Annotated in this window: 51 protein-coding genes; 17 read left to right on the top strand and 34 right to left on the bottom strand. The window is 33.6% G+C overall.

The genetic code is table 11. The features are described from left to right. Nucleotides 1-111: 111 nt before the first annotated feature. The 6 genes from GSY47_RS00260 to GSY47_RS00235 form a co-directional block, all read right to left on the bottom strand. Nucleotides 112-1,290, bottom strand: a complete 1,179-nt coding sequence (locus GSY47_RS00260; RefSeq protein WP_179000690.1) for a FecR family protein — start codon at nucleotides 1,288-1,290, stop codon at nucleotides 112-114. Between the two features lie 465 nt (nucleotides 1,291-1,755). Beyond that, entirely contained in the window at nucleotides 1,756-2,319 is a 564-nt protein-coding gene (locus GSY47_RS00255; RefSeq protein ID WP_179000688.1) for an RNA polymerase sigma factor, read from the bottom strand. A 384-nt stretch (nucleotides 2,320-2,703) separates the two neighbouring features. Continuing rightward, a complete protein-coding gene (locus tag GSY47_RS00250) occupies nucleotides 2,704-3,360 on the bottom strand; it encodes a hypothetical protein (protein WP_008466087.1) in 657 nt (218 codons plus the stop codon). Nucleotides 3,361-3,476: 116 nt separating this feature from the next. After that, nucleotides 3,477-3,848 carry a YraN family protein gene (locus GSY47_RS00245; protein ID WP_179000686.1) on the bottom strand — a complete coding sequence of 124 codons (372 nt, stop codon included), beginning with the start codon at nucleotides 3,846-3,848 and terminating at the stop codon, nucleotides 3,477-3,479. A gap of 147 nt (nucleotides 3,849-3,995) precedes the next feature. Continuing rightward, the gene (locus GSY47_RS00240; RefSeq protein WP_179000684.1) at nucleotides 3,996-4,895 is read right to left on the bottom strand and encodes a S66 peptidase family protein; all 900 of its coding nucleotides are present in this window, start codon (nucleotides 4,893-4,895) and stop codon (nucleotides 3,996-3,998) included. 147 nt (nucleotides 4,896-5,042) lie between these two features. Continuing rightward, nucleotides 5,043-6,134 carry a serine hydrolase domain-containing protein gene (locus tag GSY47_RS00235; protein WP_179000682.1) on the bottom strand — a complete coding sequence of 364 codons (1,092 nt, stop codon included), beginning with the start codon at nucleotides 6,132-6,134 and terminating at the stop codon, nucleotides 5,043-5,045. Between the two features lie 134 nt (nucleotides 6,135-6,268). Here GSY47_RS00235 and GSY47_RS00230 point away from each other — a divergent pair, with 134 nt between their 5' ends. Next, on the top strand, nucleotides 6,269-7,369 hold the full coding sequence (locus GSY47_RS00230) for an endonuclease/exonuclease/phosphatase family protein (RefSeq protein ID WP_179000680.1): 1,101 nt from the start codon (nucleotides 6,269-6,271) through the stop codon (nucleotides 7,367-7,369). A 118-nt stretch (nucleotides 7,370-7,487) separates the two neighbouring features. Further along, complete coding sequence (locus GSY47_RS00225; protein ID WP_179000678.1) at nucleotides 7,488-8,027, top strand: 3-hydroxyanthranilate 3,4-dioxygenase; 540 nt, start codon at nucleotides 7,488-7,490, stop codon at nucleotides 8,025-8,027. A gap of 119 nt (nucleotides 8,028-8,146) precedes the next feature. Here GSY47_RS00225 and GSY47_RS00220 read toward each other — a convergent pair whose 3' ends face one another. Further along, nucleotides 8,147-9,103, bottom strand: a complete 957-nt coding sequence (locus GSY47_RS00220; RefSeq protein WP_179000675.1) for an MBL fold metallo-hydrolase — start codon at nucleotides 9,101-9,103, stop codon at nucleotides 8,147-8,149. A 182-nt stretch (nucleotides 9,104-9,285) separates the two neighbouring features. Between GSY47_RS00220 and amaB the strand changes: the two genes are divergently transcribed. The 5 genes from amaB (at nucleotide 9,286) to GSY47_RS00195 (ending at nucleotide 13,841) form a co-directional block, all read left to right on the top strand. Beyond that, nucleotides 9,286-10,839, top strand: coding sequence for an L-piperidine-6-carboxylate dehydrogenase (amaB, locus tag GSY47_RS00215; protein ID WP_179000673.1), 1,554 nt, complete (start codon nucleotides 9,286-9,288; stop codon nucleotides 10,837-10,839). 157 nt (nucleotides 10,840-10,996) lie between these two features. After that, a complete protein-coding gene (locus GSY47_RS00210; protein ID WP_179000672.1) occupies nucleotides 10,997-11,809 on the top strand; it encodes a leucine-rich repeat domain-containing protein in 813 nt (270 codons plus the stop codon). A gap of 33 nt (nucleotides 11,810-11,842) precedes the next feature. Then, the gene (locus tag GSY47_RS00205; RefSeq protein WP_179000670.1) at nucleotides 11,843-12,886 is read left to right on the top strand and encodes a hypothetical protein; all 1,044 of its coding nucleotides are present in this window, start codon (nucleotides 11,843-11,845) and stop codon (nucleotides 12,884-12,886) included. A 6-nt stretch (nucleotides 12,887-12,892) separates the two neighbouring features. Next, nucleotides 12,893-13,456: a LemA family protein gene (locus tag GSY47_RS00200; RefSeq protein WP_179000668.1), complete on the top strand. Its 564-nt coding sequence runs from the start codon at nucleotides 12,893-12,895 to the stop codon at nucleotides 13,454-13,456. Then, a complete protein-coding gene (locus tag GSY47_RS00195; RefSeq protein WP_179000666.1) occupies nucleotides 13,440-13,841 on the top strand; it encodes a hypothetical protein in 402 nt (133 codons plus the stop codon). Before GSY47_RS00200 ends, GSY47_RS00195 begins: the two co-directional genes overlap by 17 nt. Nucleotides 13,842-13,906: 65 nt before the next feature. On the opposite strand, the gene GSY47_RS00190 is transcribed toward GSY47_RS00195, so the two are convergent. The 18 genes from GSY47_RS00190 to aspS form a co-directional block, all read right to left on the bottom strand. After that, on the bottom strand, nucleotides 13,907-16,651 hold the full coding sequence (locus tag GSY47_RS00190; RefSeq protein WP_219071025.1) for a pectate lyase family protein: 2,745 nt from the start codon (nucleotides 16,649-16,651) through the stop codon (nucleotides 13,907-13,909). A gap of 455 nt (nucleotides 16,652-17,106) precedes the next feature. Further along, entirely contained in the window at nucleotides 17,107-17,877 is a 771-nt protein-coding gene (locus GSY47_RS00185) for a Bax inhibitor-1/YccA family protein (protein WP_179003268.1), read from the bottom strand. 159 nt (nucleotides 17,878-18,036) lie between these two features. Then, a complete protein-coding gene (locus tag GSY47_RS00180; protein ID WP_179003267.1) occupies nucleotides 18,037-19,428 on the bottom strand; it encodes an NADH-quinone oxidoreductase subunit N in 1,392 nt (463 codons plus the stop codon). Between the two features lie 65 nt (nucleotides 19,429-19,493). Then, on the bottom strand, nucleotides 19,494-20,933 hold the full coding sequence (locus tag GSY47_RS00175) for a complex I subunit 4 family protein (RefSeq protein WP_179003266.1): 1,440 nt from the start codon (nucleotides 20,931-20,933) through the stop codon (nucleotides 19,494-19,496). Between the two features lie 10 nt (nucleotides 20,934-20,943). Further along, entirely contained in the window at nucleotides 20,944-22,827 is a 1,884-nt protein-coding gene (gene nuoL, locus GSY47_RS00170) for an NADH-quinone oxidoreductase subunit L (RefSeq protein ID WP_179003265.1), read from the bottom strand. A 6-nt stretch (nucleotides 22,828-22,833) separates the two neighbouring features. After that, nucleotides 22,834-23,154, bottom strand: coding sequence for an NADH-quinone oxidoreductase subunit NuoK (gene nuoK, locus GSY47_RS00165; protein WP_008466103.1), 321 nt, complete (start codon nucleotides 23,152-23,154; stop codon nucleotides 22,834-22,836). Continuing rightward, the gene (locus GSY47_RS00160; protein WP_091490517.1) at nucleotides 23,154-23,693 is read right to left on the bottom strand and encodes an NADH-quinone oxidoreductase subunit J family protein; all 540 of its coding nucleotides are present in this window, start codon (nucleotides 23,691-23,693) and stop codon (nucleotides 23,154-23,156) included. The genes nuoK and GSY47_RS00160 overlap by 1 nt, the downstream gene beginning before the upstream one ends. Continuing rightward, complete coding sequence (locus GSY47_RS00155) at nucleotides 23,694-24,239, bottom strand: NuoI/complex I 23 kDa subunit family protein (RefSeq protein ID WP_179003264.1); 546 nt, start codon at nucleotides 24,237-24,239, stop codon at nucleotides 23,694-23,696. It abuts the gene before it with no gap. 86 nt (nucleotides 24,240-24,325) lie between these two features. Next, the gene (nuoH, locus tag GSY47_RS00150; RefSeq protein WP_179003263.1) at nucleotides 24,326-25,378 is read right to left on the bottom strand and encodes an NADH-quinone oxidoreductase subunit NuoH; all 1,053 of its coding nucleotides are present in this window, start codon (nucleotides 25,376-25,378) and stop codon (nucleotides 24,326-24,328) included. A gap of 6 nt (nucleotides 25,379-25,384) precedes the next feature. Continuing rightward, the gene (locus GSY47_RS00145; RefSeq protein WP_179003262.1) at nucleotides 25,385-26,413 is read right to left on the bottom strand and encodes a 2Fe-2S iron-sulfur cluster-binding protein; all 1,029 of its coding nucleotides are present in this window, start codon (nucleotides 26,411-26,413) and stop codon (nucleotides 25,385-25,387) included. 93 nt (nucleotides 26,414-26,506) lie between these two features. Further along, nucleotides 26,507-27,877 carry an NADH-quinone oxidoreductase subunit NuoF gene (nuoF, locus tag GSY47_RS00140; protein WP_179003261.1) on the bottom strand — a complete coding sequence of 457 codons (1,371 nt, stop codon included), beginning with the start codon at nucleotides 27,875-27,877 and terminating at the stop codon, nucleotides 26,507-26,509. Between the two features lies 1 nt (nucleotide 27,878). Beyond that, nucleotides 27,879-28,409, bottom strand: coding sequence for a complex I 24 kDa subunit family protein (locus tag GSY47_RS00135; RefSeq protein WP_179003260.1), 531 nt, complete (start codon nucleotides 28,407-28,409; stop codon nucleotides 27,879-27,881). Between the two features lie 147 nt (nucleotides 28,410-28,556). Further along, nucleotides 28,557-29,795, bottom strand: a complete 1,239-nt coding sequence (locus GSY47_RS00130) for an NADH-quinone oxidoreductase subunit D (protein WP_095929651.1) — start codon at nucleotides 29,793-29,795, stop codon at nucleotides 28,557-28,559. 21 nt (nucleotides 29,796-29,816) lie between these two features. Continuing rightward, complete coding sequence (locus GSY47_RS00125; protein WP_179003259.1) at nucleotides 29,817-30,338, bottom strand: NADH-quinone oxidoreductase subunit C; 522 nt, start codon at nucleotides 30,336-30,338, stop codon at nucleotides 29,817-29,819. Nucleotide 30,339: 1 nt separating this feature from the next. Continuing rightward, the gene (locus tag GSY47_RS00120; RefSeq protein WP_091490528.1) at nucleotides 30,340-30,888 is read right to left on the bottom strand and encodes an NADH-quinone oxidoreductase subunit B; all 549 of its coding nucleotides are present in this window, start codon (nucleotides 30,886-30,888) and stop codon (nucleotides 30,340-30,342) included. A 156-nt stretch (nucleotides 30,889-31,044) separates the two neighbouring features. Beyond that, nucleotides 31,045-31,410, bottom strand: a complete 366-nt coding sequence (locus GSY47_RS00115; RefSeq protein WP_091490530.1) for an NADH-quinone oxidoreductase subunit A — start codon at nucleotides 31,408-31,410, stop codon at nucleotides 31,045-31,047. Nucleotides 31,411-31,652: 242 nt separating this feature from the next. Beyond that, a complete protein-coding gene (locus GSY47_RS00110) occupies nucleotides 31,653-31,847 on the bottom strand; it encodes a cold-shock protein (RefSeq protein WP_007137066.1) in 195 nt (64 codons plus the stop codon). Between the two features lie 307 nt (nucleotides 31,848-32,154). Then, the gene (gene aspS, locus GSY47_RS00105) at nucleotides 32,155-33,906 is read right to left on the bottom strand and encodes an aspartate--tRNA ligase (RefSeq protein WP_179003258.1); all 1,752 of its coding nucleotides are present in this window, start codon (nucleotides 33,904-33,906) and stop codon (nucleotides 32,155-32,157) included. A 158-nt stretch (nucleotides 33,907-34,064) separates the two neighbouring features. Here aspS and GSY47_RS00100 point away from each other — a divergent pair, with 158 nt between their 5' ends. Next, nucleotides 34,065-35,060, top strand: a complete 996-nt coding sequence (locus GSY47_RS00100) for a TlpA family protein disulfide reductase (protein WP_179003257.1) — start codon at nucleotides 34,065-34,067, stop codon at nucleotides 35,058-35,060. A 222-nt stretch (nucleotides 35,061-35,282) separates the two neighbouring features. Next, nucleotides 35,283-35,630, top strand: a complete 348-nt coding sequence (locus GSY47_RS00095; RefSeq protein ID WP_179003256.1) for a toxin-antitoxin system YwqK family antitoxin — start codon at nucleotides 35,283-35,285, stop codon at nucleotides 35,628-35,630. Nucleotides 35,631-35,685: 55 nt separating this feature from the next. Here the strand turns inward: GSY47_RS00095 and GSY47_RS00090 are convergent, their stop codons facing one another. The 7 genes from GSY47_RS00090 to GSY47_RS00060 all read right to left on the bottom strand — a co-directional run bounded on the left by GSY47_RS00090 (nucleotide 35,686) and on the right by GSY47_RS00060 (nucleotide 46,062). Further along, complete coding sequence (locus tag GSY47_RS00090) at nucleotides 35,686-36,798, bottom strand: PepSY-associated TM helix domain-containing protein (protein WP_179003255.1); 1,113 nt, start codon at nucleotides 36,796-36,798, stop codon at nucleotides 35,686-35,688. A 272-nt stretch (nucleotides 36,799-37,070) separates the two neighbouring features. Further along, nucleotides 37,071-38,621: a PepSY-associated TM helix domain-containing protein gene (locus GSY47_RS00085; protein ID WP_219071024.1), complete on the bottom strand. Its 1,551-nt coding sequence runs from the start codon at nucleotides 38,619-38,621 to the stop codon at nucleotides 37,071-37,073. Between the two features lie 6 nt (nucleotides 38,622-38,627). Next, complete coding sequence (locus GSY47_RS00080; protein ID WP_179003253.1) at nucleotides 38,628-38,930, bottom strand: hypothetical protein; 303 nt, start codon at nucleotides 38,928-38,930, stop codon at nucleotides 38,628-38,630. Nucleotides 38,931-38,950: 20 nt separating this feature from the next. Continuing rightward, nucleotides 38,951-39,283 carry a hypothetical protein gene (locus tag GSY47_RS00075; protein ID WP_179003252.1) on the bottom strand — a complete coding sequence of 111 codons (333 nt, stop codon included), beginning with the start codon at nucleotides 39,281-39,283 and terminating at the stop codon, nucleotides 38,951-38,953. A 59-nt stretch (nucleotides 39,284-39,342) separates the two neighbouring features. Continuing rightward, nucleotides 39,343-41,781: a TonB-dependent receptor gene (locus tag GSY47_RS00070; protein WP_179003251.1), complete on the bottom strand. Its 2,439-nt coding sequence runs from the start codon at nucleotides 41,779-41,781 to the stop codon at nucleotides 39,343-39,345. 186 nt (nucleotides 41,782-41,967) lie between these two features. Continuing rightward, nucleotides 41,968-43,212: a 2-oxoglutarate dehydrogenase complex dihydrolipoyllysine-residue succinyltransferase gene (gene odhB, locus GSY47_RS00065; protein WP_179003250.1), complete on the bottom strand. Its 1,245-nt coding sequence runs from the start codon at nucleotides 43,210-43,212 to the stop codon at nucleotides 41,968-41,970. 75 nt (nucleotides 43,213-43,287) lie between these two features. Further along, complete coding sequence (locus GSY47_RS00060; RefSeq protein WP_179003249.1) at nucleotides 43,288-46,062, bottom strand: 2-oxoglutarate dehydrogenase E1 component; 2,775 nt, start codon at nucleotides 46,060-46,062, stop codon at nucleotides 43,288-43,290. Nucleotides 46,063-46,178: 116 nt separating this feature from the next. On the opposite strand from GSY47_RS00060, the gene GSY47_RS00055 reads away from it, so the two are divergent. Together GSY47_RS00055 and GSY47_RS00050 are read left to right on the top strand one after the other, a co-directional pair. Continuing rightward, nucleotides 46,179-46,730, top strand: a complete 552-nt coding sequence (locus GSY47_RS00055; RefSeq protein WP_179003248.1) for a hypothetical protein — start codon at nucleotides 46,179-46,181, stop codon at nucleotides 46,728-46,730. Between the two features lie 70 nt (nucleotides 46,731-46,800). Next, nucleotides 46,801-47,379: a hypothetical protein gene (locus GSY47_RS00050; protein WP_179003247.1), complete on the top strand. Its 579-nt coding sequence runs from the start codon at nucleotides 46,801-46,803 to the stop codon at nucleotides 47,377-47,379. A gap of 6 nt (nucleotides 47,380-47,385) precedes the next feature. Here GSY47_RS00050 and GSY47_RS00045 read toward each other — a convergent pair whose 3' ends face one another. After that, nucleotides 47,386-47,739 (bottom strand): hypothetical protein, encoded by a 354-nt coding sequence (locus tag GSY47_RS00045; RefSeq protein ID WP_091490550.1) that lies wholly within the window; start codon nucleotides 47,737-47,739, stop codon nucleotides 47,386-47,388. 69 nt (nucleotides 47,740-47,808) lie between these two features. After that, nucleotides 47,809-48,783 (bottom strand): polyprenyl synthetase family protein, encoded by a 975-nt coding sequence (locus GSY47_RS00040; RefSeq protein ID WP_179003246.1) that lies wholly within the window; start codon nucleotides 48,781-48,783, stop codon nucleotides 47,809-47,811. A 270-nt stretch (nucleotides 48,784-49,053) separates the two neighbouring features. Between GSY47_RS00040 and GSY47_RS00035 the strand changes: the two genes are divergently transcribed. From GSY47_RS00035 to GSY47_RS00010, 6 genes are all read left to right on the top strand, one after another. Further along, nucleotides 49,054-49,575 carry a YceI family protein gene (locus GSY47_RS00035; protein ID WP_095953668.1) on the top strand — a complete coding sequence of 174 codons (522 nt, stop codon included), beginning with the start codon at nucleotides 49,054-49,056 and terminating at the stop codon, nucleotides 49,573-49,575. A 109-nt stretch (nucleotides 49,576-49,684) separates the two neighbouring features. Further along, nucleotides 49,685-50,284 carry a TetR/AcrR family transcriptional regulator gene (locus GSY47_RS00030; RefSeq protein WP_179003245.1) on the top strand — a complete coding sequence of 200 codons (600 nt, stop codon included), beginning with the start codon at nucleotides 49,685-49,687 and terminating at the stop codon, nucleotides 50,282-50,284. Nucleotides 50,285-50,371: 87 nt separating this feature from the next. Then, nucleotides 50,372-51,706 carry a TolC family protein gene (locus tag GSY47_RS00025; RefSeq protein WP_179003244.1) on the top strand — a complete coding sequence of 445 codons (1,335 nt, stop codon included), beginning with the start codon at nucleotides 50,372-50,374 and terminating at the stop codon, nucleotides 51,704-51,706. A 12-nt stretch (nucleotides 51,707-51,718) separates the two neighbouring features. After that, complete coding sequence (locus GSY47_RS00020) at nucleotides 51,719-52,786, top strand: efflux RND transporter periplasmic adaptor subunit (RefSeq protein WP_179003243.1); 1,068 nt, start codon at nucleotides 51,719-51,721, stop codon at nucleotides 52,784-52,786. 105 nt (nucleotides 52,787-52,891) lie between these two features. Beyond that, nucleotides 52,892-56,068 (top strand): efflux RND transporter permease subunit, encoded by a 3,177-nt coding sequence (locus tag GSY47_RS00015; RefSeq protein WP_179003242.1) that lies wholly within the window; start codon nucleotides 52,892-52,894, stop codon nucleotides 56,066-56,068. A gap of 299 nt (nucleotides 56,069-56,367) precedes the next feature. Continuing rightward, the gene (locus tag GSY47_RS00010; RefSeq protein ID WP_179003241.1) at nucleotides 56,368-57,606 is read left to right on the top strand and encodes a TCR/Tet family MFS transporter; all 1,239 of its coding nucleotides are present in this window, start codon (nucleotides 56,368-56,370) and stop codon (nucleotides 57,604-57,606) included. Nucleotides 57,607-57,671 lie beyond the last annotated feature (65 nt).

Below are 57,671 nucleotides of genomic sequence, written 5' to 3'. Positions count from 1 at the left end.
GTTAATTCGTTATATTCAATCACTTAGTTAATCGGAAATTGTTCGCAGCTCTTTCCGATTTTTTTATTCCCGCAATGTTATTTCATCATATTTTTTTGTTGGTTTTAGAGGTTAGTTAATTAGTATTTGATTGTCTTTTATGATGTAATTAATGCCATGAATGTCATTAAAATAACTCATTACATTTTCTATAGATTCTTCTTTAAAACTGGCATTAAATTTCTCGTTGGCCAGTTTTTCATTTTTATTGATAATCGTCACATTATAACGTCTTTCCAGTTTGGTGATAATGTTTTTGAAAGTCATGTTTCTAAATGTCAGTCCGCCATCAATCCATGAAGTGTAGATTTCTGTAATAACTGGTTTTGTAAAGATTGAAGCATTTTCTTTATTGAAACTTCCTTTATAACCAGGCTTTAAAATCGTGTTTTTAGCAGCATCAAATTCTTCGTTTGAACGATACATTCCAACAGAACCTTCGACCAAAACAACATCGGTAAGGTTATCTTCCGGATAATTAGAAACATTAAAATGAGTTCCCAAAACGCGGACATTCAGTTCGTCAGCATTCACTATAAAAGGATGTTTTTTATCTTTGGCAACATCAAAAAAAGCTTCTCCGTTCAAATAAACCTGCCGATTTTCTCCAGCGATAAACTTAACAGGATATCTCAAAGTAGTTCCAGAATTTAAATGAACCATAGTTCCATCAGACAATTCTAAACGGAATTTTTTACCATACGGAATTTTAAGTGTGTTATAAACTAATTTATCAGAATCGGTTTCTTTTTCATAAACCAATTTATCGCCGTTTTGATTTCCAATAACATTTCCATTTTTATCCTGAACCTGAACTTTACCATTTTCAGAAATAATCTGAACCGTTCCGTCTTCCATTTGTAAAACAATATCAGTGCTTTTAAAATCGAAAGGAACTTCAGCCGTTTTATTCAAGAAAATTTGTTTATAAGCAAAACCAATTCCAAGAAGCACTAAAAGCGATGCAGCAATTGAAATATACTTTCTGCGATTCGATTTTTTAGGTTGCAGTTCGATTACAGTTTCTTGTTCTTTAGCAGCTGCTAGAATGTTATCAAAAATAGAATCCGCTTTTTGAGCTTCCATTTTTGGCATTTCGTTTAAAAGTTTTTGCACTTCTTCTACAGTCGGAAAATCGTCTGTCAATTTGTTATCACGGCAATAAGCAATTACCTGCTCAGTTTCTTTGGCAGTACATTGATTGAGAATAAACTTTTCTAAAAGCGTTTTTATTTCAGAATTTGAATTCATTAAAGAATGTTTTTTTAGGTTCTGTGTTTCTATAATACAGTTGAGTGAAAGGGTAGTACTACTCAAACGTTATAATTTTTTAAATTTTAACATTTTAAATATTTTATAGTTTTGATTGTCAGTATTTTGTATTGTAATTTTTTATGATGAAAACCATTTTTTGCATTTAGGATTTCAATCTTTGGAAACCTTTAAATTGCCTCCAGCTTTAGCTGGAGGTTGGAAGAATACACTGCAAAAGGCTTTAGCCAAACTAACTATTTTGGCTAAAGCCTAACTGATTACTTATTTTAAGACCTCCAGCTAAAGCTGGAGGCAATTAATCTTCATTTTTAGCCACAGATTAAAGAATTTCCACAGATTGAAATCCATTTAATCTTTTAATCTGTGGCTAAAAAATCAAAATTATAATCAAAAAAAAATCACTCCGAAGAGTGATTTTAATGGTCATTATTGTGGTTTTGGTTAGATAATTTCATCGTGAAGTTGAAAAAAACCGCGCATCGATTCGAGCGCTTTACTCATTTGATTCCGGACTGTATTTATCGATATTCCGAGTTCATTGCTTATTTCTTCATAGCTCATTCCTTTTTTTCGCGACATCTTAAAAATCTGCCGTCGTTTAGGAGGAAGCTGTTTTATAGCCTGTTTTCGGAGTTTTTTGCAATCGGCTTCGCGAATGGCGTAATCTCCGTATTCATGTGTTTTCTGACTTTCGTAGAAAACGGCTTCTTTCAATATAATTTCGTTTGCGGCTTTGTTCAAAACATTAAAAGCCTGATTTCTTGCGATTGTAAAAATATAAGCCTTAAACGACTGTTCTATATTTAAACTCTCGCGGTTGAGCCAAACTTTCATAAAAACATCCTGTACATTCTCTTCTGCTGCCTCTTTTGATTTTAGAAGACTGATACTGTAACCGTAAATATCTTGGTGGTATAAATCAAAAAGTTGGCGAAAAGCTTTTTCGTTTCCGTTTTTGAGTTCACTTACCAATAATTTTTCACTATGGTCGGCAGCTTCTAACAATTTAATCTCGTTTATTTAATTCTAATGGTATTAAACTATCAAAATGCGAGGTCTAATGTCTGACTTCTTCGCAAATATATAAAAATATTATTCGCAACAAATTATATATAAAAAAACTTATTTCGGATTTTTTGTTAGTTTTTTAGAGAAAGATGTAAAATGTCGTGTAAAGTGGCTTTATTACAAGTAAGTGTCATATTGACGCTTTTGTAAAACAAAGTTTATTTCAGAATTTGACTTTTGAGAATATTCTTATTTGAGAAAAATGAAATTTAGGTGGAAGTACTGTATTTACTCAAAAAAAAAATCCTTTCATCTTTCATTAAAAAGATAAAAGGATTGTATGAAGAGGAATCAAAATGGATTCTTCAATAGGATTTTGAATTAGTTTTTCAAGTCTTTAATTACTTTAAAAGCAACATCAACCTGATCTTCTCCAACAAGAATTGTAAACTCGTTTGAAGTCGAAATGACCTCATTAATAATAATTCCTTCCCAAGCCAAACGCTGGAAAATGAAGTAATAAATACCAGGAACTACGATATTTTCTTTTGGTAACTTTACCGTAATGGAAGCCAAATTATCTAATTTCTGGATTAATTTTTCTCTCATAAAGTGTTTTTCAACTAAATGATTAACACTACTGCTGACAACAATATTGGTTTCGTTTACACCACGAGATGAGGTATAAAAAATATCAGATAAAGCATTAATATCAGAGATTAAATCTGCCTGTTTGTTTAAAACAGTTTCAGAAGCAGCAAAAGTGTAATCCGTAAGTTCAGAACGAACAGTGATTTCGCCAATATTTTTAATTACTTTATTGATTTTGTGATTCAATTTAAAATCTAGTTCTTCTGTAAGTCGTTTTAAAGACATTACTACAGCGCCTTGTTTTACTTCTTTACCAAATTCGCTTTCTAATTCGGTCATAATATTTCGCGAAAGTGATGTCAGGTTAATAATTCCGAGCGAGAGGGCATTCAATAAAAATGGTTTTGTTTTAATGTAGTTTTCTACAATAGAAGAAACAGTTTTCATAATCTTTTTTTTTTTTTGTATTCGGTTGGTTGTTAATTTAACATTGCGATGTTATAAATCTCTGCAAATATAAATAAAAAAACAAATTGTTACAATTATAACAATAAAAAATTATGTTAAAAGTGATAAAAAGCGTCGGTAAAATGTTCAATTGCAAATGATTCGCCTTTTTTATGGATTGCAATGATGTCAAAACGGACTTCTATATCTTCAGGAAAATCCTTTTCCCTATCGTTTATGTAGGCATTTACTGCTTTAATGAGTAATTGAATTTTTTTGGACTTCACAAAATCCTGTGGAGAACCAAAATCTAAACTCGAACGAGTCTTAACTTCTACAATCGCTAAAACAGCATCTTTTTGAGCAATTATATCTATTTCGGCTTTCTGAATAACAAAGTTTCGCTCTAGAATGGCATATCCATTTTCTTCTAGATGCGACGCTGCAAGATCTTCTCCTAATTTTCCTAGTTCATTATGTTTTGCCATTGTTTTTTGTTTCAAGTTTCAGGTTTTCTGTATGTAAAAAAGTAAAGCCGCAAAGTGTTTTTAAACTTTGCGGCTTTGCGTCTCTGCGAGATTTTTATGTGGTATTTAAGCCTTTTAAAGAGAGAAAGGTTTAAAGGAATATAAGTTCTATTTTTTAAATGTCAATGTGCTTCCTGTTGCTGTAACTTCCATCGTAACTATATTTCCCATAACTAAAGCTCTATTGTCTCTAATATGTCCTGCTGGGAAATTGAAAATTACTGGAATGTTATATTTTTTGGTCACATCGTCAATAATTTCAAGTGCATTTTTACCCCAAGGCACTTCATTGTCTTTCATGCTGGTCATGCCACCAATAATAATTCCTTTTAGGTTTTCGATGCATCCATTTCGTCTTAAATTCATCATCATACGGTCGATATGATAAAGATATTCATCCAAATCTTCAATAAATAAAATTTTATCCCTGCAGTCAATTGCTGAAGGAGATCCTAATAAACTGTATAAAATAGATAAATTACCACCCACTAATTCTCCAGTTGCACTCCCCAAACGATTCATAGGAGTTGGGCTAATGGAATAAGAAATTGGCTCACCAAACAAACTAGCTTTTAAAGAACTCACGGCATCTGGAGTTGCTCTTGGAACTGTTACAGGCATAATTCCGTGAATAGATTTGTAGCCCATCGTATTTAAATGGTTGTGCAGAACCGTAACGTCGCTGAAACCAATAATCCATTTTGGATGCTGTTTGAATTTGGTAAAATCCAATAAATCTAACATTCTTACCGTTCCATAACCGCCACGAACGCACCAGATTGCTTTAATATTTGGATTGTCCATTTGCTTTTGAAAATCGGCAGCTCTTTGTTCATCTGTTCCTGCTAGTTGATGATAATCTAAACCAATTGTGCTTCCAACGACGGCTTCTAAGCCCCAGCTGTGCAATAAATCTATAGTTGGTTTTAAGTTATCGTCGATATTTTTTCTAGCTGTTGCTAAAAGTGCGACAGTATCTCCTTTTTGTAAATAAGGTGGTGTTATCATGTTTTGTTGAGATTGACAAGTGAATGATTGAAAAGCAAAAATAAGAAATGCGACTCTATATAGGATAAAGTGTTTTTTGAAGTGTTGAAAGCTTTTTCTATTCATTTTTCTTTTTGCTTAAAATTATAAATTATTTTAATTCTTATTTTAATAAAACGGAACACATCCGTATTTAGTTTCCAATTCTTTTAAAATTACAATTAACCCTTCATCTGCTTTTTCAGATTGTACATTGGCAAAGAGAATAAAAGCTTTGTTGGTGGCTTTACAAATATACACTTTGGTTAAAAATGTTCCAGGATTTCCATTATGAAATGAATATTGCTGTTCATTATTTTTGCTGAGTTCTGGATACCAGCCAAAAGAAAATTCGGGCAGGCCAAAATGCATATAATTAAATTCTTCTTCTGTAAAAAGTTTAGATTTTCCTTGTAAACCTTTAAGTTGTAGTTGAATGAATTTACAAAAGTCAGGTAAGCTTACATTGATATTTCCGGCTGACGAAAGCCAGTTTAATTTATAATTTAAAGCTGGTTTTTCGGGAATCATATTTTCATCATGTCCCCAAGGCTGATTTTTGTCTTTTAAATTCGGCTGACCAAATTCAAAATCAATATTCAGGCTTTTTCCTAGTTCTTGTACTAAGGTTTCGTATGTTTTTCCAGTCGCTTTTTCCAGCATTAATCCGGCTGCTACGTAACTAGGATTAGAACCATAAACATCTTGTTTTTCTGAAATAGAAGAAGTTTTTGCGAAAAACCATTTCATAAACTCGTAACGTTGTTCAGGGTTTGTTCCTTTTATTTCTTTTTGGGTTGGAGTTTTATTTCCATACGACCAAGTTGGCATATTTGCTCTAAAAGTTATAAAATCTCTTAAAGTAAAATTGTAATAATTAGGATTACTTCCAGCTTTTAATTCTGGGTATAAATCAAAAAATTTAGTTTCCCATTTTAAGTTGCCCTCTTTAACCAAAACTGCAGCTAAATAGGCTGTAACGGTTTTAGTAATAGAACCTAATCTAAATCGATCTGATAATGCAGCCTTTAAGTTACTATTGATTTTTTTATATCCTAAAGCATTTATTTCTAAAATAGAATCAGAAGAAACTATGGCGTACGCTATTTCTGGAATATTATACTTTACTCTAATACTGTCGACAAATTGGCTGTTTTTCTGAGAATAACAAACTGTGTTGTGGCTTAAGAATAGTATAAATATCGAAAGGATTTTTTTCATTTTCTAAATGGCAAATTGAGCCAGCAAGTTACATGAGAATTTGAATAAAAAAAAGGAAATGCAAAATAAATATTTAGAAAATTCTTACAAACAAATCAATTTTTTATACATTAGATTTTTATTTAAGTAGAACTATGCGCCTTACAACTTTAATTTTTGGTTTTTTTATTTTCTTTAGTAATTGTTCAAATTCGCAACCTAAAAAATACAAAATACATACCGTTGCATTTTACAATTTTGAAAATTTATATGACACTGTAGATGATGATTTTACAAATGATGATGAATGGACTCCAAATGGCACACAACATTGGACAAAACAAAAATATGAGCAAAAGTTGAAAAACTTAGCAAGAGTAATTTCTGAAATTGGAACACCAGAAAATTCAAATGCCCCAGTTTTGTTTGGTTGTGCTGAAGTAGAAAATAGAGATGTTTTGGAGGACTTAATCAAAGAATCAAAATTACAGCAATTTGATTTCGGAATCATTCATTTTGATTCACCCGATAAACGTGGCATCGATGTAGCATTGCTTTATCAGAAAAAGTACTTTCGCCCGACTTCTTTTTCCAACATTCCATTAATCATTTATAAAAAAAATAGTCTCAAAAAAGAAGAACAATCGGAAATTGAAGATGATGAACTTGAAATTAAAAAAGAAAACAACAATCGTGTTTTTACCAGAGATCAGCTATTGGTTTCGGGATTTTTAGAAAATGAAGAAATACATATAATAGTCAATCACTGGCCGTCAAGATCTGGAGGAGAAAAAGCCACAACTTTGTTTAGAGAAGCAGCAGGAAAGTTGAACCGAAAAATTATCGATTCTTTACAAAAGATAAACCCACAAGCAAAAGTGATGACAATGGGGGATTTTAACGACGGACCAATTAATAATAGTGTAAAAATGGCTTTGGGAGCAAAAGGAAAGAAGTCAGAAGTTTTAGAATTTGGTGTTTTTAATCCGTTTGAAGAATTAGTAAATAAAGGATTGGGAACAATCGCTTTTCGGGATTCCTGGAATATTTTCGATCAAATTATGATGACAGCATCTTTAACTAAATCAGATTTTGCAACTTTTAGTTTTTGGAAGGCAGGGATTTTCACCAGACCTTATCTTATTCAGAATTCGGGACAATATAAAGGTTATCCGTTGCGAAATACATTAACAGAAGCAGGTTTTAGTGATCATTTTCCGGTTTATGTTTATTTGATAAAAGAAATTCGACAGTAGAGACGCACCGCAGTGCGTCTAACTTTTTTCTCAAAATGGAATTAGAAACCGAAAGACGCACTGCAGTGCGTCTCTACAAATTCACTACCTTAGCTTTTCACAATTTAGAATTAAAAAAATGGCTATAGCAAAACCTTTCAACTTAACTAAATGGATTGACGAAAACCGTCATTTATTAAAACCGCCAGTTGGAAATAAAAATCTTTACGTAGATTCTGGTGATTATATCGTAATGATTGTGGCGGGACCAAATGCAAGAAAAGATTATCATTATAACGAAACCGAAGAACTTTTTTATCAATTAGAAGGCAGTATAAAAGTAGTGATTCAGGAAGATGGGGAGCGAAAGGAAATGGAATTAAATGCTGGCGATATGTACCTGCATCCGGCAAAAGTGCCACATTCTCCCGTTCGTTCTGCAGGTTCTATCGGATTGGTAATAGAACGTAAACGTGCTGGGCAAGGTTTTACCGATGGTTTGCTTTGGCATTGTGACAATTGCAATCATAAATTGTATGAAGTGTATTTTGAATTGCACAATATCGAGAAAGATTTCTTACCTCATTTTGAACATTTTTACAATTCAGAAGAATTAAGAACATGCGATAAATGTGGAACTGTGATGGAGACTGATCCTAGATTTGTGGCTAAGAAATAAATTAAATTTAATTTTAGATATCAAACCCGACAGGTTTTTAAAATCTGTCGGGTTTATAATAAAGAAGAATTAATTTTAAAAATTCTTTTAATTCCGTGAAATCTTTTGCTAAATAAAAACTACAACACAAACTTTTTCCCCTGTTCAGGATAAATAAGCTTCAATCCTAAATCATTTTGATTTTTTAACTGTTCTTTAATTTTGGCAATATTTTTTGCAGGAGGTTTTAAATGAGTAATGACAATTTTGAAATTGTTTAATGAACCTTTTCCAGCCAAATCTTCTAAAATATGAAGCTCAGTCATTAAATGAGTTGGAGTCAAATGCCCGAATAAAAATTTATCAGGCTGTTCATTTGGAAACGAAACCTCAATAAAAATTCCCTTTAATTGTTTGGTCTGAACCAAAGGGGCAACTGTCGTCCATAAAGCTTTTAGTTTATCGCTTTTCTCAACAGAATCAGGACCAGTATCGCCCAAATATAAAACATAAGAATCTTCACTTTTAACTAGAAATGCAGTACTTTCAAATGGATTGACATGGCTTAACGGAAAAGCCTTAACCATCATTTTAGTATTTGAAATTGGAGTTTCTTCATCAATGTTCAGAGTTTGAAAGTGATATTTTTTCAAAGGAAAACCAGGGCCTTTATCTCCAAAATTCGCCCAAGTCTGATCGTTGAAATAATGATTTTCCATCATTTCCATGCATTTCTCTGTTGCATAAACTGTTTTAGAAGAATCAGCGGGAGAGTTAATGATTAAACCCGAAACGTGATCTAAATGAGCATGCGAAATTAAATACCCTTTAATATATTTCTTTAAAACTTCGTTTGTCGAAACTTTAAATACTTTGTTTTCAATTGCCTTTTCGATTCCAGCGTTTATCGTTCCAGCATCGAGACAGATATAATCGTTTGTATTAACTGGAGCAAGCAAATAAGCTGATAGATTTTTTTCATCAATACCGCCTTTTATTCCTAAAGGAACTATCTGAAAAGTAGATTTTTCTTTTTGAGAAAAAACATTTGATGAAATTAAAAGAAGGCAAAGTAATAGTCGGTAAAAATGAAGCATGATTTTTATTTTAAATAGTGCAAATTTCATTAAATAAATTCAATTAGTGAAGTCTAGTTTCTGTTAATACTATTAAATAACCTTAAATTTACATCTATTTATAAATTAACTTCAATTTGAAATTAATTCTAAAACTATATCTTTACATTAATAATATAACAATTTTAACTAAAAAAGTTACAATGACAACAATAGCATCGCAATTTGGAATGAAGGAAGCTCTGGAAAAATTGGGCATTAAAACCATAAATGAAGGAACATCAACAGGAATAAATAATTTTTCATCTGGAGAAATCTTAGAAAGTTATTCGCCGGTTGACGGAAAATTAATTGCTTCAGTAAAAATGTCATCATCTGAGGATTATGAAAAAGCAATTCAAACCGCAGCAGAAGCTTTTAAAACGTTTAGATTAATTCCTGCACCACAACGTGGTGAAATTGTACGTCAGTTTGGAGAAAAATTGAGACAAAATAAAGAAGCACTTGGTAAATTGGTTTCTTACGAAATGGGAAAATCATTGCAGGAAGGTTTTGGAGAAGTTCAGGAAATGATTGATATCTGCGATTTTGCTGTTGGTTTATCACGTCAGCTTCACGGATTAACGATGCATTCTGAAAGACCGGGACATAGAATGTATGAACAATATCATCCGTTGGGAATTGTCGGAATCATTTCGGCGTTTAATTTCCCAGTTGCGGTTTGGTCTTGGAACACAGCATTGGCGTGGATTTCTGGTGATGTCTGTGTTTGGAAGCCTTCAGAAAAAACACCTTTATGCGGTATTGCTTGTCAAAATATAATTGCTCAGGTTATTAAGGAAAATAATCTGCCAGAAGGAATTTCGTGCTTAATAAATGGAGATTACAAAATAGGAGAATTAATGACAGCTGATACTCGTATTCCGCTTGTTTCTGCAACGGGTTCGACTAGAATGGGGAAAATTGTGGCTCAGAAAGTTGCCGGAAGATTAGGAAAATCTTTATTAGAATTAGGAGGGAACAACGCGATTATTGTTACGCCGGATGCTGATATAAAAATGACGGTTATTGGAGCTGTTTTTGGAGCAGTTGGAACAGCAGGACAGCGTTGTACATCAACACGAAGATTGATTATTCACGAAAATATTTATGATAAAGTAAAAGATGCATTGGTTGCTGCTTACAAACAATTACGAATTGGAAATCCGCTTGACGAAAACAATCATGTTGGACCACTGATTGATGTTCATGCCGTAGAAATGTATGCATCGGCTTTAAATAAAGTTGTGGCCGAAGGCGGAAAGATTTTGGTTGAAGGAGGAGTACTTTCAGGAGAAGGTTACGAAAGTGGCTGTTATGTAAAACCAGCAATTGCAGAAGCAGAAAATTCATTTGAAATTGTACAACATGAAACTTTTGCTCCGGTTTTATATTTACTTAAATATTCAGGAGAAGTTGATAATGCAATCGAAATTCAGAATGGTGTTGCGCAAGGTTTATCATCAGCAATTATGACGAATAATTTAAGAGAAGCCGAAAGATTTTTATCTGTAACAGGTTCTGATTGTGGCATTGCAAACGTAAATATTGGAACTTCGGGAGCAGAAATTGGTGGTGCTTTTGGAGGTGAAAAAGAAACCGGAGGAGGGCGCGAATCAGGTTCAGATGCGTGGAAAATTTATATGAGACGCCAGACCAATACCATTAATTATACAACGAATCTTCCATTAGCACAGGGAATTAAATTTGACTTGTAATACAAGAAGTTAGAGAATAAATAAAAACCGCTTTTTTCATTAATTGAAGAAAGCGGTTTTTTTAATGGCAAAATTTGTAGTATTTTTATTTTAATTTGTAATTCGCCGTTATTTTCCCAGCATCATTTCTTGATGCTTAATTTATAAGAAACTAAAAATGACTTTGATTTTTTTAGCTGGACTAACTCCTTTTGGATATGCATTTATTGGTATTATTCTGTTATCTTTTTTACTGGCTTATTTATGGCTTAGATCATCCCATAAAGAACAAAAGGCAGGTTGTTTGTCTGTTGGTTTTACAGTACTATTAATTGGGTTCGTTTTAATGTTTCCTGTTTTTTTCTCATTTGCCATTATCGAAAATGGAGGTGAAATCGGAATAATAGGAGTAGCAGTTTTTTGGATTTTAATTTTAGGCTTGACGGTATACTTTTTTACTGTAAAAAATACTACCAAGGTGAAAAAAGTCATCTTTTCTATTCTGAAATATTGTCTTTATTTACTATTTTTTGGACTGTTTCTTACACTTGTTCTCGGAATGGCTTATTACATTTACGTTCGTCTTTTTACATCAGAAAAAAATGATGATCCAATTTGGCCTGCATTTTTATGTATCTTTTTTATAGCGTCTTTGATCTTAGCGGGATTTGGTCTTTTAAACAGAAACAAAGAAGAGAAGAAAAAAGAAAAAACGACTTTTTACAATTTAGATGAAGCAAAATTAAAATCAGAACTTGTCATCGAATTGGATTTATCTAAACAACAATTGAAAATATTTCCAGTAGAGATTTTACAGTTTAAAAATTTAAAATTTTTGGTTTTAAGTGATAATGAAATCGCTGAAATTCCAAATGAAATTAACAAATTACAGAAGCTTATAGGTCTGGATTTAAGTCAAAATCCGATTTCTGATTTAGAAAGAAATAGAATTAGAAAGTTACTGTCTAAAGAAGTCGAAATTGTATTTTAACCCTAAGAAAACATAACCATTTGCCCTTTTATTATGAATGATTTTTTCGAATTTTTAACTCAAAATAGAGTAGATACTGCGGAGGTTATTTTTTTAATGCTTTTTAGTTTAGGAATTGCCTTATTTCAGACTTTAATCTTTTCAGGACTTTTTAATTTGAAATTTCCTAATTGGCTTTTTTTTGTTTTATCTCCAGCTATTGTTGGAATTAGTTATGTAATAGATACTTCTTTTCCTTTGGCTACTGTGTTGTTATTATTTATTTCTCTTTTCTTTTGTGCGATTATTGGAATGATTTACGCAGGAATTCAGAGTGGTAAAGAGGAAAAAATAGAACGAGAAAAATTTAATAAAAAACATAATATTCCTAAAACAACATTTGGTCAAAAGATTCTTGGAGTTTTTATTATAGCGGGTATTTTTGGAACTTTTATTTTATTGGCAGAGACCGAAAATCTAAAACTTCTTTTTTTAATTATTCCGGGTTTTATTATTCTAAAGAATATCTTTTTTCCTAGCAGTAAAAGCAAATTTATGCGTCTGCAGTCTATTCTTCCCACTTCAAAAATGGATTCAATTGCAATGGGAATGGTAGAAGTAGAGGGTGATCTCGAAGAGATTGAACCCATTATTTCACCCTATTTTAATAAACCCTGCATTGGATATTATTATAAAATTGAAAAAGAAAGCAAACCCGATGATAATGGCAGAACGACTTATTCTACTATTTTTAGTGAAGTTAAAACAGGCAAATTTAAAATTAAAGATGAAACAGGTTCTGTCATTGTTGATGGAGAAGGAATGGAATATTTCTTCGATAGAGTTGACAATCAGCAAGGAGGTAAGACCAGATATTCAGAAACGTATTTAAGACATAACGATTACATGTTTCTGATAGGCTATGCCGGTTCAGATAATGGAAAAACAATTATAAAAAAGGGAGATTCAGATAATGTATTTGGGATTGCAATTCCACGAAGTATTTCATTTAGAAACAAATACAAACCCTTATTAGATTCCTTTTTAATTACTCTGTTTTTTATTTCGCTTCTAATTATTTATATCATTCTAAACTAAACAAATATGACAGTTCAAAATATTGCTTTAATCGTCGGAATAATTCTGCTTTTCGTGTTCTTTAACTTTTTTATCAGAATTTATAATAAGCTGGTTATGCTTAAAAATAATTATGAAAAAGCCTTTAGAAATATTGATGTGATTCTAATGCAAAGGGCAGAGGAAGTTCCAGAGTTGGTAAAAGTGGCTTCTAAATTTATGGAACATGAAACGGAATTATTAACGAATCTAACTAAATTAAGAACTGATTTTCTGAACTCAAAATCAGTTGGAGAAAAAATTGAAAATGCAAATGAGTTTTCAAAAACGATGAAAAACCTATTTGCTGTTTCTGAAAATTATCCAACATTGGCATCAAACAGTAATTTTTTGGAACTACAGAAAAGAGTGTCCCAAATGGAAGATAAAATTGCTGATAGAAGAGAGTTTTTTAATGACAGTATCAATCTTTATAATGTGGGAATTGAAGAGTTTCCTAACTTTATTTTAGCCAAAATGATGGGGTATAAATCTCAGAGTTTATTTGATGTAACACCAGAACAAAAGAAGTACGATGGAATTCAATTTTGATACCTTTTTTGGATACGAAAAACAGATAAACAATCAGCCTGATGTTTTTATGATTTATAGTTTTGCAGGTATAGTTTTTGGAATAATGGCATTGCTTTTTTTAGCAATTATTATTAGAAAAATTGGGCTGAATAGTATAAACAGTTATATCGTAAACCCGTTAATGCTAGCATTAGGACTGACATTTATAGTTTCGATTCTGCCAACAGTCATTTTTTACGTAGCTACATCAGATATTTCTTTTGTAAAGATTGTTTACAGCTGGATTGTAATTTTTATTGGGATGTTATTTTTTGTTGGTTTCAATCTGGAGTCAATTAAAAAATGTTTGAATGAATTTGGAAAAATAACGGAACAGCAAGAGTTTAGAAACCGTAAGAGATAGAAATAAAATGTAAAAAGGCTTCCAAATCAGGAAGCCTTTTTTATGATTAGAAAATGTTCAAATATTTATTTTTTAATGACAGTTTGATTAATTGCACCTTCGGTTGTTGAAATTTTAGCAAAATAACTTCCTGATGCCAGATGACTAACATCGATATTTTCGGCTCCTTTTTGAACAGTTTTCACTAGGATTCCGCTCACATTATAAATTAGAATACTTTCCACTTTCTGCACTGGATCTGATACGTATAGAGTGTTTGAAACCGGATTTGGATATAAATATACTTTTGTGTCGGTAGCTAATTCTGGCTGTGCCATTTTTAATGTCCCAGTATTGTAAACCGTGCTCATATAAAATAAGTTTGAAGTATCTTTTTTGGTTATAGTATGACTTCCCGCTGTTAATGATACTGTTACAATTCCGTTTGTTGCTACTTTATCTACATTATCCACTTTAATAGTTGCAGTAGCTTCTACAAAGACTAAAGTTAAAGTACTTGCTTGGGCAGTTGTAAACGAAATGTTGGTGGAAGATTCGATTTTTAAACATTGCGTTAGTGTTAAACCATTATAGGTAACAGTTCCTTTTGTTGTAGAAAGGTTACCTGTTATAGTGTAGAAATCGCTGTCTTTTCCAGATATAGTAAAATTATGTATTTCATCTCCAGAAGGATTACTAGTTGTAACTGTTATAGTTCCAGAAGCCGATGCGGTAGTTCCTGTTCCTGTAGTAGTTACTGTGTAAGATACATTCACAGTTGGTGTTCCTGTAATCGTAATGGTTTTGGCAGAGCTGTTTTTTACAAAGCTGATGCCTGAAGCAGGTAATCCAGTTACTGAAGCATCTGTTGCAGTTCCTCCCCAAGTAAATACAATGGAGCTTATCGCAGTTCCGCTGGCAACAGTCTGGCTGTTATTGTTTGTAGATGTTAAAGTCTGAGTTCCTGCAGCGTTAACTGTAATCGTTCCTGATCCCGTTGCCGGATTCCCTGCTGAACCTGTTGTAGCGATTGAATAAGTTACATTCGCAGTTGGAGTTCCAGTAATCGTAATTGTTTTCGCTGTAGCGTTTTTTACGAATGATAATCCTGAAGCCGGTAAACCTGTTACAGTAGCATCAGTAGCATCACCTCCCCATGTAAAGACAATAGTTTCAATCGCTGTTCCGCTAGTTACGGTTTGATTAGTGTTTGAAGGTGAAGTCAAAGTTTGATTTCCAGTTGTTCCGCCTTGTACAGCAACTAAACCAGTCTGATAAGAGTTTAAAGCATCTCTTAAGCCAATATTTACACAGTCGGCAGTATCGTCAACAGCATTGTTGAATGTCCATTGAAAATCACCTCCAGAAACACGTCCGGCATATTGCATAACAGTAGTTTTGGCATTTTCTGGCGTTTCAGGTGTATAAGCATACATGACACTTGAATTGGTATCAAAATTATTATAAGTTTTAGCTCCTTTTTTTGATTTAATACTGCTGTTGATGGTTTCATTTCTAGTCGCTGCAACATACGCATCAAATTCTACTGGATATGTGGTTGCATTGTATCCAACGAAACGAGTTTGTCCGCTCATAGTGTTGTTAAATGCTTTAATTGTGCCACCATCTTCACTTGAAAAAGTTCCTCCAGTACCATAAAAAATATCTGTTCCCTGCATAGAAGTCAGCATAGGGTATTTACAATTTCTGAAGAAATTAGCTTCAACAAAAACAGAAGAACCTAAAGTTGACCCAACACCATATTTAGAATTTCCATCATAATAATTATTATAAACGTGAGCAGAATAATAACGGATTCTTGGATGGCGCGAATCGGAATGATCGTACCAGTTGTGGTGATAAGTTATATATAAACCTTCTGTAGTTCCTTCGCTTAAACCTAATAAATTGCTTTTTCCATTATCCCAAAAGTGATTGTATGAAAAGGTTACATAAGTCGATTTTTTGCAATCTAGAGCTCCGTCACCTTTTATTTGATCTGCGTCGCCACCAGGTTTTCCATAAAAGAAATCACAATTATGTACCCAGACATAATCGTTGTCTTGCTGTAAACCAATGTTATCACCTTCACCGCTATCCACATTCATAATTCCAATATTTCGAATTTCTATGTTTGAAGCATTTTTGACTCTGATTCCCCAGCCATCTGCTGTAGCATCGTTTCCAATTCCCTCCAGAGTGATGTAGCTTGCTGCATTGTTATTATTTTCAATTACCAGATCACCATTCATCATATAAGTTAAGTCAGTGATTTGACCAATCATACGAATAATTAAAGGTCTTGTGTCTTTTCCTTTTTTATATCCGTCCAGAATCGTTTGAAGTCCAACACACGGATTAGCTGATGCTCCTGTTACATTAAGTGAAATTGTGTTTTTGGTTTGCTGTGTGATGTAAAGGATTACTGCATTGCTTTTTGGAGTTCCATCTGCATTATAAGCTCCAGGAACTCTGGAGTTTGAAAATGCAAATCCGGATCTGTCATGAGCTTTAACGGTTAATGAAGTGGTTGTGGTTCCAGTTCCTTCAACACCAGAAATAACAGGTTTGATTTTTACTGTGTAAGATCCGGCTTTTAGGCCTGGAATGTCGGCTCTAAAATAAGTTCCGTAGCTTCTGATCAGTTCATTATCAATCTTTTGGTCTACGATTCCTCCCCCAGTGTAATAAACATTGTAGGTTTGAGCGTTGTTTACGGGCTGCCATTTTACGAATACGGATTCAAGCCAGCCGCTTGCTTCTGTGATTTGTTGTGACCATGTTTGGAGGGTAATTAAAAAGAAGGTCATAAAAAGTAGATTTTTTTTCATAATTGCGTGGTTTAAATTTGTTAATAAGTAAGTGGTTTTGCTATCGATAATTAGTGGCTTAATTGTAATCGATTACACTAAATTATATATTAATTTTTAATTATTTAATTTTTTATATGTTAAAAAGAGAATAATTAAAATATTTTTATTTTTAAATGATAAATATGTAATTAATTGCACTGATTGTAATTAATTACATATTGGTGTAATTTAAAAAGGCTCAGATTTTATAAGTCTTTTGAGAAGTTCTTTTCTAAAGGTGTAAAATTTTAATAAAAGTGTATTTTTTTGGATGCAATAAATTACATTTTACAAATTTGTAGGAAATTAGCTTTTTTTGTTTTGATTGCTTGTGAGAATATCTAAAAAAAATGCTTGAAAGGGAATGATAGAAAATAAAAAAAGCCTTTTTGATTTTACTCAAAAAGGCTTCAAATAGTATTAAAAAGAACTTACTAGTCCTTGCTCGATAATTTTGATAAAAGTCTTAAAAATTCAATATACAACCAAACCAATGTAATCATTAATCCCATTGCACCGTACCATTCCATAAACTTTGGCATTCTTTCTTTTGCTCCTTTTTCAATTAAATCGAAATCTAGAAACAAATTAAGAGCGGCGATGATAATTACAAAAACACTAATTCCGATACTCATCATCGAATTTCCGTAATGAACGGGTGTCCAACTTGAGAACATTGATATCACCCAAGAAATTAAATAATAAGTTGCAATGGCTAATGTAGCCGCAACCACCACAGATTTAAATTGCTCTGTAACTTTAACGATTTTGAATTTGTATAAACCAAGACAAACTAAGAAAGTAACCAAAGTTGCTCCAACCGCATTAATTACAATTCCAGGAAATCTTAATTCGAATATGGCAGAAATTCCTCCAATAAATAAACCTTCAAATAAAGCATATCCTGGAGCTAGGTAAGGAGAATACTGAGGTTTAAAAGAAGAAATTAAGACCAAAACAAAGCCAACAATTGCTCCACCGATAGTTGGAAGCATCGGATTCATTCCATTAAATGCCATCCACCAAGTAACCATAGAGGCACCGCATAAGATTAGAAACAGGATTGCTGTTTTATTAATTGTTCCAGACACTGTCATTTCTTGGTTGTAATCAATAATCTGAGCTTGGTGTACTTCAGTTCTTGGTTCAGCATCAGACGAAAAACGCTTGCTGTTTAAAAATGGATTTTTTGAATTAAAGTTCATAATTTATACATTTAATTGAACTCAAATATATGGAGATTTTTTGAAGTGCAATTGAATGAACGGAATTTTTAACATGAATTTCTCTTCTTTATTTGTCATAAAAAAAATCCATCAAAATTAAGTTTGATGGATTTCTTTATATGATTGTATGCCTTTATCTTATTGCAATAAATCTAAAACTAATGAAGGGAATAAACCTAAAATGATGTTTAACGCAATTGATACTACTGCTGTAGCATAAATAAGAAATGGTTTTCCCGTTCTTTCCTGATTCGGCTCTTTAGAATACATCGCAATGATTAATTTGAAATAGTAACCCACACTGATAATAGAGTTAATTACTGCTACAATTACTAAACCAATATATCCTGCTTGAATAGTCTGATTGAATAAAAACAATTTAGCAAAGAATCCAGAGAAAATTGGAATTCCGGCCATAGACAATAAAGAAGCTGTCAAGATAGCTGCCAATAACGGATTTGTTTTTCCTAATCCGTGGAAGTTTGTAATGTCTTCATTGTCTTGATCTCTGCATACGTATAAAATAACACTGAAAGCAGCGATTCCTGACAAAGCATAAGCTGCAGTATAATATAATAAAACACCAGCTGAAGCAGAAACAGTTAATAATGTCATTAACATGAAACCTGCATGCGAGATTCCAGAGAAAGCAAGCATACGTTTTACGTTTACTTGTCTTAAAGCCATAATATTACCGACACACATTGAAGCGATAGAAATAATCACAACAATAACTTCAAAAGTATTTAGAAGATCTTGATTTTCTAAAGAAGAAATTACGTTCATTCCAGCAATCAGCTTAAATAAAGTGGCAATGGCTACTACTTTTGCCAATGTACTCATTAAAGCAGTAGTTAAAGCAGGAGAACCTTCGTAAACGTCTGGAGCCCAGAAATGGAAAGGAACTGCAGCAACTTTAAATAACATTCCAATAATCATTAAAATCAATCCAATTGGAAACCAGATTGGTAATTCTGCAGATAAAGCACTTTCGTGAATTTCGCTTATATCAAAACTTCCCATTGCTCCGTAAATCAAACAGATTCCGAATAGGATAATACCAGATGCGAAAGATCCCATTAAGAAGTATTTCATTCCCGCTTCGTTACTTTTAATATTTAAACGATCACTTGCCGCTAGAACATATAATGCAATAGATAAGATTTCAATTCCTAAGAAGAACATGGCTAAGTTTCCAAAAGAAACCATTGCAACAGCCCCAGCCAATAAGAATACTTTAATGGCAACGTAATCTGAAATTTTTGTTGGATGATTTTGGTAAAAATTATGACTTAACGCTACAAGGAAAATGGTCAAAACGATAAACAATGATGAAAAGGCTGTAGAGAACTTAGACACCGCAACCATGTTGTTGTAATAACTTTGTTCTGTTCCAAATTCATAGAAATTAAGTGCCAATACACCTATTAAACCCAAAATGGTAATAGGAATGATGGCCTTTCTTAAATTAAGAATTTCAAACAATAGGCAGAAAATACCCAATCCTGTTATAGCTATTAATGTATTCATTTTTGTCTTTTTGAGTTAGGATTGCAATTTGAAGTGTAATCCTAATTTATTTTTTGTTTAAAATATTAGTTCTTATTGATAACTTGTAAAATAGTTTCCAAGCTTGGTGTAATCAAATCTGTAATTGGTTTTGGATAGAATCCAAAGAACAATAAAACAGCGATAATGGCAACAAATGAGATTCCTTCGTTAAGAGAAACATCTGCAAAAGTTTTAGAGTTTGTTTCTCCTAACATTACATGCTGGAACATTCTCAACATATAGTAAGCTCCTAGAATAATAGTAGTTCCACCAAGAATTGCAAACCAAATATTTACTTGAGATAAACTGTATAATACTGTAAATTCTCCAACAAAGTTAAATGTGCTTGGCAATGCAACAGAAGCCAAAACTAAGATTAAAAACATTGAAGTAAATTTTGGAGACTGTGTACGAATACCGCCCATTGCTTCAATTTCTCTAGTTTCAAATCTTCTATAAATTACTTCAGCAGCAAAGAATAATCCCACTACCACAAAACCGTGAGCAATCATTTGCATAACAGCACCTCTTAAACCATCAAGAGTTAAAGTGTAAGAACCTGCAGCAATTAATCCAACGTGAGCAAGTGAAGAATAAGCTAATAATTTTTTAAGATCTTTTTGTCTCAATGCAACAATTGATCCGTAGATAACTCCGGCAATTCCTAAAGCGATAAAAATATTCATGTATTCTTTAGCAGCTAAAGGCGCAATTGGTAACTGCCAGCGAAGTACACTGTATAATCCCATTTTCAGCATGATACCAGATAAAAGCATTGTTCCAACTGTTGGTGCTTTTTGGTACACATTTGCCTGCCAAGTATGGAAAGGAATAATTGGAATTTTAATAGCATAAGCTAAGAAGAAAGCCAAGAAAATCCATAACTGCTCACAAGCAGATAAATCTAATTTGTATAAATCTTCAATTAAGAAAGAACCTGCTTTTGTATATAAATAAATAAAAGCGGTTAACATGAATAACGAACCGGCAAGTGTATAAATAAAGAATTTAACCACTGCTTTTCTGCGTTCTTCTGCATCTCCATTACCCCAGATTAAAGCAATAAAGTAGATTGGAATAAGTGCTAACTCCCAGAAAATATAATATAAAAGACCGTCAGCTGCTAAGAAAGTCCCAGTCATAGCAAAGGCCATGAACAAGATTAGACCGTAAAAAGCTTTAGCATTTTTATATTCATTTCCGAAAGAAGAAAATATGATAATCGGAGTTAGAGCTGCGGTTAGTAAAACCATTGCAAGCCCAAGTCCGTCTGCATTTAAAGCGAAAGAAATTTTTGGCTGAGTAATCCAGCTGTTGATTACGCTGATATTTTCGCCAGCCGAATAATTATTCAATAATACAATTGAACATACTAAAGCGGCTAAACTAAAAAGTAGAGCAACTTTTGAAGCTAGTTTGTCACCAGAAAAATAAGTGACAAATGCACCAATTAAAAGTATAATTAATATAGTAGAAACGTTCATAGTAATAATATTATTGAGCTAAAAATATATAGGAAACAATTGCACAAAGTCCTAAAACAAAAACAAATAGATATAATCCTATACTTCCGGTTTGTAATTTTTTTCCTTGAAAAGCAATTTCGTTTGCTATTTTACCTAATGCAAATACAAGAGCAGATAATCCTGTTTCGATATAATCTCTAAAGAATTTAGATAAACTATTTACTGGTGCTACAAATACAGCGTCGTAAACTTCGTCTACATAGTATTTGTTGTATAACACTTTGCTTAAACCAGTAATGTTTTCATCAGCTTCAGGAACATTATCTTGTTTAAAGTATTTTACGTAAGCAATTAAAATACCTAATAATCCGCCTAAAACAGCAACTCCCATTAAAGTGTATTCAGTTGTACCTAAATGATGCTCGCCTTCTGTTGCTTTTGTGAAAAGAGGAGCAAGGTATTTATTTAACCAGCTGTGTCCAGGTAAACTGATTAATCCTCCAAAAGTCGCTAAAATAGCTAAGATGATAAGCGGAATAGTAATTAATGAACCACTTTCGTGTAAATGGTGTTTTTGTTCTTCTGTTCCTCTAAATTCTTTGAAGAAAGTCAAGAACATTAAACGGAACATATAGAAAGCGGTCATAATTGAAGCAACCGATCCAACAACATATAATGGAATACTATGGTGGAAGGCAGTCAATAAGATTTCATCTTTTGAGAAGAAACCTGAGAAAAACGGAACTCCAGAAATTGCTAATGAAGAAATCAACATAGTCCAGAACGTAATTGGCATTACTTTGCGTAAACCACCCATGTTACGCATATCTTGTTCTCCGTGTAATCCATGAATTACAGATCCAGAACCTAAGAATAAACAAGCTTTAAAGAAAGCGTGAGTGATTACGTGGAAAACAGCTACTTCATAAGCTCCAAATCCTAACGCCAAAAACATTAAACCTAATTGTGAAACTGTAGAGTAGGCTAATACTTTTTTGATATCGTTTTGAACTAATCCAATTGTAGCAGCGACTAATGAAGTGATGGCTCCAATTATTGCGATTACAGATTGTACATCTGTTGCAAGGTCAAAAACAAAGTTTAATCTTGTTACCATAAAAATACCAGCAGTAACCATCGTTGCCGCGTGGATTAATGCAGAAACTGGAGTTGGTCCAGCCATCGCATCAGGTAACCAAGTGTATAACGGAATTTGAGCAGATTTACCACAAGCTCCAATAAACAAACATAAAGCTGCTAAAGAAAGTAAAGATGAATCTAAATTAGAAGCTCCGGCAATTGCCGTTTTTAAAGTGGCATAATCTAATGTAGAGAACATCGATCCGATGATGAACATTCCGATTAATAAACCTAAATCTCCAATTCTGTTCATGATGAAAGCTTTTTTCGCAGCATCATTGTAATCCTGGTTTTTATGCCAGAACCCAATTAATAGGTAAGAACAAAGTCCAACACCTTCCCATCCGATGAAAAGAACTAATAAGTTGCTTCCAATTACAAGTGTGATCATAAAGAAAACGAACAAATTCAGGTAAGAGAAGAATTTGTGCATATTTTCATCATCATGCATGTAACTGATAGAGTATAAGTGAATCAAAGATCCAATTCCTGTTACAAAAAGTAACCAAAGAACTGATAATTGATCTAATAAAAATCCAAGGTTGATTTTTAAGTTGCTAATTTGAATCCAATCAAATAAAGTAACCTCAATTCCTTTTCCGGTTGAAGTTATTTGATTAAAAAGTAAAAGAGAAACTACAAAAGAAATTGCTACGGCAATAGTTCCGATTGCACCAGAAACTGTTTTTCCTAAGCTTTTTCCAAAAAAGACATTTACCAGAAAACCTAGTAAAGGAGTTAAAACTAAAATTAAAGCTAAATTGGTATCCATTTCTGATTATCCTTTTAAATTTTTTAAATTATCGATACTAATTGATCCGATATTTCTAAAGATAGAAACTAAAATGGCCAATCCTACCGCAACTTCGGCTGCAGCAACCGCCATCGAGAAGAACACAAAAACTTGTCCTTGCGCATCTTGATGATAAGTTGAAAAAGCAACAAATAAAAGGTTTACCGCATTCAACATAATTTCGATAGACATGAAAACGATAATAGCATTTCGTCTGTACAATACACCAAAAATACCAATACAGAAAAGTACAACACTCAAAAAGATGTAGTTTTCAATACCTATTTGATTTAATATATTACCCATTATTTATTTAATTTTTCTTTTTTAGACAATAGAACTGTTCCAATCATAGCTACCAAAAGCAATACCGAAGCAAATTCGAATGGAACCATATATTCATCTAATAAAATTTTACCTAAAACTTTAATAGACTGAAAATCTTCTCCTGTAGAATCGTATTCTCCAACAATTGGTTTAGAGTTAATGAAGATTGTGATTAAAACAATCAAGATTAAACAGAAAGATACAATTGCTCCTAAACGTGTAATTCTAGGACGATGCACTTCTCGCTGTTCATTTAAGTTCATTAACATAATCGTAAACAGGAATAGAATCATAATAGCACCAGAGTAGACTATTATATGTACAACAGCTAAAAACTGAGAATTTAATAATAAATAATGACCAGCAATCGAGAAGAAACAAATCACTAAGTAAATAGCGGAGTGAATTGGGTTTCTGCTGAAAATAGTCAAGAAAGCAGTAATAACGGTAATAAACGCTAAAAAGCAAAAGATAACTTGTACAGTTGTTGCGTGTGCAAAATCAGGAATATGTATCATTTAGTTAGCATTTTTAAGTTGAGCATTTTTCATAGCCATTTCTAAAGGCATCACTAATTTATCTTTCCCGAAAATGAAATCTTCTCTGTTGTAGTTAGCAGGAACTAATACTTTAGAAGTAGTTAAGTAAATAGCGTCTTTTGGACAAGCCTCTTCACATAAACCACAGAAAATACAACGAAGCATATTGATCTCATAGATCTCAGCATATTTTTCTTCTCTGTATAAATGTTTTTCATCTGGTTTTCTTTCCGCCGCTTTCATAGTGATCGCTTCTGCTGGGCAAGATAAAGCACATAATCCGCACGCTGTACAGTTTTCACGACCTTGCTCATCACGTTTCAACATGTGCTGACCACGATAAACCGGACTCATCTCACGAACCTGCTCAGGATAGTGAATGGTAACTTTTTTTCTAAAAAGGTGTTTTACAGTAATAAATAAACCTTTTACAATCGCCACAAGATACAATCGTTCTAAAAAAGTCATGTCCTTATTTGACACCACCTTTTTTCTACCCGATAATGATATAGTTTCTATTGACATTTTTACTAGTATAGTTTATGATTCAAAATTTGAGTATTCAAATTCAAATCTATTTTGTTTTTTATTTGTGAATAATTACTGGTTTCTTAGAATCCTAAGAAAGCTGCAATATCGTGTCTTAATATTACAATACCTGTAATCATTATATTAATGATTGAAAGCGGAATTAAAATTCTCCAGCCTAAGTGCATTAATTGGTCATATCTAAATCTTGGAATTGTCCAACGTACCCACATGTAAAAGAATATGAAGAAACATATTTTTGCAAATAGAACTGCAATTCCTAATAAGTTAGCAGTATTTACGCCAACATTTTCTACCATCCACTGCATTCCAGGATAATTGTATCCTCCAAAGAACAAAACAGAAATAATAGTAGAAGAAATAAACATACTAGCATATTCAGCAAACAAATAGAATCCCATCTTCATAGATGAATATTCTGTATGGTAACCTCCAATTAATTCGTTCTCACATTCTGCTAAATCAAAAGGTGTTCTATTCGTTTCAGCAAAAGAACAGATTAAGAAAATTAAAAAGGATAATGGCTGATATAATACATTCCAGTGCCATTCTGACTGCTGTAATGAAATTTCTTTTAAACTCATTGTTCCAGTCATCATCAATAAAGCAATCATCGATAATCCCATGGCAACTTCATAAGAAACCATTTGAGATGCTGCACGAATTGCTCCCATTAATGAGAATTTATTGTTAGAAGCCCATCCACCAATCATGATTCCATAAACTCCAACAGAAAGAACTCCAAAAATGTATAATAAAGCGATATTGATATCTGTAGCCTGAAGAATAATGTCTCTTCCGAAAAGGTGAAGCCTGTCTCCCCACGGAATTACAGCACTTGTCATTAAAGCAGTACTCATTGCAATTGCAGGACCTACAACGAATAAAAATTTATTTGGTGTATTTGGAAAAAACTCTTCTTTAGAGAATAATTTCATACCATCTGCAAGTGGCTGTAATAAACCTCCCCATCCAGCACGGTTTGGTCCAACACGATCTTGCAAGAAAGCAGCAACCTTACGTTCTGCCCAAGTAGAATACATCGCCATAATCATTGTTACCGCAAAAACGACAACAATAACAACACTTTTTTCTATAATAAATGCACTTTCCATTTCTTACTATTTTTGATCTTTATCAGTTAATGGAATTGCTGCCATACTAATCTTTTTACGGTCGATATCTCTACCTAGAAGAATGTTCTTTTCAGTATCGATTGTAACTTTTTCTAATTTTTGAGTATAGTTATTTTGGTTGATAACAGAATCTTTTTCAAATTCTCTCGGTCCTTCAATAACCCAGTCTTTCACATCTTTGTGATCAAAACGACAGCTGTTGCAGATAAATTCTTCCACTTCATGGTACTCGTCTTTACGGCCAGTTACACGCTGAATTTCTCCACCAAACATCCAAACTGTAGTTTTACCGCAACATCCTGGAGTAGTACATTCTCTGTGTGCATTGTAAGGTTTGTTAAACCAAACTCTCGATTTAAAACGGAAAGTTTTGTCAGTTAAAGCTCCAACAGGACAAACGTCAATCATGTTTCCAGAAAACTCGTTGTCGATTGCTTTAGAAATTCCAGTTGAAATATTAGCGTGGTCACCACGATCTAATACTCCGTGAACTCTGTTGTCTGTCAATTGATCTGCAACTTGTACACATCTTTGGCATAAGATACAACGGTTCATATGCAGTTGAATATTTGGACCAATATCTTCTGGTTCAAATGTTCTTTTCTCTTCAATGTAACGAGATTTTGGGTTTCCGTGTTCAAAACTTAAATTTTGAAGATCACATTCTCCCGCTTGGTCACAAATTGGGCAGTCTAATGGGTGGTTGATTAATAAAAATTCTGTTACAGATTTACGCGCTTCGGTAACTCTGGCAGAAGATTTACTGTTTACTTCCATTCCGTCCATACATCCTGTTACACAAGATGCCATAAGTTTTGGCATTGGTCTTGGATCAGCTTCACTACCTTTAGAAACTTCAACTAAACAACAACGGCATTTTCCACCGCTGCCTTTTAATTTTGAGTAATAGCACATGGCTGGTGGTACCAAATCTCCACCAATCATACGTGCAGCCTGCAGGATCGTTGTTCCTGGTTCTACGTCTATACTTTGACCGTCTATGGTTACTTTCATCTCTTTATGATTTGAATGTTGAAAGTCGGAATATTGAAAAGAATTGCTGTCCTTTTTAACATTATGAACTTTATAACTTTCTGCTTTTTATTTTTATACGATTACTTTACCGCCAACTAAATGTTTCACTTGTGAAAAAGGTTCAGCGACAAAGTGATCTCTATTTTTAATTTTTTCAGGGAAACGAACGTGATATTCGAATTCATCTCTAAAGTGACGAATTGCTGCTGCTACTGGCCAAGAAGCGGCGTCACCAAGTGGACAAATGGTGTTTCCTTCAATCTTACTTTGAATGCTCCACAATAATTCGATATCTTCTTCACGGCCTTGACCGTTTTCAATTCTCCATAAGATTTTTTCCAGCCATCCTGTTCCTTCACGGCAAGGTGTACATTGTCCGCAAGATTCGTGGTGGTAGAAACGAGCAAAGTTCCAAGTGTTTCTTACCACACAAGCAGTATCGTTGTAAACAATAAATCCTCCAGAACCTAACATAGATCCGGTAGCAAAACCACCATCACTTAAAGATTCGTAAGTCATTAAACGATCTTCACCGTTTGCTGTTTTGAAAATCAATTCAGCTGGTAAGATTGGCACAGAAGAACCTCCCGGTACAAATGCTTTTAATGGACGACTAGAAGACATTCCTCCTAAATATTCATCAGAATTCATGAATTCGTCAACACTTAAACCTAATTCAATTTCGTAAACACCAGGATTTTTGATGTGACCTGAAGCAGAAATTAATTTAGTTCCAGTAGAACGTCCAATACCAATTTTAGCATAATCGTCTCCAGAGTTGTTTACAATCCAAGGCACAGTCGCAATTGTTTCAACGTTGTTTACCACAGTTGGATTTGCCCAAAGACCAGAAACCGCTGGGAAAGGTGGTTTAATACGAGGATTTCCTCTTTTACCTTCCAATGATTCGATTAATGCTGTTTCTTCTCCACAGATATAAGCTCCAGCTCCACAGTGAACGTGAAGTTCCAGATCATAACCTGTTCCTAATATATTTTTTCCTAACCAACCTGCAGCTTTTGCTTCGGCGATTGCTCTTTCTAAAATTTTGAAAACCCACATATATTCTCCACGAATGTAGATATAAGATAGGTTGGCGCCCAAAGCGTAGCTGGAAGTAATCATTCCTTCGATCAATAAGTGAGGAATGTATTCCATCAAAAATCTATCTTTGAATGTTCCAGGCTCAGATTCGTCGGCGTTACAAACTAAGTGTCTTGGTCTTCCTGATTTTTTGTCAATAAAACTCCATTTCATTCCGGCAGGGAAACCTGCACCACCACGCCCGCGTAATCCTGATTTTTTTACTTCCTCAGTTACTTCGTCCGGAGTTAATGTTTTTAAAGCTTTTTCTACAGAAGCGTAACCACCATTTTGGCGATAAACTTCGTAGGTTTTAATTCCAGGAATATTGATTTTATCTAATAATATTTTTTGTGACATCTTATTTATCGTGTAATATTATTTTATCATCTCTACAATCAGCAATAATCTGATCGATTTTTTCTTCTGTCAGTTTTTCTTTGTAGAAATCTCCCAACTGCATCATCGGAGCGTATCCGCAGGCACCTAAACATTCTACACCAGCAATGGTAAACATTCCGTCTGGAGTTGTTTCGCCCATTTTGATGCCAAGTTTCTCAGAAGTATAATCCATTAAATCTTCGGCACCTCTTAAACAGCAACAAGAAGTCTGGCAGAACTCAAACATATACTTACCAATTGGCTTCTGGTTGAACATCGTATAGAAAGTAACCACTTCATAAACCTCAATAGGTTTTATCTGAAGAATCTCGGCAACTTTATCTTGCAGTTCAATACTAAGCCAGTTGTTATGTGCATCCTGAACTTCATGCAAAACAGGCAATAAAGCCGATTTTTGTTTGCCCTCAGGATAATGACTAATTAATTCATTGATGCGGTTCATCAATGTCTCAGTCATGTTTATTTCTTGTTTGTAATGTTTACGTTCCATTTTTATTTTAGATTTTAGATTTTAGATTTTAGATTTTTTCAATCTTTGTCCGTAATCCATATTCTGCAATCTTTATTAATTTTAGATTTCTGATTTTAGATTTTAGATTTTCCAATCTGACATCTACATTCTAAAATCTTCAATCTTTTAGGCGTCTAATTCTCCTGCAATTACGTTCAAACTTGAAAGTATGATAATTGCATCAGAAAGCATGGCACCTTTAATCATTTCTGGGAATGCTTGATAATAAATAAAGCATGGTCTTCTGAAATGTAATCTATATGGAGTTCTACTTCCGTCTGTTACTAAATAAAAACCAAGTTCTCCATTTCCTCCTTCAACAGGGTGATAGATTTCTGCAACTGGTACAGGAACTTCTCCCATTACGATCTTAAAGTGATAAATTAAAGATTCCATAGAAGTGTAAACATCTTCTTTTGGAGGAAGGTAGTAATCTGGAACTTCAGCATGATATTCGTTTCCTGGAGGCATTTTTTCTAAAGCCTGACGAATAATGCTTAAACTTTCCCAAACTTCAGCATTACGAACGCAGAAACGATCGTAAGTATCACCTGATTTTCCAACAGGAACGATAAAATCGAAATCTTCGTAAGATGAGTAAGGCTGAGCTACACGTACATCATAATCAACTCCGGCAGCACGTAAGTTTGGACCTGTAAATCCGTAAGCCATTGCTTTTTCAGCAGTAATTCCTCCTACGTTTACAGTTCTGTCAAGGAAAATTCTGTTTCTTTCGAATAAGTTTTGGAATTCCTGCCAAACCGGTGGGAATTCTTCAAGGAATTTATCTAGTTTTTTGAAAACTTCTGGAGACCAGTCTCTTTCAAAACCACCGATTCTTCCCATATTTGTAGTCAAACGAGCTCCACAAATTTCTTCGTAGATTTCGTAGATTTTTTCTCTAAATTGAAAAACGTATAAGAAACCAGTATACGCACCAGTATCAACACCTAAGATTCCGTTACAGATAATGTGATCCGTAATACGAGCCAGCTCCATAACGATAACTCTTAAATACTGCGCTCTTTTAGGAACTTCAATACCTAATAATTTTTCTACTGTCATCCACCATCCCATATTATTAATAGGAGAAGAACAGTAGTTCATACGGTCTGTAAGAGGTGTAATTTGATAAAAAGGACGATTTTCGGCAATTTTTTCGAAAGCTCTGTGGATGTAACCAATAGTTGGCTCAGCCTCAAGAATTTTTTCACCATCCATTAAAAGGATGTTTTGGAAAATACCGTGAGTCGCAGGGTGAGTTGGACCTAAATTCAGTACAGAAAGCTCGCTTCCGTCTTCATTAAGTCTCTCCTTAATTATTTTAGCATAACGATGCTCTGGTGGTAATAATAGTTCTGACATTTTATAATGTTGAATTATTTTTTAGCAATTTGTTGTTGTTCTTCCAAAGAATCTGTCGTCTTTGTCGGTTCTTCCGCTGTCTTCCATTGGGAATTCTTTTCGCATTGGGTGAGACACCATTTCGTCCATATTTAAAATACGTTTCAATTGTGGGTGACCAATAAAATTGATTCCGTAGAAATCGAACGTTTCTCTTTCCATCCAGTTTGAACTTAGGAAAATATTTGAAACTGATTTAATTTCTGGTTTTTCACCGTTTAAGAAAACTTTTATTTTTATTCTTTTGTTTTCGTACCAGTTGTGTAAGTGATAAACAACTGCAAACTGACGCTCACTCTCATTATCTGGGTAATGGATACCGCATAAATCAGTTAAGAAATGAAATTTTAATTCTGGATCGTTTTTAAGGAATAGAATCAACGGTGTAATTTTATCAGCTGAAGCTTCTAAAGAAAAAATATCTCTTTCTTGCTGAAAGTTGAAAACATCGTTATTAAATGTTTCAGTAAGTTTATCTTGGATCAGGGTGTTTTCTAAAGCCATCTTAGGAGATATTATATGAAGCTAATAATTCTTGATATTCTGGTGAGCTTCTTCTTCTTACAGATTCGCTTTTTACCAGTTCCTGAAGTCTCATTACTCCATCAACAATTTGTTCTGGTCTTGGCGGGCATCCAGGAACGTAAACATCAACTGGAATTACTTTGTCAATTCCCTGAAGAACAGAATACGTATCAAATACTCCTCCTGAAGAAGCACAAGCTCCAACAGCAATCACCCAGCGAGGTTCTGACATTTGTTCGTAAACTTGTCTTAAGATAGGAGCCATTTTTTTTGAAATAGTTCCCATAACTAATAACATGTCTGCCTGTCTTGGTGAGAAACTCACACGCTCAGAACCAAATCGAGCTAAATCGTAATGAGATGCCATTGTTGCCATGAATTCGATACCACAACATGAAGTTGCAAAAGGAAGCGGCCACAATGAATTGGCTCTTGCTAAACCAACAACATCACTAAGTTTTGTAGCGAAGAAACCTTCACCAGTAACTCCTTCTGGCGGTGAAACCATATTTACTTTTGAATCGCTCATTTTTATTTTAGATTGTAGATTTCAGATTTTAGATTTTTGACCTTGAAACCGAAATCAATATTTTAAAATTCAATATTGTATTTTGAGATATTATTTTCAAACCTAAAATTCTAAATCAATTTAATCTAAAATCTAAAATCTGAAATCTAATATTTTTTATTCCCACTCTAATGCTTTCTTTTTGATGATGTAGAAGAAACCAACTAAAAGCAAAGACATGAAAACAATCATTTTTAACATTCCTTCAATTCCTAAATCTTTGAAGTTAACAGCCCAAGGATAAAGGAAAATAACCTCTACGTCAAACAATACAAATAAGATAGCAACTAAGAAGTATTTTACAGAGAATGGAATACGAGCGTTACCAACAGATTCGATACCACATTCGAAATTTTGATCTTTAACTTCAGAGGATCTTTTTGGTCCTAATTTTCCAGAAATAATGATTGTTCCTACCACAAAACCAACAGCTAGAATAAACTGCATTAAAATAGGAATGTAACTGTATTGATCAGATTGCATAAGCTTCGTTTTTTTACTTGAAAAGTGAGCCACAAAGATAACTTTCAAGTCTGTAAAACACAAGCTAAAAAAGGTTTTAAGTAGGGTGCAGAATGGCGTTTATGCCTAATTTTTATTGATTATAAATAACATCCAAGAATTTTAATATTTTTTTAAGAAATAGGCAAAAAAAAACGTCCCGATACTTCGGGACGTCTTCTGAGACCATTCAGAGGCAAAAAAAATAAATTGCTATATTTTTCTTAGATTACTGCTACTTTAGCAGCAACTTTCCCTTTTCTTCCTTCTTCTTCTTCATAGCTTACACGGTCACCTTCGCGTAATTCTTCCGCGTTAATTCCTGAAGCGTGAACGAAGATATCCTTTCCTGTTTCTTCGTCTGTAATGAATCCATAACCTTTAGACTCATTGAAAAATTTTACTGTACCTGTACGCATTGTAATTGTAATAATAATTTATAATAAAACAAATGTAACATATAAATTCATACAAAAGACATCTACCTGTTAAATTTTTGTAAAAATTATTGATTTACAGTGTTTTTACGTAGTTTATTACAGCAATTTGTTTATAGGATACCAATATTTGAGAATCATTAATTGTAAGAATATAAAAAAGGTTAAATTGTAAGAATTTAATAATTTGAAAAATGATCGACCTAAGATTTTTCTTAACATTTGTTTAAAATGAAAAAGACGCTGAAATTTCAGCGTCTTTTAATATATATCAATTCAAATTTGTAGATTAAATTGTGTCAATTTTAATTTTTAATTCTTTCAATTGTGCATCATCAATTGCAGCTGGTGCATCAATCATAACATCACGTCCAGAATTGTTTTTAGGGAAAGCGATAAAATCTCTAATCGTTTCCTGACCTCCTAAAATGGCAACTAATCTGTCAAGACCAAATGCTAATCCTCCGTGAGGCGGTGCTCCAAACTGGAAAGCATCCATTAAGAATCCGAATTGCGCTTTTGCTTCTTCTTCAGTAAATCCTAAATATTTAAACATTAATTGCTGTGTCGCTTTATCGTGAATACGAATAGAACCTCCACCAATTTCGTTTCCGTTTAAAACCATGTCATAAGCATTTGCACGAACTTTTCCTGGCTCTGTTTCCAGTAATGCCATATCTTCTGGTTTTGGAGACGTAAACGGGTGATGCATTGCATGATAACGACCGCTTTCTTCATCTAATTCCAATAATGGAAAATCTACCACCCATAATGGAGCAAATTCTTCTGGATTACGCAGACCTAAACGAGTTGCCAATTCCATACGAAGTGCAGATAATTGTGCTCTAGTTTTGTTTGCTGGTCCAGAAAGTACAAAAATCATATCTCCAGGATTAGCTTCTGTAGCTTTTGCCCAGTTTGCCAAATCATCATTATCGTAGAATTTATCTACAGACGATTTGTATGTTCCATCTTCGTTGCATTTTACATAAACCATTCCAGACGCTCCAACTTGTGGACGTTTTACCCAGTCAATTAAGCCGTCGATTTCTTTACGAGTATAATTTCCTGCTCTTGGAACTGCAATTCCAACAACCAATTCTGCGGCATTAAATACAGGGAATTCTTTATGCTGTGCAAATTCGTTTAATTCTCCAAACTTCATTCCGAAACGAATGTCCGGTTTGTCATTTCCGTATGTTTTCATGGCATAATCGTAGGTAATTCTTGGGAATTTGTCTACTTCAATGCCTTTAATTTCTTTTAATAAATGCCTTGTCAAACCTTCGAAAACGTTCAAAATGTCTTCTTGCTCCACAAATGCCATTTCGCAGTCTATCTGAGTAAACTCTGGCTGACGGTCTGCACGTAAATCTTCGTCACGGAAACATTTCACGATTTGGAAATATTTATCCATTCCACCTACCATCAATAATTGTTTGAAAGTTTGTGGAGATTGTGGTAAAGCATAAAACTGACCTTCGTTCATACGGCTCGGCACCACGAAATCTCTTGCTCCTTCTGGAGTTGATTTGATTAAATAAGGTGTTTCAACTTCGCAGAAATCTAAATCAGAAAGATATTTTCGAACTTCCATTGCTACTTTATGACGGAACAATAAACTGTTTTTTACCGGATTTCTACGAATATCCAAATAACGGTATTTCATTCTGATATCTTCACCACCGTCCGTTTCATCTTCAATCGTAAATGGAGGAGTAAGAGCAGTATTTAAAATAGTCAATTCAGAAACTAAAATTTCGATTTCACCTGTTGGAATATTTTTGTTTTTAGCTTCACGCTCAATAACAGTTCCTTTTACCTGAATAACAAATTCTCTTCCCAGAGTTTTTGCCAATTCAAAAACGGTTTTATCAGTACGACTTTCATCGAAAATAAGTTGTGTGATTCCATAACGGTCGCGTAAATCGACCCAATTCATAAATCCTTTATCACGTGATTTTTGAACCCAGCCCGCAAGTGTAACTTCGGTATTAATATTTGAAGCGTTTAATTCGCCGCAATTATGACTTCTATACATAATCTCAATTTTAGACTGCAAAAGTAAATACAAAATTCAAGATAATATAGTAAAGTGATAAACTTGATGTATAGAATTTTAAATATTTTGTTAATTCTTAAATTACGAAGCTTTAAATTCTTTAGATTTGAATCACTAAAAAACTAATAATAATACCCATGAAAAAACTTTTTGTTGCAGGTTTGATACTTTTTAATGCTTTGAATGTGATTGGACAAGGCAAAAGTACGGTTAAGTTCACTGCTAAAATCGCAAATAGAAATAGCGACACTTTAGTCATTAGAGGAAAGGATAATTTTAAGCAAGTAATTCCAATAGATAAGAAACAAGTATTTGCAGCAACTTTTGAGGCTCCGAAAGGGTTTTATATGTTTTCTGATGGAACTGAATCTTCTAATTTATTCTTAAAACCAAATTCTGAAGTCAATTTGACTATGAATGCGAAAGAATTTGACGAAACGATAGTATATAAAGGTAAAGGTGTAAACGAAAGCAACTTTTTAGCGCAGCAAGCTTTAAAAGATGAAAGTTTTCAAAAAGATGCTTTTTCAAAGGAGTCAGGAGAGTTTACAGCTTTGCTTGATGCAAAATTAAAAGCAGATACCGAAAATCTTGAAAAAGGTGATCTTGATCCAGAATTTAAAGTGGCTATGAGAAGAAGCATCGAAGGCTTTAATAAATATGCTGCAGAAGAATATGATAGAGCTGCAAAAGCGAATAAAATGGTTGGGAAAGCTTCTCCAGGGTTTGATTATGAAAATTTTAAAGGAGGAAAAACAAAATTATCTGATTTAAAAGGGAAATATGTTTATATTGATCTTTGGGCAACATGGTGTGCTCCTTGTAGAGCCGAAATTCCTTATCTGCAAAAAATTGAAGAAAAATATCACGGCAAGAATATCGAGTTTGTGAGTATTTCTATTGATAAATTAAAGGATAATGAAAAGTGGAAAAAATTCGTAACCGATAAACATCTTGGCGGTGTACAGCTTTTTGCTGATAAAGATTGGGAATCTGAATTTGTGGTTAATTATGGAGTAACTGGAATTCCTAGATTTATTTTAATTGATCCTCAAGGAAATGTTATGAAGTCTGATGCACCTAGACCATCTGATCCTGAGCTTGATAAACAGCTAGGTACTTTATTGAACTAAATTATTTACGAAATTTATAACGTTCTCGTAAAAACAAGTTTTTTTATAGAATATCAGTAAAACCAGTGCTTGAGCGCTGGTTTTTTTATTTTCTGTAATTTTCTAATGTTAAGTTTTTATTTAATGTTACCAAATTGTTAAGTAAAAGTTTTTTAAATGTAAACTATTAACTATATTTGATAACAATTTAGTAACATTCAATAACATTTAATACCTGACGATATGAAAAAGTGTGTGATTTTAGCGGCTGTATTATTCTCTGGAATTCTAACAGCACAAGAAGGTAAACCTGAATTAGAAACTGTTGGAAATAAAGTAAAAGCAACTTACTATTATGAGAACGGTAAAATACAGCAGGAAGGCTTTTTTAAGGATGGAAAATTGGACGGTATCTGGGTATCTTATGATGAAAATGGAAATAAAAAAACCGTTGGAGAGTACACAGACGGACAAAAAACTGGAAATTGGATCTACTTTAATGAAAACAGCTTGAAAGAAGTTGCTTATGTGGATAACAAAGTTAGTTCAGTTAAAAACTTACAGAAAAATGCTTTAGCAAACAGAAACTAATAAAGTTTCGAAAATTATAAAGAACCGTCTCGTTTTTTTAACGAGGCGGTTTTTTTTATGCCTTAGATTTTTTGGTTTTATAATTTCTTCCATACCAAATTATGAAACCAGTTACAGGAAGTGCGGCCGCAAATAAGCTTACTATAAAAGCGATAATTTTTCCAGGAAGATCTAATATTTGACCAGTATGAATTCCGTAATTCATTTCGACAACCTTTAGCCCCAAACTTTTATCTTGAAAGGTTTGTTTTTGGATTAAGTTTCCATTGTAAGGATGAAAATAATAATTACTTTGTTGATCGTATCTTAAAGTATGCGGATAAGCTCCTGTGTTTATAATATCACCTTTTTTTTGAGGTAATAAGATATAAAACATTTCTGCTTCAGGATTTTTTATCATAGTTTGATAAAGAGCTTTGTCAATTGCAGCAGAAGTATTGTATTCAAACTTTGTTGTGTCTATAACGGGAGCTTGTGTTTCGATTGTTTTATTTCCTCCAAAATTAAATGCCTTGTAGACTCCATCACCAACCCATTCATACGTAAAAGTAAGCCCTGTTATGGCTAAAATTAATGCAATAAGTGAAATGTAGAAACCTGAAGTATTATGCCAGTCATAATTAACACGACGCCATTTTGCAGACCATTTTACAGTAAGGCTTCTTTTTAAATCGGATCTTTTTTTGGGCCACCATTGTATAATTCCAGAAATCAATAAAAGAATAAAAGTAATGGTTGCGCCACCTATAATATGCTTTCCTATATAGTCTGGAAGCAATAAATACAAATGAATATTTTCAACAATAATAAAAAAATCTGTTTTTGGATTTTCGGTTTTTAAATATTCTCCTGTGTAAGGGTTAAAATAAAGGTATAAATTTTCTGTTTCAGAGTAAGTATAAACAATTGCAGAGCGATTTTTTCCATAAAAAGAAATCATAGATTGTTTATAATCTGGAAGAATTTTCTTGGCCTTCAACTGTAATTCAGACGCAAGAATGAAAGGCTTATTTTGTGGTTCAACCAAACGCCATTCTTTTCGGGTAATGTCTTTAATTTCATCATGAAAACAGAAAATACAGCCCGTAATACTGATTATAAAAACAATAAGCCCAGAAATTAATCCGAGCCATTTATGAAGAAACCGTATTTGCGTCTTGAATCCCATTTTTTGATTAAAAGCGTAAAAGTATGCTCAAAATCTATATGGGACAAATAATTCTAATTATTTTGTTTGAAGACTAAGGGTTTACAAAAGAATTAATCTTGTATAGTCGCTAAATTTTGTTTCACGCAGATTTTGCAGATTTGGGAGATTTCCCTAAAATATTTTTTATCTGCTTGATCTGCAGAATCTGCGACAGCAAATCTCTGCAACTCTTTTAATCTTTAGTTTAAAAATGAGACTTTGTGTCTTAGCGCCTTTGTGGCAAAAAAAAATTATGCAACCACTTTCTTAGGCTTTAAATGATAAGCCACATATAATGAAATGGAAGCTAAGAAAATCCAGAAAACATCAATAAAGAAAATCTGAATTTTATTCTCCATAAAAGAAGTCCAAAACCATTCTCCAGAAACAATTCCATTAGTAATTGGAATTAGGAAACCTAAGATACTTCCCGAAATCAAACAGAATTTATTGGTAAATCCATCATTCTTTTTAATGATAAAAAATATCGTTAGCAATAACCATCCGCCAAAATAAAGTCTGAATAAATTTGCTTGACTTAAAGGATAGAAAATTTTACTTCCAATAAAAGCCAAAGCGGTAATTGGGTACATGCTTAAGCAGATTGCCAAATAAATACGGACAACTGCATTGTTGAAACGTCTTTTCTTTTCGGGCATATTGTTTTTCTGTCTCGCAACCAGCCAAATCATAACTCCGGAAATGATTACAAAGCAAGTTATAATTCCCAGCAAAAAGCTTACTATTCTTAAAGCGTATCCTCCATAATCGCCAAAATGGATTCGGTACAAAACATTTTTTATGACATCTAAATAACTGGTTTGCGAGATGGGATCTTTTTTGGCAATTTCTTTCCCATCAGCAATTCGATAAACCACTTTTCCAATTCCAGTAAATTTTTTGTGACTCAAAAGTTCTCCTTCAACCAAAACGTGCATATTGACATCGCCGTAATTTTGGATAAAAACACGAGTGATTTCAAAATCAGGCCAGTTCTTTTTTGTTTTCGCAACCAGTTCGTCGATATTAAATGGATTCGCCAGTTTTTTGTTCTCAAACTTATAGTCGGGATCTGTGTATTCTAATTCTTTATATAATTTGCTCTGGTCATTATCGTACAAAGCCATTACAGCTGGCGCTACAAGCAGAAGTTTAATCATAAAGAAAGCTCCAGTAACAGCATAGACAAATTGAAAAGGAAGACCAATCATTCCTAATGCAGTATGCGCATCTGTCCAAAGTGTTTTTAATTTTTCTTTTGGTCGGAAAATATAAAAGTTAGAGACTATTTTATTCCAATGCAATAATACTCCGGTTACAACCGCAAACAAGAAAAACAAGGCTACAAAACCGGAAAGATAATATCCTACAGGATACGGAATCTGTGCAAAGAAATGTAAACGATATAAAAGTTCTCCCAAAGAATAAGATTCTTCGTAAGTAAAGGATTTAAAGTTTTTTGGATTTAGATAGAAAAATTGACTGTCGCGTTGTTTTTTTGGAGCTAAAGTATCTTTCGTTCCTTCCATGTAAACATTAACTCTTTCTTCGTTAGAATGTTTAGAGATGGTAATGTTTCTGCCGTGTAAAACATATTTTTCATCCAGATGCTTTAGCGCTTTATTATAGTCTAATTGGATTTCTCTTGTAATTGCCGTAGATTCACTTCTTTCCCAATTGATGATTTCATCTCTAAAAAAAGAAAAAGATCCAGCAAAGAAAATTACAAAAAGAGCTACGCTGATAACGATTCCGCTGACAGTATGTGTGTGAAAATAGATGTTGTAGTGACGGTTGTTCATAAAATATTATTGTGCCGTATGGTTATAAGTTTGACCTAAATAAATAAAAAGACAAAAAAGCAGTGTCAACAAAAGGTAAATTCCCCATATTTTCCAGCCACTTTTGGCAAGAAATGCAATTACCATTAAAGCTACCCAAAGAATAAAACCGGTAAAAGCCATGGTGATAAGTACGTTTGCACGATTAAACCAAGCGGCTAAAGCTAAATGAAAAGTAACAGAAACAAAGTAGCCTCCTAAAATAGCAGCCGTAATTTTGGAAAAGCGTGGCCAAAAAGCAGGGTTTAAATATTTTGAATTCGCTGGCATATTGTAATTTAAAAATGATATTAGTTATAGTAAAGTTCTAATAGCGCAACAAAAATTAGCAGGGCTAAAAGTACTTTGCTGTTTATTTTTTTTAATGGTTGGAGAATAACGATTAAGCTTCCAATGGTCATTAACTGAATAAAAAACATCAAAGTGCCACAACCTAAAGATTGTGTAAAAAGCCACATTATGTAAGCTGTAAACAATAATGATAAGCCAATAATTTTAGTTGGTTTTGGATTGTCTTTCATCCATTTTTCAAAACCTAAATCATACGATAAAACTGCTCTTTTTGAAGTGTAGTAAAGTGTATAAAAAGCAAGAAAAACAATAAGGCTGGCAATGGTAATCATAATCTTTAAAATTTAAAACACCTTTCGAGTCAAATCGAAAGGTGTTAGGATATTGTATATTAGAATTTGTATGCAACAGATCCCATAAACATTCTAGGCGCTTGAACGTTTATTGTAGTGTAACCATTAAAATACAATTCGTCTGTTAAGTTGTTCACTTTTAATGATAATCTGTATTTAGGCTGATCGTAATATAAAGCAGCATTTAAAACAGCGTATGATGGTAATGTAAATGTTTGTCTTTCTGTAATACCTGTATTAGCATCAGTTACATTTCTGTTGTAAGCATAAGTTTTATCAGCGAAGTTTCCTCCAAAACCAATACCTAAACCTTTCAATTTAGTAGTCTGTAAACTGTAGCTGATCCAGTAATTAATTAAGTTTTCTGGTCCTGCAGTTTCTGGACGTAATCCATTAACGTCTGCATTTGCATTGTTTAATTTACTGTTGTTAAAAGCATATCCAAAGATGAAGTTTAATCCAGAAATTGGATTTGCCGTAACTTCGGCTTCAAAACCTTTACTGGTTTGATTTCCGTCTTGAATGTTTGTGTTTGCAATTGGTCCAGTTCTTACGATATCTTTAACTTCGATATTGTAATAACTGAAAGTTGCGCTTAATTTATTTTGAAAAGCATTTAACTTAACTCCACCTTCAAACTGATTTGCTTTTTCTGGATCAAAAGCTCTTAATTCAGGTGTTCCATTTACGTTTGCATTTAGATATCCAACGTTTTTGAAACTGTTTTGGTAGTTTCCAAAAACAGAAACCTGATCTTTAATAATTTGGTATACTACTCCAAATTTTGGAGACAATGCATTTTGCGAATAATTACCAGTAGTAGTATTGGCAGCAGGATTAAAAGTACCGCCATTTTGAAAATGATCAAAGCGTAAAGCAGCAGAAAGAATTAATTTATCGGTAACATTGATAACATCTGCAACATATGCACTGTAAGTTGTTAAAGTTGTCAGGTTTTTATTTACTGTTCCCTCTGCAAAAAGCGCTTCGATTTTATCAGGATTAAAATCATAATAATTGGCATTTGTGGCAGTGTAATCTACCTCGTCGAATGTGAAACCAGTTGGTAGATATCCGTAACCGCTTTTGGTTTCTAAACGGTAAATATCGCCTCCAATTAGCGCTCTGTGTTTCATTCCGAGTAACTCAAATTCTCCATTGAAGTTTTGCTGGAATTCTAAGATATTATCTCTTCCGTCGATATTCCAGGCATTTCGAGACATTTTATTATTTCCTAATAAATAAAACCAGATTTGAGGTCCTTTCGATTGATTTGTACTTGTGCTTAAAACCGTTTGAGATTTCCAATTGTCTGAGATTGCATAATCTGCCTGAGCAAAAATGTTACTCGTTTTAGTATTCATCATGAATTCGCCTCCTGTGAAAGATCTTTTCCAATTCATGTCAATCTCTTTAGCGTCGTGAAGCCCTAAACCATTAGGCGTTGTTCCATAATAAATATAGGCTAAAGGCATAGATGATGCATCAACATTAGATAATTCAGCATCAATAGAGATCGTTAATTTATCATTTACTTTGTAAGAGAAAGAAGGAGCGAAGAAGTAGCTTCTTGTATGTCCGTAATCCTGAAAAGTATTTGAGTTATTATAAGCTCCATTTATTCTTAAAAGAGCAGTATCGTCATCATTTAATGAAGTATTTACATCGGCAGTTAATCTGTTTAAGCCGTAACTTCCAGACTGATATGAAATTTCTCCTCCAAAACGTTCCGAAGGTTTTTTGGTTACACGGTTGATTAAACCTCCATAAGAAGTCAATAAACTTCCAAACAAAGTAGCAGAAGGTCCTTTGATGCTTTCAAGTCTTTCTAAGTTCGAAGCATCAACATTATTAGTGATTTTTCCAGCGATTCCGTTTCTTAATAAACTTTGCGTTATAAATCCGCGAGAAGCGAAGTATGATCCACCATCACCAACACGACCAGTTGAAGCCCAAAGCTGGTAAAGTCCAGGAACGTTTTTAAGTGCCTCGTCTTGGTTTACTACTAATTGATCTTTCATTAAGTCTTTAGTTACTACACTGTAAACTTGTGAGTTCTCAAGATTTTTGATTGACATTTTAGAAACATAGCTGCTCTCTGCTTTGGTATACTTGTTTGCATTACTTTTCACAAAGATTTCTTCTAATTGTTCTGAATTATTGGTTAAAACAAAGTTTCTTGTTAAAACCTGACCTTCACTTACAATGATGTTTTCTTCTTTTGAGGAATGCCCAACAGCAGAAATTCGGATAGTATAATTGCCTGGATTTACATTTTTGATTTCGTAAAATCCAAGGTTATCTGTTACAGTTCCTATTTTGGTGCCTTTTAAAACTACAGAAACGTTGTCTGCAGCTTCATTATTTGAAAGACTGATTTGTCCTTTGACAGTTGCTTTTTCCTGTGCTTGTGCTTTTGTTGAAGCAAACAAAACAAAGCAAAAACTTATAATAGATAGTAAAGTTTTAAAACTCATGTTATTTAGAATTGATTTTAATAAGGCAAATGTAAGTTATGAACTCACACAAAACAAATTATTGTTATTTATTCTAAATAGTTTTTTGAAAAATATATTTTTAATCAGAAAAGTTATTTGATTAAAACAAAAAAACCTGTTCAAATCAATGAACAGGTTTTATATATGTGTGAAAAATTATTCTGATTACAATTCTAAAGCACGTTTAGCATCGCCATTCATTAATAATTCTACTGGGTTTTCTAAAGCTTCTTTTACAGCAACTAAGAAACCAACTGACTCACGTCCGTCGATAATTCTGTGATCGTAAGAAAGAGCAACGTACATCATTGGGTGAATTTCCACTTTTCCATTAACAGCGATTGGACGCTCGATGATGTTGTGCATTCCTAAAATTCCTGATTGAGGAGGGTTTATGATTGGAGTAGATAACATACTTCCAAAAACACCACCATTTGTGATTGTGAAAGTTCCTCCAGTCATATCGTCAACTGTAATTTGACCATCACGAGCTCTCAATGCTAATCTTTTGATTTCAGCTTCAATTCCACGGAAAGTCAATAATTCAGCATTACGAACAACAGGAACCATTAATCCTTTTGGTCCAGAAACTGCGATTGAGATATCAGCAAAATCATAAGCAATTTTGTAGTCACCATCCATCATTGAGTTAACATCTGGGTATAATTGTAAAGCTCTTGTAACTGCTTTTGTAAAGAATGACATGAAACCTAAACCAAGACCACCATGTTTTGCTTTGAACGCATCTTTGTATTCATTACGAATTTGGTTGATTGGCGTCATGTTTACTTCGTTGAAAGTAGTAAGCATAGCAGTTTCATTTTTAGCTGAAACTAATCTTTCTGCTACTTTACGACGTAACATAGATAATTTTGTACGCTCAGTTCCACGGCTTCCACCAGTTGGAGTTCCCATAGAAGGCACTGCGTTTACAGCATCATCTTTAGTGATTCTTCCACCTTTACCAGTTCCTGTTACAGTTGCTGGAGCAATATTTTTCTCGTCTAATATTTTTCTTGCTGCTGGAGATGGAGTTCCCGCTGCATAACTTGTGGCTGCAGGAGCTTGTGCTGGTTCAGCCTTTGGAGCCTCAGCTTTTACTTCAGCTTTAGGAGCTTCCGCTTTTGGTGCCTCTGCTGCTGGAGCTTCTGATGTGCCACCTGCTGGTTTTGCAGCATCTGTATCAATTAAACAAACTACAGCACCAACTGCTACTGTATCACCTTCTTCAGCTTTTAGTGTAATTACACCGCTCATTTCAGCAGGTAATTCAAGAGTAGCTTTATCTGAATCAACTTCAGCAATTGCTTGATCTTTTTCTACATAATCTCCGTCTTTTACTAACCAAGTTGCAATCTCAACTTCTTTTATTGACTCCCCTGGTGATGGGACTTTCATTTCTAAAATCATCTTATTTCTTTGTTTAAGGTTTTTATGGTTTCAATCCCGATAGCTATCGGGATTGAAACTTGAAACATTTTTTTATTATCTGAATAAATTTTTATCGAATACCATTCTAATTGCATCTGCGTGACGACGTTTTGCACGTGTATAACTTCCTGATGCAGGAGCAGAGTATGCTTTTAATGAAGCTAATCTCCATTTTACAAGATCAAAATTCATTAACATAAAGCTGTAAGCCCCCATATTTTTAGGCTCTTCTTGCGCCCAAACATAATCATCTGCATTTGGATATTTTGCGATGATTTCTTTAATCTGCTCAATTGGGAAAGGGAATAATTGTTCGATACGAACTACTGCAACATCATTTCTTCCGTTGTTTTCTCTTTCTGCAACAATATCATAATAGAATTTACCAGTACAGAAAACTAAAGTTTTTACTTTCTTTTTATCTACTGTATTATCGTCAATTGTTTCTTGGAAACTTCCAGTTGCTAATTCCTCAACTGTTGATACGCATCTAGGATCACGCAACAAACTTTTTGGAGAGAAAACTACCAATGGTTTACGGAAGTTTGTTTTCATTTGTCTTCTCAACAAGTGGAAGAAGTTTGCTGGAGTTGTACAGTCTGCAACATACATATTATGTCTTGCACAAAGTTGTAAGTAACGTTCCATTCTTGCAGAAGAGTGTTCAGCACCTTGACCTTCGTATCCGTGAGGCAATAATAAAACGATACCATTTTGGTTGTTCCATTTGTCTTCTCCACAAGAAATATATTGGTCAATCATGATTTGAGCACCGTTAGAGAAATCTCCAAATTGTGCTTCCCAGATTGTTAAGGCTTTTGGGTTTGCTAATGCATATCCGTAATCAAAACCTAGAACACCATATTCAGATAATAAAGAGTTGAATACTCCGAATTTTCCTTTTTTGTTTTCGATTGCATCTAAAAGAATCACTTCTTCTTCAGAATCTTCAACTTTAACTACAGCATGACGGTGAGAGAATGTACCACGCTCAACATCCTGACCAGAAATACGAACATCAAATCCTTCTGTTAAAAGAGAACCGTAAGCCAATGCTTCAGCAGTTCCCCAGTCAAGAGTATTGTTGTCGTATCCAACTTTTCTGTCTGTAACAATTTTAGTGATCTTATTGATGAACTTTTTGTCAGCTGGTAAAGTTGAAATGGTGTTGATGATAGAATCTAAACCTTCTTTAGCGAAAGTAGTATCTACTTTTTGAAGCATTTGTGTATCAGTTACCTGAACAAATCCTTCCCATTCGTTTTTCATGAATGGAGTAATGATGGTCAAATCTTTTTTACGAGAAGCTTCTAAGTTTTCTTCTAAAGCAGATTTGTATTGTTTTTCTAAACCGTTTACATAAGAAGCATCGATTACGCCTTCAGATAATAACTTCTCAGCATAGATGTCTCTTGGGTTTTTGTGTTTAGCAATGATTTTGTATAAAACTGGTTGTGTAAAACGAGGTTCATCACCTTCGTTATGACCGTATTTTCTATATCCTAATAAATCAATAAATACGTCACGTCCAAACTGCATTCTGTAATCTAATGCAAAAGATACAGCGTGTACTACAGCTTCAGCATCATCAGCATTTACGTGTAATACTGGAGATAAAGTTACTTTAGCAACGTCTGTACAATAAGTTGATGAACGAGCGTCTAAGTAGTTAGTTGTAAATCCAACCTGGTTGTTGATTACAATGTGGATTGTTCCTCCAGTTTTGTAACCATCTAATTGTGCCATTTGAATGATTTCATAAAGAATACCTTGACCAGCGATTGCGGCATCTCCGTGCACGGCGATTGGTAATACTTTAGAGAAATCGTCAGCATAATATTTATCTTGTTTTGCTCTTGTGATACCTTCAATTACAGCTCCAACAGTTTCTAAGTGAGAAGGGTTTGGTGCTAAATTGATGTTGATGCTTTTTCCAGATCTTGTTTTTCTGTCGGCAGTAAGGCCTAAGTGGTATTTTACGTCACCGTCAAAATATTCCTGATCGTAATCTTTACCGTCAAACTCACCAAAAATATCTTGAGTAGATTTTCCGAAGATGTTTGCCAAAACGTTCAAACGACCACGGTGAGCCATTCCCATTACGAATTGTTCAACACCTTTTTCTGCAGCTTGTTCGATCAAAGCGTCTAAAGCCGGGATGATAGATTCTCCACCTTCTAATGAGAAACGTTTTTGTCCCACATATTTAGTGTGAAGGAAGTTCTCAAAAGAAACAGCTTCGTTTAATTTATCTAAGATGGTTTTCTTTTCTGCTGTAGAGAAATTAGGCTGATTTACATTTACAGACAATTTATCCTGAATCCATTTTACAACGCCAGGATTTCTAATATACATATATTCAATACCAATATGCTGGCAGTAAATAGCTTTAAGACGGTTTACGATATCTTGTAAAGAAGATGGCTGCATTCCGATGGTTTGAGCAGCATCAAAAACAGTTGAAAGATCAGCTGCAGATAGTCCGAAGTTTTCGATATCCAAAGTAGGAGATGAAGTTCTACGGTCACGAACAGGATTTGTTTTCGTGAATAAATGCCCGCGCGTACGGTATCCGTCAATTAATTTAAGAACGTTGAATTCTTTTTTTAGTTTTTCTGAAACTTGACTGTAATCTGTGTTGTCGCTAGTCACGTACTCAACGATGGTTTGCACTGGATTTTCGTCGTTATAAGTTGTTTGTCCAAAGTCAAAACCTTGAAAGAAACTTCTCCAGCTAGGCTCAACGCTGTCTGGGTTAACTAAATATTGATCGTATAATTGTGCAAAAAACTCGGTATGCGCTGCGTTTAAAAATGAAAACCTATCCATAATATGAGTGAATATACTTTTTGTTATATAGAAAGGCAAAAGTACAACAATCACATTTATTTAAATCTTTTTTTTACGTACTTTTACGTAAAAATTTGTTAAAATAAACGTTAACTATGAAGAAAAATCAAATTTCAATCGTTTTCAATTTCTTTTTTGTGATTTTGGCTGTTTTATTTTCAACGAATGTCTCAGGACAGCAAAAATATGTTATAGATAATAGTAATCACTTTTGGGACAAAGTTCAATTTGGAGGTGGATTAGGGTTAGGATTTGGTTCCGGATATACCGATATTTCTGTCATGCCAAGTGCAATTTATAACGTCAACGAAATTGTTGCAGTTGGGGTTGGATTGCAGTTTGGTTATTTAAATTCAAGAAATTATTATGAATCGTACGTTTATGGAGGAAGTTTAATTGGACTCGTAAATCCGATTCCGGAAATTCAATTATCGGCGGAGTTAGAACAAGTTAGAATAGATACGAGATATGATTCGAATATAAACAGACCCGCTTTTTCTGATAGTTATTGGAACACTGCTTTATATCTAGGCGCTGGTTACAGAACAGGAAATGTTACTATTGGAGCCCGTTACGATGTTTTGTATAATCCTAATAAAAGCCTTTATGGGTCTGGATTTATGCCTTTTGTGAGAGTATATTTTTAATCTAAGTTGCTACCCTGATAGTTATTGGGGCTGAGATGCTAAGATTCTAAGGTTTTAAAATCCGAAAAAATTGAAAAGATATATTTTTATACTTATTGTCATTGTGTTTACGAGTTGTAATAACTCTAAAATAGCAGAAGTCAATAATGAGAAGGTTTTAAAGAAAGAGTTACGACCTTTTTTTGATGTGGATAAAATTGATCATTATTTTGTGAATTATACTCTTGATAGCATAATTATTTCTGGAGAAAAAAGTAAAAAATCAAAAAAAGAGAAAGAGTTTGAAAGTTTATTTATGGGATATTTCCCTGATAGTATTCCTAAAAAAGATTTTGAAAAAACCTTAATAAGTCACAATTACAAGAAGTCTGAATTGTCTGGCAAACAGCAAAGGGATATTGAGGATATATTTAGTGAAAAAGATTCTCTACAAATGAGTGGATATGCATGTGTTCCCGAATACCGTGATATTTTTATTTTTAAAAAGAAAGAAAAGACAGTTGGAATAGCAAAAATTTGCTTCAAATGCGCTCGTTTCCAAATTATTGGAAGTAAAATTGATACACAATATTTTGGGCTTTTTGATGAATTAGATAAATTAAAAAAAATAGTGCATCCTGAGAGCTATAGTATTTTGATGACTAATTAAGTTTCTTTATTTATAATAATTTCTAAACCAGACCTTCTGCCATTCTCTTTTTAAAATCAAAAACGCAACTTGCTCAGCTAGAATTACCAAATCTGATCCATCAAGTTGTTTGATTTCGTTTTCAGGAACATCAATAATATAAAGCAGATTCAAATATTCAGCAAATTTGTACTGAATCATTCTGTAGATTTTTTCGTGAAGCTGAATTTTTAATTCGTCGGGCGAAATGCTTAACGGAAAATCGATTCCTTCATTAGCCAGATTAAAATCTTTATTAATCTGCTCAATTAAGTTTAGATATAAAGTCTCTGCCTGCGCTTGTGCTAGTAATGATTCGGTGTTTACGGGTGCTACAAACATAATTATTTTAGATTTTAGATTGCTGATTGTAGATTTTTTTCTGAATACTTTTTTTCTGAATACTGAACACTAAACTTTACGTCCCATTAAATTTTCGCCGAAAGTTCTTAAAACATTTTTCTTTTCAGCGTTGATTTCCATTTTTTCCAAAGTTTCAAAAGCTTTTAAAGTATACACTTCGATAGCATCTTGTGTTGCTTTTGAAGCTCCTGATTCGTTAAAAATAGCTTTGGCTGTCTCTATTTTTTCGGTATTATCTTCTAATTGTAAAGTAAATAATTGCTCTAATTCCGAAGCTTTTTCTTTTGAAGAAAATTCCAGAGCTTTTAGGTATAAATAGGTTTTTTTGTTTTCGATTATATCGCCTCCAACTTGTTTGCCAAAAGTTTCTGGGTCGCCAAAAGCATCTAGATAATCGTCCTGTAATTGGAAAGCTAAACCTAAATTCAATCCGAAATCGTAGATTAAATCGGCTTCATTTTCAGATGTTTTGGCTACAATCGCGCCCATTTTCATGGCGGCGGCAACTAAAACAGCTGTTTTGTATTCAATCATTTTAAGATATTCAGGGATTGTAACATCTTTACGAGTTTCAAAATCTACGTCCCATTGTTGTCCTTCGCAAACTTCAAGAGCGGTTTTGCTGAATAATTTGGCTAAGTTTCTAAAGACATTTGGCTCGAATTGTTCAAAGTATTGATACGCCAAAATCAGCATTGCATCACCAGAAAGAATACCAGTGTTTAAATTCCATTTTTCATGAACCGTTACTTGCCCTCTTCTTAAAGGAGCATCGTCCATTATATCATCATGAACAAGAGAAAAATTATGAAAAACTTCTACAGCCATTGCGGCAGGAAGCGCAACGGAATAATCAGTATCAAAAACTTCTGCCGCCATTAAAGTTAAAACTGGACGGATGCGTTTTCCTCCAAGTCCTAAAATATATTCGATCGGCTCATAGAGGTTTACAGGTTCTTTATGAATGTTTTGTTTTTTTAAATAATCAATAAAAAAATCCTGGTACTGACTAATATCGTGCATAAAATTAAATTCTGATTTTCGAGCCTCAAAGATACAATTCAATTATGAATTATTGGTTTCAAAAATTTAAATGCTGTTAAAAGTTTAAATAATAGACTAAAAAGTGCTAAGAATGAATTTGTTAAAATTATTTTCAAAAAACTTGGAAACTTTTTTGGTATTTAGAGTTTCCTGTTTATATTTGCAGCGTTCAATGGAAACTCATAACACTAAAAAAGTTTCTATTTAGAGTTTTGAGATTATTTATAAACTCATTAAAATCAGATATTTATGAAAACAACATGGACTTTAGATTCTACACAATCAGATGTTTTAATTAAAATGAGACATTCTATCATTGCTTATTTGGGAGGAACAACAAACAAATTTGGCGGTTATGTAAGTCTTGAAGATAATGAGATTGAAGATGCTTCGGTTGAATTTTCACTGGATATTAATAATAAAACCGAAAGCTTTCAGCAAATTGATACCAATTTACAGCTTCAAGATTTTTTTGATGTTGATGAACATCCGATCATTAGCTTTAAATCAACATCGTTTCAAAAGATAAATAACAATATTAATTTCTTCAAAGGAGATTTAACTATAAAAGATGTTACTCGAGTTGTAGAACTTGATGCAGAGTTTATTGGAGTAAACACCTATAACGGAGAGAGAAAAGTGGCTTTTGAAATTAAGGGTGATATCAAACGTCAAGACTTTGGATTAGATTATAATTCATTTCATCACAATGGAGGTTTGGCTCTTGGAAAAGATATCAAGTTAATCGCTAATCTTGAATTTAGCATATAAATCTTACATAATTATTAATTTAATGTAAAATTATTACAAATATCATGGAAACTATTTTTTTAAGTTTTAGTTTCCTGGCTATATTTGTAAGAGAATTGAGAGAATTAAAATGAAAGAGAAAATTATAGCAAAAGCAAGCGAACTTTTTTTGAAGCTTGGTTTTAAGAGTGTTACAATGGATGATATTGCAGGAGAAATGTGTATTTCGAAAAAAACGATTTACAAATATTTCTGTAATAAAGAAGTTTTGATTGAAGAAAGCACTTCTTTGGTTCATGGACAAGTTCATGAAATTATGGATACCATTATTGCAAAGAATTATAATGCTATCCATGAGAATTTTGAGATTAGAGAAATGTTTCGTGATATGTTTAAAAACAACACTGATACTTCTCCGATTTATCAGCTTAAAAAACATTATCCAGAAATTTACCAAAACATCCTTTCTATTGAAATTGATCAATGTACTCAGTGCTTTAGAGACAATATCGAAAAAGGGATACGTGACGGACTTTACAGAGATGATTTAAATATAGAGGTTTATGTGAAGTTTTATTACACACTGGTTTTTCATATTAACGAAAATACAGTTTCTGAAAGCGAAGCACAAAGAGTAGAATTAGAAGCATTAGAATACCATACTCGAGCAATGGCTACTCCAAAAGGAGTCGAGGAATTAGAAAAGCAATTACAAAGAATTAAAAATTAACCATTCCAAAATTAACCGTCATTTTTCTGTGTGAGGATAAAGAGATAAATGACGGTCTCATCTCAAATTTAATAAATAATAACACTTATGAAAAGAATCTTTCTCATAGTTTTGTGTACCATAGGCTTTTCTGCTGTCGCACAAACCACTACTTTAACACTGAAAGACGCAGTCAATTATGCGCTTCAAAATAAAGCCGATGCTAAAAAGGCAAAACTTCAGGTTGAAAACAGCGAATATAAAATTCAGGAAGTACGTTCAAGAGCATTACCGCAAATATCTGCAAATGGAAACCTAACATACAATCCAATTATCCAGACAACAGTTATTGATGGAGCAGGTTTTGGACAACCAGGAACTACAATTCAGGCAGCATTTGGACAGACTTGGACTTCTACTGCAGGACTTTCTTTGACACAGGCAATTTTTGATCAATCTGTTTTTACTGGATTGAAAGCGGCAAAATCTACTCGTGAGTTTTATCAAATAAACGATCAATTGACAGAAGAGCAAGTTATCGAAAGAGTTGCAAATAACTATTATTCGGTATATGTTCAGCAGGAAAGACTGATGCTTTTGGATAGTAATTATGTAAACACTACCAAAGTTCGCGATATTGTAAAAGGTCAGTTTGACAATGGTTTGGCTAAAAAAATTGACTTAGACCGTATTGTCGTTAAAATGTCTAACATTGATACAGAACGTCAGCAGATTAAAAATCAAATTACATTACAGGAAAATGCTTTGAAATTCTATATGGGTATGCCTATTGAAACTCAAATTGTTTTGCCAAAAGAAGAATTTGAAGTGGTTCCAGCAGCTTTAACTCAAGAACCAAATATCGAAAATAGAACAGAATATCTGCTTTTGAAAAAACAAGAAGAGCTTTTGGTATACAATAAAAAAGCAATGGAGGCAGGATATTATCCAACACTTTCATTAACTGCTGGCTACAATTATATTGGACAAGGCCCTGAATTTCCTTGGTTTGCAAAACCAGAAAAAGGAGTTTATTGGTCAGATTTCTCTGCAATTGGATTAAACTTACGCGTGCCCATCTTTACTGGTTTTGGTACTCGCGCCAAAGTAAGACAAGCAGATGTTGAAATTAGATCCCTTCAGGAAGACATCAAAGACACTAAATTATCACTTGATCTAGATTATAAAAATGCAATGACGCAAATCAATAATAATCTTGTGACAATTCAGAATCAACAAGAAAATATGCGTTTGGCAACTGAAATTCTTAGTAATACCAAAAACAATTATCTTCAAGGTTTAGCTTCTTTAACCGATTTGCTAGACGCTGAAAATGCATCACTTGAAGCGCAGAATAACTATACAAGAGCAGTTTTAAATTATAAAATTGCAGAAATATCTCTAATTAAATCAAAAGGCGAACTACAATCTCTTACTAAATAACAAATTATTACAATGAAAAAAATAATTATAACAATCGTAATCATAGTCGTGGCACTTGTCGGGATTAACTTCATTTTAAATAAGAATAAGGCTGAGAATGAAGGTAAAACTGCAATTGTAGCAGAAAAAAATGCAGCAGTTTCTGTAAAAGTAGCAACTGTAAAAACAGAAGATGTAAATCTTGGTTTTACGGCAAACGGAAACTTTGCACCAATTCAAGAATTGACTTTCTCTGCTGAAAAATCTGGAAAAGTAATCAGTGTTTTGGTAAAAGAAGGTGATTATGTAAGAGTTGGACAAACTCTTTTAACAGTAAGAGGTGATGTAATCAATGTAAATGCTCAAGCAGCTGAAGCAGCATTTCAAAATGCAAAATCTGATTATGCTAGATATGAAAATGCTTTTAAAACTGGTGGTGTTACAAAACAACAATTAGATCAGGCAAAATTAGCTTTAACAAATGCGCAATCTAACTATACTCAAGCTAAAATTAATGTTGGAGATACAAGAGTAAAAGCGCCAATTAACGGATACATCAATAAAAAATATGTTGAACCGGGATCTATTTTAGCTGGAATGCCTGCAACTGCTTTATTTGATATTGTAAACGTTTCTAAATTAAAATTGACAGTTACAGTAAACGAAAGCCAAGTAGCAAGTTTAAGATTGGGAAATACAGTAAACATTACTGCTAGTGTTTATCCTGATAAAACATTCTCTGGAAAAATTACATTTATCGCTGCAAAAGCAGATGCTTCTTTAAATTTCCCTGTTGAAATCGAAATTACAAATAATGCAAACAATGATTTGAAAGCAGGTATGTACGGAACGGCAAACTTTGGCTCAAACAATCAAAAACAAAACTTGAAAGTAGTTCCGAGAAATGCATTTGTTGGAAGTGTGAGCAGTAACGAAATATTCGTAGTAGAAAATAACATTGCTAAACTGAAAAAAGTAGTTGCTGGAAGAATCTTAGGAGATAAAGTTGAAATCATCAATGGTTTGAATGACGGAGATGTTGTAATTGTTACAGGTCAAATCAACTTACAAGACGGAAATACAGTAGAAATTATCAAATAAAAGTAATTAGTGATTGAGAGTTAGTCCTTCGTTATTAATTCCTGGAATTAGGAAGCATTAAAAACTTAGGACTAATAAAATACTAAGAACTTAATAAAAAGACATATGAAATTAGCCGAAATATCCATAAAACGTCCGTCGTTAGTAATTGTATTGTTTACAATTCTGACTTTAGGTGGATTGTTCAGTTACAGCCAATTAGGCTACGAGCTGATCCCAAAATTCGAAACCAACGTAATTACGGTTTCTACTGTATATCCAGGAGCTTCTCCAAGTGAGGTTGAGAATACTGTTACAAAGAAAATTGAGGATGCGATTGCATCTCTTGAAAATATCAAGAAAATCGACTCAAAATCTTATGAGAGTTTATCTGTAGTATCAATCACATTGACATCAAATGCCAATGTTGATATTTCGATGAACGATGCACAGCGTAAAATTAATGCGATTTTGAGTGACTTACCAGATGATGCAGATCCGCCGTCATTGACTAAATTCTCTTTGAGTGATTTACCAATTATGACACTTGGTGCGAATGGTAAAATGGACGAAGCACAATTTTACGATTTGATTGATAAAAAGATTGCTCCAATTTTATCTCGTGTATCAGGGGTCGCTCAGGTAAACATTATTGGAGGTCAAGAACGTGAGATTCAAGTAAACCTTGACGCTGTAAAAATGCAGGGTTATGGACTTTCAGTTCCTCAGGTACAACAGACTATTTTAACTTCGAATCTGGATTTCCCAACAGGTAATATTCAAACTCGTAACCAAAAAATCTTAATCCGTTTAGCGGGTAAATATAAAAACGTTGAGGAATTAAGAAACTTAGTAGTTTCTTCTCAAAACGGAATTCAGGTTCGTTTAGGGGATATTGCAGACGTTCAGGATACACAAAAAATCGCAGAGAAAATTGCGCGAGTTGACCAAAAAAGTGCCATCGTACTTCAAATTGTAAAACAATCAGATGCAAATGCCGTTGCGGTGAGTGAGCAGTTGATTAAAACAATCAAAACATTAGAGACGGATTACAAATCGGTTCAGTTAAAATTAGAAGTTGCAAAAGATAGTACAGTATTTACACTTGAAGCAGCAGATTCTGTTGTACATGACTTGTTGATTGCGGTTATTCTGGTAGCATTTGTAATGTTGTTCTTCTTGCATAGTATTAGAAACTCATTAATCGTAATGGTATCTATTCCTGCCTCTTTGATTGCAACTTTTATTGGAATTTATTTATTAGGTTACACGCTTAACTTAATGTCTTTACTTGGTTTATCTCTTGTTGTTGGTATCCTTGTGGATGACGCGATTGTGGTATTGGAAAATATTTACCGACACATGGAGATGGGTAAAAGCCGAATCCGTGCAGCTTATGACGGTACTGCCGAAATTGGTGCAACCGTAACTTCGATTACATTAGTAATTGTGGTGGTGTTCTTGCCAATTGCAATGAGTACAGGATTAGTATCAAACATTATTACTCAATTCTGTGTTACGGTAATTATTTCAACGATGTTCTCTTTATTGGCTTCGTTTACTATTATCCCTTGGTTATCTTCTCGTTTCGGAAAATTAGAGCATATTGAAGGTAAAAACTTATTTGGAAGAATCATTCTTGGATTCGAAAGTTACTTAACTCGTTTTACGGACTGGGTATCTAACTTACTAAACTGGTGTTTAGATCACTATATTAAGACAATAGTCGCAGTTGTAGTAATGTTCTTTGGTACAATCTTCTGGTTAATGGGAGGTGGTTATATCGGAGGAGAGTTCTTCGCATCATCTGATAGTGGTGAGTTCTTGGTACAAATTGAGATGCCAAAAGACGCTTCATTAGAGCAGACCAACTTTATGACTCAAAAAGCAGAAGCTTTCTTAAAAGGAGAGAAATATGTTTTCAGTCAGATTACAACGGTAGGTCAAACCAGTGAAGGTTTGGGAGCGGCTCAGGCTACGGCTTACAAAGCAGAGATTGACGTTAAAATGATTGAGCAAAAAGATCGTACAGATGACGCCAACGTTTATGCTGCTAAAACAAAACGTAAATTAGAGAAAGTTTTAGTTGGTGCTAAGGTAAAAACAGTTCCTGTAGGTATCTTAGGAACAGCAGAAGATGCTACTTTAGGTTTGATCGTAACAGGTCCAAACGTAGAAAGTGCCATGAAATTTGCAAAAATGGCTGAAGCTGAATTACGTACTATTCCTGGAACAACGGAGATTAAATTAACAGTTGAAGACGGAAACCCAGAGATCAACGTTCAGGTTGACAGAGATAAAATGGCGGCGTTAGGATTAACACTGCAAACAGTTGGTCTAACAATGCAGACTGCTTATAGTGGAAACACTGATGGTAAATATAGAGCTGGTGAATATGAATATGATATCAACATCAAATACAATGAATTTGATAGAAAAAATATCACAGACGTTAGTAACTTGATTTTCATCAACAACGCAGGGCAGCAGATTAAATTAAACCAATTTGCTACCATTACTGAAGGTTCTGGGCCAAGTAAATTAGAGCGTAGAGATAAAACGGCTTCTGTAACCGTACAAGGTCAGAACGTTGGGGTGCCGGCGGGAACAATCGTACAACAATGGCAGGCAAAATTGGATAAATTGAAAAAACCAACAGGAGTTAACTACATCTGGGGTGGTGACCAAGAAAACCAGTCAGAAGGATTTGGTACTTTAGGAATCGCATTATTAGCGGCTATTATTTTGGTTTATCTTGTAATGGTGGGATTGTATGACAGTTTCGTTCACCCGTTTGTTGTATTATTCGCAATTCCGCTTTCGTTCATTGGAGTTTTATTTGCCTTGGCATTGACAAACAATACCTTAAACATCTTTACCATCTTAGGGGTCATCATGTTGATTGGTCTGGTGTGTAAGAATGCGATCATGCTTGTCGATTATACGAATCAGAGAAGAGCAGCTGGAGAATCAATTAGAAACGCTCTTATTCAAGCGAACCATGCTCGTTTACGTCCGATCTTGATGACAACAATTGCGATGGTGTTTGGTATGTTCCCAATTGCATTAGCATCTGGAGCCGGAGCAGAATGGAAAAACGGATTAGCTTGGGTAATTATTGGAGGTTTGATTTCTTCATTATTCCTTACGTTAATTGTAGTTCCAGTTATCTATGATATTATGGAGAAAATTATTAGAAAATTCTCTAAAGGAGAAAAAATCGACTACGAAGCTGAAATGGTTGCTGATTATGAGCCAACAGAAGTAAGCGAAGACGGTTTCAATCCGAAACACACTCATTAATAGTTTTAATTTTCAATATTGGAATTCCGAACCCGAATTCGGAATTTCAAAATGAAAAATCCCAGATTCCTTCAAATTGGAATTTGGGATTTTTTTTGATTAAGAATAAAAAATTTTCACGCAGATTCAGCAGATTTAGGCAGATTAGAATAGATTGTATCTGGGTTTATCTGCTTAAATCTTTTTTAAATCTGCGTGAAAAAAATAGCACTTTCAATTGGAATTTAAACTTTGAGTTTTGGATTTTTTTATTGTTAATCGAAAAATCTGTTTATTTGCATCTCCTTACAAAAATAACTATGCTACAAAAAGATAAATCTGCAGCCATTGGTTTTATTTTCATAACCATGTTAATTGACATTACAGGATGGGGAATTATTATTCCAGTAATTCCAAAATTAATCGAAGAACTGATTCATGGAGACATCAGCGAAGCGGCAAAAATTGGCGGCTGGCTAACTTTCGCGTATGCGATAACTCAGTTTGTTTTTGCTCCCGTAATTGGAAATTTAAGCGATAAATTCGGAAGAAGACCCATTATTTTGATTTCGCTTTTTGGTTTTTCCCTGGATTATATTTTATTGGCATTTTCGCCAACTATTGTTTGGCTTTTCATCGGAAGAATTATTGCAGGAGTGACCGGAGCGAGTATTACAACGGCTTCAGCATATATTGCGGATGTTAGTACTCCAGAAAACAGAGCTAAAAACTTCGGATTAATAGGCGCTGCTTTCGGATTAGGGTTTATTATTGGACCTGTAATAGGAGGACTTTTGGGTCAGTATGGATCTAGAGTACCTTTTTATGCAGCAGCGGTTTTGTGTATGGTAAATTTCCTTTATGGATTTTTCATTCTGCCAGAATCACTTAAAAAAGAAAACCGCAGGCCTTTTGACTGGAAACGGGCTAACCCAATTGGAGCTATTTTAGGTTTAAGAAAACACCCAACTTTAATTGGACTAATTGCAGCAATCTTTTTCTTGTATGTAGGTTCTCATGCTGTACAAAGCAACTGGAGTTTTTTCACTATTTACCAGTTTAATTGGGATGAAAGAATGATTGGAATCTCACTAGGAATTATCGGTTTATTGGTTGGAGTAGTGCAAGGCGGATTGGTTCGTTTTATTAATCCAAAAATAGGAAACGAGAAAAGTATTTACATAGGTTTGGCTTTATACACAATCGGAATGCTGCTATTTGCTTTTGCAACAGAAAGCTGGATGATGTTTGTGTTTTTAATTCCATATTGTCTCGGCGGCATCGCCGGTCCTGCTTTGCAGTCGGTTGTAGCGAGTAAAGTCGCACCAAGCGAACAAGGAGAAATTCAGGGAACTTTGACTAGTTTAATGAGTGCTTCTTCAATTATTGGTCCGCCAATGATGGCCAATACATTTTACTTTTTCACTCATAATGATGCGCCTTTTAAATTTGCTGGAGCACCATTTATCTTAGGAGGAGCTTTAATGTTGTTGAGTACAATTGTAGCTTATTTTTCACTGAAAAAACATGCTATTCCAAAAGAAGAAATCACAAAGTAAAATTGAGTCGTCCTGAAATAGGTTGACAGGTTTCACAATATTAATTAAAACCAGTAAAGTTCTCT

The organism is Flavobacterium quisquiliarum (assembly GCF_019308285.1).
Lineage (GTDB): Bacteria > Bacteroidota > Bacteroidia > Flavobacteriales > Flavobacteriaceae > Flavobacterium > Flavobacterium quisquiliarum.
This window is presented reverse-complemented; position numbering and strand designations above follow the sequence as displayed.

Coding starts and splice junctions, on each gene's coding strand:
- GSY47_RS00225 (WP_179000678.1), top strand. CDS start 7,488: ATGGCTATAGCAAAACCTTTCAACTTAACTAAATGGATTGACGAAAAC.
- GSY47_RS00075 (WP_179003252.1), bottom strand. CDS start 39,283: ATGATTACCATTGCCAGCCTTATTGTTTTTCTTGCTTTTTATACACTT.
- GSY47_RS00250 (WP_008466087.1), bottom strand. CDS start 3,360: ATGAAAACTGTTTCTTCTATTGTAGAAAACTACATTAAAACAAAACCA.
- nuoF (WP_179003261.1), bottom strand. CDS start 27,877: ATGTCACAAAAAATATTATTAGATAAAATCAATATTCCTGGAATTAAA.
- GSY47_RS00020 (WP_179003243.1), top strand. CDS start 51,719: ATGAAAAAAATAATTATAACAATCGTAATCATAGTCGTGGCACTTGTC.
- aspS (WP_179003258.1), bottom strand. CDS start 33,906: ATGTATAGAAGTCATAATTGCGGCGAATTAAACGCTTCAAATATTAAT.
- GSY47_RS00155 (WP_179003264.1), bottom strand. CDS start 24,239: ATGTCAATAGAAACTATATCATTATCGGGTAGAAAAAAGGTGGTGTCA.
- GSY47_RS00130 (WP_095929651.1), bottom strand. CDS start 29,795: ATGTCAGAACTATTATTACCACCAGAGCATCGTTATGCTAAAATAATT.
- GSY47_RS00135 (WP_179003260.1), bottom strand. CDS start 28,409: ATGGAACGTAAACATTACAAACAAGAAATAAACATGACTGAGACATTG.
- GSY47_RS00035 (WP_095953668.1), top strand. CDS start 49,054: ATGAAAACAACATGGACTTTAGATTCTACACAATCAGATGTTTTAATT.
- GSY47_RS00025 (WP_179003244.1), top strand. CDS start 50,372: ATGAAAAGAATCTTTCTCATAGTTTTGTGTACCATAGGCTTTTCTGCT.
- GSY47_RS00030 (WP_179003245.1), top strand. CDS start 49,685: ATGAAAGAGAAAATTATAGCAAAAGCAAGCGAACTTTTTTTGAAGCTT.
- GSY47_RS00045 (WP_091490550.1), bottom strand. CDS start 47,739: ATGTTTGTAGCACCCGTAAACACCGAATCATTACTAGCACAAGCGCAG.
- nuoL (WP_179003265.1), bottom strand. CDS start 22,827: ATGGATACCAATTTAGCTTTAATTTTAGTTTTAACTCCTTTACTAGGT.
- GSY47_RS00040 (WP_179003246.1), bottom strand. CDS start 48,783: ATGCACGATATTAGTCAGTACCAGGATTTTTTTATTGATTATTTAAAA.
- GSY47_RS00190 (WP_219071025.1), bottom strand. CDS start 16,651: ATGAAAAAAAATCTACTTTTTATGACCTTCTTTTTAATTACCCTCCAA.
- GSY47_RS00205 (WP_179000670.1), top strand. CDS start 11,843: ATGAATGATTTTTTCGAATTTTTAACTCAAAATAGAGTAGATACTGCG.
- GSY47_RS00240 (WP_179000684.1), bottom strand. CDS start 4,895: ATGATAACACCACCTTATTTACAAAAAGGAGATACTGTCGCACTTTTA.
- GSY47_RS00245 (WP_179000686.1), bottom strand. CDS start 3,848: ATGGCAAAACATAATGAACTAGGAAAATTAGGAGAAGATCTTGCAGCG.
- GSY47_RS00010 (WP_179003241.1), top strand. CDS start 56,368: ATGCTACAAAAAGATAAATCTGCAGCCATTGGTTTTATTTTCATAACC.
- GSY47_RS00125 (WP_179003259.1), bottom strand. CDS start 30,338: ATGGCTTTAGAAAACACCCTGATCCAAGATAAACTTACTGAAACATTT.
- GSY47_RS00100 (WP_179003257.1), top strand. CDS start 34,065: ATGAAAAAACTTTTTGTTGCAGGTTTGATACTTTTTAATGCTTTGAAT.
- GSY47_RS00200 (WP_179000668.1), top strand. CDS start 12,893: ATGACAGTTCAAAATATTGCTTTAATCGTCGGAATAATTCTGCTTTTC.
- GSY47_RS00110 (WP_007137066.1), bottom strand. CDS start 31,847: ATGCGTACAGGTACAGTAAAATTTTTCAATGAGTCTAAAGGTTATGGA.
- odhB (WP_179003250.1), bottom strand. CDS start 43,212: ATGATTTTAGAAATGAAAGTCCCATCACCAGGGGAGTCAATAAAAGAA.
- GSY47_RS00090 (WP_179003255.1), bottom strand. CDS start 36,798: ATGGGATTCAAGACGCAAATACGGTTTCTTCATAAATGGCTCGGATTA.
- GSY47_RS00015 (WP_179003242.1), top strand. CDS start 52,892: ATGAAATTAGCCGAAATATCCATAAAACGTCCGTCGTTAGTAATTGTA.
- GSY47_RS00210 (WP_179000672.1), top strand. CDS start 10,997: ATGACTTTGATTTTTTTAGCTGGACTAACTCCTTTTGGATATGCATTT.
- nuoK (WP_008466103.1), bottom strand. CDS start 23,154: ATGGGTAATATATTAAATCAAATAGGTATTGAAAACTACATCTTTTTG.
- GSY47_RS00070 (WP_179003251.1), bottom strand. CDS start 41,781: ATGAGTTTTAAAACTTTACTATCTATTATAAGTTTTTGCTTTGTTTTG.
- GSY47_RS00080 (WP_179003253.1), bottom strand. CDS start 38,930: ATGCCAGCGAATTCAAAATATTTAAACCCTGCTTTTTGGCCACGCTTT.
- GSY47_RS00195 (WP_179000666.1), top strand. CDS start 13,440: ATGGAATTCAATTTTGATACCTTTTTTGGATACGAAAAACAGATAAAC.
- GSY47_RS00085 (WP_219071024.1), bottom strand. CDS start 38,621: ATGAACAACCGTCACTACAACATCTATTTTCACACACATACTGTCAGC.
- nuoH (WP_179003263.1), bottom strand. CDS start 25,378: ATGGAAAGTGCATTTATTATAGAAAAAAGTGTTGTTATTGTTGTCGTT.
- GSY47_RS00160 (WP_091490517.1), bottom strand. CDS start 23,693: ATGATACATATTCCTGATTTTGCACACGCAACAACTGTACAAGTTATC.
- GSY47_RS00185 (WP_179003268.1), bottom strand. CDS start 17,877: ATGAACTTTAATTCAAAAAATCCATTTTTAAACAGCAAGCGTTTTTCG.
- GSY47_RS00115 (WP_091490530.1), bottom strand. CDS start 31,410: ATGCAATCTGATCAATACAGTTACATTCCTATTTTAATGCAGTTTATT.
- GSY47_RS00230 (WP_179000680.1), top strand. CDS start 6,269: ATGCGCCTTACAACTTTAATTTTTGGTTTTTTTATTTTCTTTAGTAAT.
- GSY47_RS00145 (WP_179003262.1), bottom strand. CDS start 26,413: ATGAAAGTAACCATAGACGGTCAAAGTATAGACGTAGAACCAGGAACA.
- amaB (WP_179000673.1), top strand. CDS start 9,286: ATGACAACAATAGCATCGCAATTTGGAATGAAGGAAGCTCTGGAAAAA.
- GSY47_RS00235 (WP_179000682.1), bottom strand. CDS start 6,134: ATGAAAAAAATCCTTTCGATATTTATACTATTCTTAAGCCACAACACA.
- GSY47_RS00060 (WP_179003249.1), bottom strand. CDS start 46,062: ATGGATAGGTTTTCATTTTTAAACGCAGCGCATACCGAGTTTTTTGCA.
- GSY47_RS00175 (WP_179003266.1), bottom strand. CDS start 20,933: ATGAACGTTTCTACTATATTAATTATACTTTTAATTGGTGCATTTGTC.
- GSY47_RS00220 (WP_179000675.1), bottom strand. CDS start 9,103: ATGCTTCATTTTTACCGACTATTACTTTGCCTTCTTTTAATTTCATCA.
- GSY47_RS00260 (WP_179000690.1), bottom strand. CDS start 1,290: ATGAATTCAAATTCTGAAATAAAAACGCTTTTAGAAAAGTTTATTCTC.
- GSY47_RS00120 (WP_091490528.1), bottom strand. CDS start 30,888: ATGAGCGATTCAAAAGTAAATATGGTTTCACCGCCAGAAGGAGTTACT.
- GSY47_RS00055 (WP_179003248.1), top strand. CDS start 46,179: ATGAAGAAAAATCAAATTTCAATCGTTTTCAATTTCTTTTTTGTGATT.
- GSY47_RS00180 (WP_179003267.1), bottom strand. CDS start 19,428: ATGAATACATTAATAGCTATAACAGGATTGGGTATTTTCTGCCTATTG.
- GSY47_RS00095 (WP_179003256.1), top strand. CDS start 35,283: ATGAAAAAGTGTGTGATTTTAGCGGCTGTATTATTCTCTGGAATTCTA.